This is a genomic window from Pseudomonas sp. UBA3149, from assembly GCF_002364655.1.
GTDB classification, from domain to species: domain Bacteria; phylum Pseudomonadota; class Gammaproteobacteria; order Pseudomonadales; family Pseudomonadaceae; genus Chryseomonas; species Chryseomonas luteola.
In genome coordinates, this window is record NZ_DEYV01000005.1 from 283,715 (window position 1) to 340,869 (window position 57,155).

Below are 57,155 nucleotides of genomic sequence, written 5' to 3' on the forward strand. Positions count from 1 at the left end.
CACTGCAATGCCCGGTGGATGGAGGCAACGCAGGCTGAACATGGTCACGATGGTCAACCCCATCGCCACCGCGGCGGCCAGCAGGGTATGGTCGATCCACTGGCCAACCAGTGCACCAATTCCAGCAGCCACTACGTTGCCGCCGATAATCGACCAGGGTTGCGCCAGAGGGCTGGACGAGACAGCAAACAGCAGCAGGGCTGATGCACCGATAGGGGCTGCAATTCGCAGCGCAATCTCGAGTCCGTAGAAGTGAGTACACGCCAGCACGCTGGCTACCATGCCCAGGCAGGCGCCAAGCGTGGCACGGACCAGTTCACGGGGCGGGGCTTTGACGGCAACGGGTTTAAAACGCTTGAACCAGGGCAGCACGGAACGCAGTGTTTTTTTCACGATTATTAGAGGCTTTTATAGGCACGCAGGTAATAGCCTCTTTATCCTAGCGAGCCTATTGGGATCGATCTAATAAATAATAATGAGCCTTTTGCTCAATAAAAGTGAATTAAAAGGCGGGCCGTTGAGACCCGCCTCTTTACTCAGGCTTCCAACGATGCTGCTGGCCCAAAGAATTCATAGCGACTTTGCGCTTCAGGTACACCCAGCGCTTTCAGCTCACGCTTGATCAGGGCCATGAAGGGCTTTGGACCCAGGAAGTAGGCATCCAGGTCACGATTCTCGGGTAGCCACTGCTCCAGTAGTGTATGTGTTAAAAGTCCGTTTGCATCGCCCCGATCCTCGGGACGCGGATGGCTGTAGCAGAAGTAGCAGCGTAGCTGAGGATGCTTTGCCTTCTGTGCTTCGAGCCACGGACGAAAGGCTTGGACGCCTGCGTCGCGGGCGCAGTGGATAAAGGTAATGGGACGACGGGTTTCGAGTGCCGCTTCCAACATGGTGAGTGCCGGAGTGATGCCGACACCAGCGGTAATGAAGACCAGAGGCTTGTCAGATGGCCTGAGCGTAAACTCGCCTGCCGGTGGGAAAAGCTCAAGACGATCCCCTTCGTTTACCTGATCGTGCAGGTAATTGGAAACACGGCCATCGGCCTCGCGCTTAACGCTGATGCGGTATTCGCGACCGTTGGCGCGTGCCGATAACGAGTAATTACGGCGTACCTCTTCACCCTCCAGTATCAGGCGCATGCCAATGTATTGGCCTGGTTGAAAGTCCAGCAGGGCTCCGCCGTCCTCGGGTACCAGGTAAAAGGACGTGATCTCGTCACTCTCTACCACCTTGCGGGCAACACGGAACCAGCGACCGCCACGCCAGCCGCCGGGGGCTGCCTCATGAGTGGCGTACAGATCTTCCTCGGCGCCAATCAGGATATCGGCCAGCTGACCGTAGGCTGCGGCCCAGGCATCGATCACTTCGTCAGTAGCGATTTCCTGGCCCAATACCTCTCGAATAGCCCGCAGCAGGCAGGTCCCTACGATGGGATAATGTTCCGGCAGAATCTGCAAGGCGACATGCTTGTTGACGATCTGAGCCACCAGCGGGCCGAGTGCCTCCAGTTGGTCGATATGACGAGCATACATGAGTACGCCATTGGCCAGGGCACGAGGCTGGGCGCCACTGGCCTGATGCGCTTGGTTGAACAAGGGGCGGACCTGCGGGTACTCGTTGAGCATCATCTTGTAGAAGTGAGTCGTCAGTATCTCACCTCCGGTTTCCAGCAGCGGAACGGTGGACTTGATGATTGTGCGTTGTTGAGCGGTTAACATGGTTCAGCTCCTGCGTTGGCTTTACCTGAGTAATACACGAGGCATGCCAATAGCGAGGGCTTTTAAAATCAATAGGTTATCTAGATTCGAGTCATTTTGACTGCTTAATGTGTTTGTCAAAATGACTCAATGAGAGGTCATAATGACCACGGCTCCGTTGTTGTCTGCACTGATTCCCTTGGTCGCCGACCTGTCCCGAGAGCTGCCGGAGCAAGAGCGCTATCGCAAATTATTGCTGGCACTTCGGGAGTTGCTGCCCTGCGATGCCGTTGCCTTGCTCAGGCTGGATGGCGATCAACTGATACCACTAGCCGTACAGGGGCTCAGCCCTGATACGTTAGGGCGACGCTTTCGCATCAGTGAGCACCCGCGGCTCAAGGCGCTGATCGAACATCGAGGGCCGACCCGCTTTGCAGCAGACTGCGACTTGCCCGATCCCTATGACGGTCTGGTTGAGGGCCATGAAGCCCTTGAAGTCCATGACTGCCTGGGCTGCCCGTTGTATGTGCAGGATCAGGTCTGGGGCTTGCTGACACTCGATGCCCTGGACGAAGCGCGCTTAGGCACTGTGGATCTGGACATGCTGCAAGCCTTTGCCAGTCTGGCTTCGGCCACCGTAACAGCAGCCGAGCGGATCAATGCTTTGACGCGACGCGTGGCCGATGAAAGCCAGTTGGCCGAACTCTACAAGCAGGCAGCAGGTCAGGTTCGAACCCGTGAGCTGATCGGGCAGAGTGCTGCACACAAGCAGCTCCTGCAGCAGATCGCTCTCGTAGGGGATAGCGACCTGACCGTATTGGTGACGGGAGAGACCGGTGTTGGCAAGGAGCTGGTGGCCGAAGCCATTCACGCGCAGTCTGCCCGTGCACGCCGGCCCTTGAACAGCATCAATTGTGCGGCGCTGCCGGAAACCCTGGTCGAAAGCGAGTTGTTCGGGCATGTGCGTGGCGCCTTTTCCGGAGCGATCAGTGAGCGCAGCGGCAAGTTCGATCTGGCCAATGGCGGGACGCTGTTTCTGGATGAGGTGGGTGAAATGCCTTTGGCGGCTCAAGCCAAATTGCTCCGGGTTCTACAGAGTGGTCAGCTACAGCGGGTAGGCTCGGATCGTGAGCATCATGTCGATGTTCGGGTCATTGCGGCCACCAACCGCGATCTGGCCGAAGAGGTAAAAGCTGGCCGTTTCAGGGCAGATCTCTACCATCGTTTGAGTGTGTACCCGCTGAAGGTGCCCGCCTTGCGCGAGCGTGGACGTGATGTACTGCTGCTGGCCGGCTACTTTCTTGAGGAGAACAGGGCGCGATTAGGATTGCGTAGCCTGCGCCTGAATTCTGAGGCTCAGAAGTCATTATTGACCTATGACTGGCCTGGGAATGTGCGCGAGCTGGAGCACCTGATCAGTCGCGCCGCACTCAAGGCGCTGTCGAGCCACGGCGAGCGGCCCCGTATCCTGAGTATCGACAGCCGCTCGCTGGATCTGCCCACTGCAGCACCCATTGCAGACATAACGCCTGCTGTTGAAAGGCCCGACCTGCCTGTTAGTCTTCCCTTGCGCGAAGCGGTAGATACCTATCAGAAGCAATTGATTGAAGCATCGCTCGAGCGGCATCACCATCGGTGGGCGGATGTGGCCCGTGAACTGGCCGTTGACCGTGCCAACCTGAGCCGCCTGGCCAAGCGATTGGGGATCAAGTGATGTAGCTAACCTGATCCAGATCAGGTTTTGGGTTCAAGCGCCGCTGCACCATGGGTATCCGAAGAGGTCCAATAGTGCATCGAGCAGGAGAAAGGATATGACGCAGCGACTCGAATATCTCAGCCGCGAGCAGATAAAAGCTATCGCGGCATTGGCAACCTGTACCCAACTTACCCATGACGGGTTTGGTACCGGGCTGGGGGGAGGCCTGGGATTGGGAGGCGAATCCGCTACAGGCTCACTGATTGGTGAAACACTGGCCGAACAGCGCTTGCGGGAGGCGATATCCGGCCTGACCCACGAACAACTGGTTGAACTGTTGGCGCTGGTCTATGCCGGTCAGGACTGGAGTACCGCGCGGGCGCTGGAAGAATATGCAGCATCCAAGCAGTCGCTACAGGACCTGTCCTCGGAGTTTCTTATCGACAAATGCATCGAGCACAGTCCCTATCTGCATGAGCATCTTGAGCGAGCTTTGGACGTGATCGCCTGATGCTGCGGAGCCCTCCGGTGGGGCTCCTTGAGTGGGCAGGGCAGCAATCAGGTGGATGGCACCGTAGAGGGCAGGTGGACTTCTACCACGACATGGTTATCGATGTTCTTGAATTCAGCATGGCCGCCAAAGCTTTCACATAACGCCTTGACGATGGGAAGGCCCAGGCCCCAACCGCGATCATCGCTGCGGGTGGAAATGAAATAAGGCGTTGCCAGGTTGACCAATACCTCGTCAGGCATCCGGCCCTGGTTGCGAACGCATAGGACAATGCGCTCGGCAGACATCGTCTGGCTGACGTCGATTCGCGTATCAGCTGTTCCATGCTTGGCAGCATTAATGATCAGATTGTCGATGATACGCAGCAGGGCGTGCTTATCCCAATAGACCTGCTGTTCAGGTGACTCAAGGGTAAGCGTGATCTCGTTCTGTACCTGAATCCGCAGGTTACTGATCGCTTCGCCAAGCAGCGTGCCAAGGCTCAGCTTTTCACCGTGCAGCTTGACCCCTCCGCCCAGGCTGGTATGGGAAATATCCAACACGTTGGTGATCATCTGATTCATGCGCTGCAGGTTTTCCTCGAGCAGCTTCAGCATGTCATCGGTGCGTCGGGCAGGCGTGCGACGCATGAGGCTGGCTACCATGGTCGCGGCGGTCAGCGGGGAGCGAAGGTCATGGTTCAGCGAACGCATGAAGCGCTCCAGCATGATCTTTTCGGCCTCCAGGTTTTCACTGCGGGCAATGGCGACGTTGCGCTGGTTTTCGATGCTCGCCAGGCGAGTGCTCGATTTGAGCAGGGACGAAATGGTAGCCAGGACTTCGTCCCGGTTGATCGGGTGGGTCAGATAGGCTTGGGCGCCCTGGTTGAGCCCCATAGCCTTGTCCTTGCCGCTGACGAACGTGGCCGAAATATTAATAATGGCCGGCATCTTGTTCTGATCCAGCTTCTTTTCAATGGCCTGAATCAGTTCGAAGCCGCTCATGTCCGGCAGGTTGATATCAATGATCACCAGGCTGGTCTGATCGTTGATCAGCTCGAGGCCAGCACTGCCGCTTCCGGCCTCGAGAATATCGAAGTCAGGCTGGGACAGCAGAATCTTCCGCAGCACATAACGGTTCGCATCCGTATCATCAATGATGACGATGCGCTTACGGTCACTCATTTCTCAAGCTCCTGGACAAACTCTGTACCTGACAGAGCAACTGCTCAAGATACCCAGGTTGGGATTTTTGCAGAATGGCATGGCAATAGGGTCTGAGACGGGCCAGCTCTTCATCATTAAGAGCCTTGGCCGTGTTGACCAAGACGCGACGGTGCATGGACCAGTCCATGCTCTCCAGCAGCTCTTCACCGCTGATATCCGGCAGATCGAGGTCAAGGAAGATGATATCTGGTCGCACGGCATTGAGCTTGTCCATGCTGGCCTTGGCGCTATCAGCCTCGATCATGATCGGGGCGTAGCTTTCCAGGGCGCGGGTAACGATATAGCGATCGGCTTCGCTGTCGTCAATCAGCAGAATCGTCATGCCGGCGAGGGCGTTCTGCTCGAGCGTGGAGGCGTTTTCCTCCAGCGCTATCGGGATGCGCAGGTAAAACTTGCTGCCCACGCCTTCCTGGCTGGTCAGATCAATTTCGCCTTTGAGCAGGGTGGCCACCTTCTGCGCCAGGGACAAGCCCAGCCCCGTCCCTTCAATGTTCTTCCGGCCCGGTGATTTGATCCGGTAGAACTCGTCGAAGACCTTTTTCTGGTTTTCTTCGGAAATGCCAATTCCGGTGTCGGCCACCATGAATTCAATCTGCTGGTCGTCCGGACGAAAACAGCGAATCGTCACGCTACCCTTGGGCGTGTACTTGAAAGCATTGGAAATCAGGTTGCGCAGGATCTGGAACAGACGCTCCCGGTCCGTATTCAGAATGACGTCTTCCGGCAGGCGGTCGAGCCGGTAGCTGACATTCTCGTAGCGGAACGAAAGCGCGGCGGCAAAGGCTTCGATTCGCTCCAGAAGTTCATTCAGGCTGAACGGTTCAGCCATGACTTTCATTCGACCGGACTGCACTTCAGCCAGATCCAGTAGCTCATTGACCAAGGTTGAGAGTTCGGCAGCAGCATCACTGATGAATTTGACCTGACGGTACTGTTCTCCATTCAGTGGTCCGTCCTGACCGGAGATCAGGAGCTTCGAGATGTTTTCGATAATGTTGATCGGCGTCCGGAACTCATGGGTCATGTTGGAGAAGAAGCGACTCTTAGCTTCGCTGGCATCCTGCAGCTCCTGAGCGGTCTTTTCCAGCTCGGAGTACAGGGCCACAACCCCCTTGTTGGTTTCCTCCAGTTCCTTGTTGGTGTCCTCCAGTTCCTGCTGCTTGGCGCGCAGTTCCGAGGTGGTCACCAGCAGGTCTTCGCTCTGGAGCTGCATTTCCTTGTAAGGGTCCAGCGCACTCTTGTCGGTGAGCTGATGCAGCAGCCGACTCAGCTCCGCCTCGCTGGGAAAGGGCTTGGGTACGGACAGGTATTTGGCGGCGCGGATGCGGGTACCGCTCGAAGAGGTGTCAATCTGGAAATCGTCCATCAGGCGCTGGGCGCCCCGCAGACCTACACCCATACCGGTCTGAGAGACGTAGCTGCCATTAAGGATATCGTCCAGATTCTGGATGCCTGCACCGTTGTCCTGCGCTTCAAAGCGCAGGCCGTTCAGGCGTCCTTCACTAGAACTCATCATGTAAAAGCTGAATCGACCCTGCCTGGCGTACTGGTAGATATTGCGTGCCAACTCAGAAACCGTGGTGGCAACGCGAATCTGGTCGAGCCTGGGTAGCCCAATCCAATCGGCAAGCTGCTTGGCACGTTGGCGACACCAGACGATGTCCTGTTCGCTTTCGATACGCAGGCTAGAAATCAGGCGGTCATTAGACATGACGTACTACCAGCGCCGTGGCGTCATCCGTTGAGCGCTTGAAATCACGATGAATCAGGGCAGCGATAATGGCGGGATGCTTGCCTAGCAGGCCGGTATACCCTGCAAGGTTGACCCGGGAATTGATACCATCCGAATTCATGACCAGCACGGTAGATTCATCCCAGGGATAGGAAAAGGATTGTACGCGGCCTATCTTGTAGCCAACAGTACCGTTGGCCGAGACCATGCTTCGCGGCCGATCTGCCATCAGGGTGCCGGCAATGTTGCCAACACCACAGAAATTGACGGTGCCTTGTTCCGGTAGAATTTCAGCAAAGGCCAGGGCTGCACCACGTGTACTTGTCAGGGCACGGTGCATGCGCTCCATCAGCTCGGTCAGGGGAAGGCCGGTGGGGTGGTTGAGAAATATATCCCGAGCCTTGGCACTGGCTTCTCTGGCCTGTGTGCCATGCCCAAGCCCGTCACACACCATAATCCGGTTGTTCAGCACGGCCCAGCTGTCGCCACAAACTTCCTCCCGCGGATGCGGGGTGCACAACACACCGTCTTCAAACCGCTTGCCTGGAGGCGAGGGCACCAGTTGCGTTCGGGAAAATACAATAGTGCCCTTGCCCGGCTGCGAGTAGATATCGAAGCGATCAGACATACGCCGGATCGCCCCCAGTCCGGCCCCCATCGTACCCTTGGTGGAATAGTTGTCGCTCAGGCACTGCGCCACGTTGACCATGCCTGGACCGCTATCGACCGCGATCAGGTCCAGCTCATGGTTATTATGGCTCAGGTACAACTCGCCTTCGCCGGCATGGTTGACCAGATTGCGTGCCAGCTCCTGGACAACAAGGGTCAGCTTGCCCAGCACTTCTTCGTCATCGGTCAGTTCGCGGGCATGGCGGATGACCGCCCGGCGCGCAGCATCCACGTGGGCGACATCGGAAACCGAGAATGTCTGGCTGCAATACAATGGGGTCAACGCCACTTCCACAACTCCACACGTGTACCCTGGCCGGGTGCACTTTCGATTGCGAATTCATCCACCAGCCGCTTGGCACCGCTCAGGCCCAGGCCCAGACCATTACCTGAGGTATAGCCGTCCACCATGGCCTTGCTGATGTCATCGATTCCCTTACCCTGGTCGGTGATGACCAGGTGAACGGCGCTGCGGCCGTTACGCATCGTATCCTCGATCACGCATTCGCCACCGCCGCCGTAGATCAGAGCATTACGGGCAATCTCGCTTGCGGCCGTAACGATCTTGGTCTGTGAGACAAGCCCCAGCTTGGCTGTCTCGGCAGATTGGCGTACACGCTGCCGGATGAGGACGATGTCAGTCTCCTGCTTCAGCGGAAGTATGTCTTTCTTCGCCACGCTCTAGCTCCAGGAGTTCATCATCCGCGACCATCTGTTCCAGACGGGCCATCCCTTTTTCTACATTCAGTGCCGTGGCAATGCCGTCGAGTGACAGGCCTAATTCGACGAGCGTGATTGCGACGGCAGGTTGCATGCCCACGACGATGACCTTGGCGTCAAGGATGCGAGAGACATTGGCAATGTGGGACAGCATGCGGCCAATGAACGAATCGACGATCTCCAGGGAAGAGATATCGATCAGCACGCCCTTGGCTCGGTGCTTGACGATTTGATTGGTCAAATCTTCCTGCAGGTCCAGGGCTAGTTGGTCGTGCATGTCGACCTGGATGGACAAGAGCAGGTATTTGCCCATTTTGAGAATAGGGATCTTGTCTACCATGGCGGCTCCTTAGCGTGCCGTAGCAGAAACGAGACGAACGTTGAGCTCTTTCAGAGCCATCTGGAATGCATCGGCCAGCGAGGCTTTGGTCACGACGTCACCGAGCTCTACGCCCAGATGGACGATGGTGGCGGCGATTTGCGGACGAATACCGCTGATGATGCACTTGGCGCCCATCAGCTTGGCGGCGGTCACTGTCTTGAGCAAATGCTGGGCGACCATGGTGTCCACAGTAGGCACGCCGGTAATATCGATAATGGCAAGGTCGGACTCGGTCTGAACGATCTTTTCCAGCAGGGCTTCCATCACGATCTGGGTACGGTTGCTGTCGAGCGAGCCGATCAGGGGGATGGCCAGGATGCCTTTCCAAAGTTCAACGACAGGAGTCGAGAGCTCCAGCATGCTTTCCTGCTGCTCGCGGATAATCGCCTCCCGGCTTTCCATGTGGCTTTCAACACAATACAGGCCGAGCTTGTCCAGTAATTTGCTGGCAATCCATACCACTTCTACGGGATTGGCGCACTGCGCCTGAATCCGTGCAAAAAGAGGCTCTTTCAGCGAGAAGACAAAAGTTGCCGTTTCAGACGGTGAGAATCCCTGTCGGCTCTGGCTGCGAGACAGACGATCCAGCATGGCTTTGACCGGGGTCCATTGGTCATGATGAAGATCATCCAGACCTTCGGCAGCCGCAACGGTCAATAGCTTGAGCATTTCTCTGGAGTTGCTCTTGACCGTTTCTTCATCAATCAGATCGGTACGAATACCTGCTGAGCGTTGCGCAGTGATCCATTCCTCTAACAACTCGCGTTCATGCTGTTGTAAAAGCTCGGCAATAACAGATGCAGGCATTGCTTATCCTCGTAAGAAGAGCGAGGTCGCCAGACGCGTACCTCATGGACATCAGATTCAACCTGAGTGTCCATCATGCAGTATTTTGCGGGCTGGCATGATGGAATCGTGGCGTCGGGTCATTGATGCTGAATAATCAGCCTTTTAATGTGGCCTTCGACCCGCGATTCAAGGGATGGTGCACACACGGAATCAAAGAATTTCAGTGGCAGACAAGCGGAGGGTAGCGCGTGCAGGGCATGAAGCGGTATGGCGTTTCATGCCCTGCCAGGGAGGGTTACTGCGAGCTCAGTGCCTGCTGACCCGCGCCCTGCAGATCCTTGCGGCGGAACAGAACCAGCGTAGCCGTCAGGCCAAGTACGGCCGCCAACGTCAGCCAGATGCCCGGTGCGGCACGGTTATCCAGCGTATGGATCAGCCAGGTACAGATGACCGGGGTGAAGCCGCCAAAGGTCGCCGTGGCCAGACTGTAGGCCAACGAAAAGCCTGTAGTCCGTACGTCAGCCGGCATGACCTCAGCCAGGGCCACGACCATCGCGCCGTTATAGCTGCCATACAGGAAGGACAGCCATAGCTCGACCAGCAGCAAACGGGTGAACGAGGGTTCGTTCGTTAACCAGATCAGCGCAGGGTAGGCGGTAAAGATAGCCAGAACCGTTGCTGCGATCAGCAAGGGGCGACGTCCGATCCGGTCCGATAGCGAACCCATCACAGGTAACCAGATGAAGTTCGAAACTCCTACGCACATGGTGACCAGCAAACTGTCGATGTCGCTCAGGTGCAGTTCGGTCTTGCCAAAGGTCGGGGTATAGGCGGTGATCAGGTAGAAGGATGCTGTGGTCATCGAGACCATGGCCATCCCGGCGATGATCAGACCGAAGTTGCTGCCAATGGAGCGGATTACTTCGCCCAGAGTCGGACGGTGGTGGCGCGCCTGGAACTCGGGCGACTCCTCCAGCGAACGGCGAATGATGAACAGCACGGGTACGATCAGGCAGCCAATCAGGAAGGGAATACGCCAGCCCCAGTCACCCATGTCTTCTGGAGACAGCAGACGATTGAGCATGACGCCCAGCAGGCCGGCAAAGACCACTGCTACCTGCTGGCTGGCTGACTGCCAGCTGACAAAGAAGCCGCGGCGGCCGGGCGTTGCAATCTCGGCCAGATAAACGGATACACCACCCAGTTCGACACCCGCCGAGAAACCCTGCAAAAGACGGCCCAGCAAGACGAGGATGGGCGCAAGCACGCCCAGCGTGGCATAGCCGGGCACCAGTGCAATCAGCAAGGTTCCGGTGGCCATCAGGGCCAATGTGATGACTAATCCCTTGCGACGGCCATGACGGTCGATATAAGCCCCTAGAAAGATGGCGCCTAGAGGACGCATCAGAAAGCCCGCTCCGAAGGTTGCCAGGGACAGCATGAGCGAGGCGAGGGGGTTGTCGCCGGGGAAGAAGGTTTTGGCAATGGCGGTGGCATAGAAGCCATACACCATGAAATCGTACATTTCCAGGAAGTTGCCGCTGACAACCCGGAAGATGGCTTTGCCTTTGGAGTTGTTCGCCATGGGTACACACTCGATGTTGGAATAATCGGCCCTGACGTATCTGGTTACAAATATCAGGCTCTTTTGAGTCACGCACTTGTAACCATATGTGTAATTGCTATCTTACGGCAAGGCTTGTCAGCATGCGCATTTCCAGTTATGGGTGTCTGGCATCACTATTTTGGAAAAGCAAGAGGGGCAGGCTCTGGCTCGAGACGCCAGACAGACGTGGGTCCGTCTTTCAGCAAGCCTTGGCGCTTACAAAATCGCTTGGCCGACAGCTGGTTTGTGCCCCATCAGTTTCGCTTTTGCAAAATGTGACCGTTTGGGCGTAGTAAGGAGGATTCAACCCGTTCATTCAGCGGGTTCGGCTTTAACTGTCCCGTTTATCTCTGTTAAGACAGCACATCTCGGCCGGCACCGGTGTGCCTATAAGGTTAGTTTGCTACGCAATTTAATGGCACACTGAGCGGGCAGCGCGTCGTCTGCACCGGGCTTTTGGCTGAATTGCCGAGCCGTGGAAAGCGATGCGTACCATAAAGACAAACGACAAATGAATTGAATCTCGACTGCCAATGAGATCTTGCACCTCTCGATTTTTACGGTGCACCCTTTTTAAGGAGAGCCACCCCTGATGAAGACCTTCAGACTGAGCACGCTAACCCTCTCGTTAATGGCTTGCAGCAGTACAATGGCCTTCGCCGGTCAAGCGGATTCCAATGGATTTATTGAAGACAGCCATCTTCAGCTCCTGAATCGCAGCATGTACTTCAATCGCCAGGTCAAAGGCGATGGCCACCACGAAAACGCGCATAACCAGCGTGATCCTCGCGATTGGTCCTATGGTCTTCTCGCCAATTATGAATCGGGGTTCACCCAGGGAACGGTAGGTTTCGGGGTAGATGCCTTCGGGTATCTTGCGCTTAAACTCGACGGCGGTAATGGCCATGCTGGCAGTGGCAATGTCCAGGTCAACTCGAGTGGCGAAACCCAGGATGAATATTCAAAGGCTGGCGGCGCGGTAAAGCTACGAATTTCCAACACTATTCTGAAGTATGGCGAAATGCAGCCGACGGCCCCGGTGTTCGCGGCAGGTGGCAGCCGACTATTGCCCCAGACTGCACGTGGTCTGAACATTATTAGCAAGGAAATCGATGGTCTGACTCTGGACCTGGGGCATTTCACGGCGGGTACCGAACCAACCTCTACCAGCACTGATGGCGGATTGTGGGCGACCTATGCTGGCGTCGAGACCCGCAAGGTCGACTACCTGGGTGGCGCCTATCAGGTTAATGACAACCTCAGTGTCTCGCTGTATGGCTCGGAATTCCAGGACCTCTGGCGTCAATACTACGGTAACGTCAACTATGCGCTGCCCCTGCAGGATGATCAGTCGCTAACCTTCGACTTCAACATCTACCGTACCAATGATGAAGGGCGCGCCGAGGCGGGCTCCATCAGTAACACGGCCTGGTCTCTGGCAGCGGCCTATAACCTAGGCGCGCATACCTTTACGCTGGCGCACCAGCGCATTCACGGCGATACGCCCTTTGATTACGTAGGCTTCGGCAACAATGGCGCAGGCGGCGGCGGTGATTCGATCTTCCTGGCCAACTCGATCCAGTGGTCTGACTTCAACGCACCGAATGAAAAGTCCTGGCAGGCGCGTTACGACCTGGACATGACGTCCTATGGCGTGCCAGGTCTGAGCTTCATGGCCCGCTACATCTATGGCTATGACATCGACGGTACTCATGCGGACGCTGGCGGTGCCTACGTATCCCGAGACGAGGCGGGTGCGGTAACAGGTTATGCCTACGATCATAATGACAAAGAGCGTGAAACCAACCTGGAGGCCAAGTATGTCGTTCAGGAGGGGCCGGCAAAGGATCTGTCCCTGCGCGTTCGTCAGGCATGGCACCGTGGCGCTGCCTCGACGGGCGGGTCGGTCAACGAGTTCCGCTTGATCGCGGATTACCCACTCGATATCTTCTGAATACGAAAGCCCGGCGCTGTCGGGCTTCTGATTGGCTCACACCAACGGTTTGGGTTCTCGCTCAAGCAGGGCAGGGCTGTCGTTACGAACACTGCCGACAGCCTTGTTCACCGGATACCATTCGAACTGATCGACAGAAATCGCGCCGTCCTGGGCGATTTCCTCGGCGCGCTCGGGTGAAAGGTCCGGCTCTATCCATTCCCGGGCCGCTTCAGGCGTCAATACCAGCGGCCGTCGGTCATGAATGTCGATCATGCCTTCATCGGCAGCCGCCGTGATGATGACGAAGCCATCATCTTCATGTTCGTGTTGGTCGGTCCGATGAAACTGTCCAATGGCGGCAAAGAACATCGGCTCGTCTGACTTCAGCTTGATGAAGTAAGGCTGCTTGCGTTTGGGGTCATCGGCATCCTTTTTCCATTCATACCAGCCATCAGCTGCTACCAGTGATTTTCCATGCTTCCACAGGCTGCGAAACATTTTACTGGTGGCCGCTGTTTCTACACGGGCATTGATGACAGGAGGCCGCTTGGGCTTGTGTGACTCTGGATCACGTGCCCAAAAGGGTGCGTATCCCCACGGCACTGGATCGAAGCGGATGCCTTCGGTCTCTTCATGCAGCAATTGCACCCGGGTGCCAGGTGCCACGTTGTAACGGCCAATGGGCATGGGGTCGAGTCCGCCTGCAAAGTCGACCGATGTCTTAAGTGCCTCGATATAGTCTATGGCGGTCCGGTATTGCGCAAATCGTCCACACATGAAGGGGTGCCTGGCTGCTAGTACTGTCCAGTCGACAACACCGCCTGGCATAAGAGTTCATTTTTAAGAAAGGCGCAGCAGGGCGGCGTGAGTGCATCTTGATACAGGAGGCGCTAGAAGGCCCTTGGCTAGTAATAGTCAAAGTCCCTAAAGGGGCCTAGAATTTCAAGCATATTCACCTTTGAATAAGGTCGCAGCAGTATGTCGATCCGCGCCAAGCTTATTACGCTGGTAGTAGCCATCTTGGCTCCGACACTGTTGGCTTCTACATTCGCCATCTACTACGTCTATCAGGATCAGCGAAGCAAGGTGGAAGAGAGCATGCGGGCCACAACCCGGGCGCTTTCGCTGGCCGTTGACCGTGATCTGCTCAGGCGTGATGCCATTATCTCGACTCTGGCCATTTCGCCTTCCCTTGAGCGCAACGACCTTGAGGCCTTCTACAAGCATGCGCGACGGATTACCCAGACCTGGGAAAACTCCATCATCCTGTTCAACCTGAACGGCCAACAGCTGATCAATACCCGTAGACCTTTTGGTGCAGACCTTCCCCATAGCATTAACGCTGAAATCAATGCCACCGACTTCAACAAGCCATTACTGGTGAGCGGACTGTATGTCGCGCCTGTGGGGAAAGAGTACAGCTTTGCGGTCCGGCGGCCTGTTTTTCGTGATGGGCAGGTCACCTACTTTATTGCAATGGGCTCGTTTGCCTCGCAGATGGATACGGTGCTTAAAGAGCAGCAGCTGCCCCAGACTTGGCTGGGCGTCATCATGGATTCCAAGGCGCAAGTCGTAACCAGAAGTAGCCGTCCGCAGGACTTTGTAGGAAGACAGGCTTCAGGCCCTTTGATGGATCGACTGATGGTCGATAGTGAAGGGTTTCTCGATTCGGTCTCGCTGGAAGGCATGCCCATGCGCTCCTTCTTCAGCAAGGCACCCTTGTCGGGGTGGTCAGTGGTTATTGGCCTCCCACGCGCAGAAATTCAGCGTACGGCTATTCATGCCTCGATTGCTGTCATCGTAGGATCACTGGTTCTGTTGGGGTGCGCCATTCTTCTAGCCTTCTGGATGGGGCGCAGAATCGCGCAGCCGCTTCGTCTGCTGGATCAAACGGCCCAGGCGCTGGGCCGAGGCGAGGCGATCAAGCCCATTGCAACAGGCATGGTTGAAACGGACCGCACTGCCAACGTACTGGCAAAGGCCAGCGAGGAAATACAGAGCGCCAACGCCAAGATGAACCAGCGGGTGGATGAGGCGGTTGCTCAGGCCGAGCGCTCGCAGAAGGCGTTGCTGCAAGGGCAGAAACTGGAATCTCTGGGGCGCCTCACCGGCGGTATTGCTCACGACTTCAATAACCTGCTGCAAACGCTAACCATGGGGTTGGCGCTGGCTGAGAAGTCAGCCACGACACCCCGCGCCCAAAAAGCGATCGAAGCCTGTAGCCGGTCTGTCGAGCGGGGCACCAAGTTGACTCGCCAGCTCATGGCGTTCAGTCGCAGCCGGGTTGATGAGGCTCGTACAGTGGACCTGCGTACGGTCCTGATGGGTATGGGCGATCTGCTGGATGGCGCCTTGCCCAGCCGTATAAGGCTCACGCTGGAAATACCGGACCAGTCCTGGTCGGTATTCCTCGATCCGCTTCAATGCGAACTGGCCGTCTTGAACATGGTATTCAACTCCCGCGATGCCATGCCTGATGGCGGCGAAATCACCGTCTCGCTGGTGCGTAAGGTAATCCAGACCGGTGAAGTAGAGGGGTTGGCAGGGGGAGAATACATGGCGTTGTGCGTGAAGGATAATGGCCATGGCATGAGTGAAGATGTGCAGGCCAGGGCCATGGAGCCGTTCTTCACGACCAAGGAGGTGGGGCAAGGTACTGGGCTTGGGCTTGCCCAGGTCTATGGGTTTGCCAGGCAAGCGCGGGGGACAGTGCTGATCGAAAGCGCTGTAGGCGTAGGCACGACCCTTACAATCATGCTGCCCCTGGGAGAAGCCGTATTGATCGAGCACCAGGAGGCCGCTTCCGACAGCGTATTACCTGCTGCGTCTGCCCGGGTGTTGCTGGTGGATGATGACGAGCAGGTGAGGGAGGTGGTCGGACCGATGCTGGAGGAATTAGGGTTTGAGGTAACCACAGCCGCCAATGCCGACGAGGCCTTGCAGCGGTACGAAACGATGCTGTCCGGCTCGCCCAGCGTACGACCCAACATCATCTTTTCCGACATCATTATGCCTGGCCGTCTGGACGGCGTCGGACTGGCGTTGGCGCTACGCGAGCGCGATCCAGGTCTGCCGATTGTATTGGCCACCGGTTATACCGAGCACGCGGTAAAGGATTATGGCTTCAAGGTCCTTTCCAAACCCTACGATTTGAAGACCCTGGCGCAAACCCTGAGAGATGAACTCGACCGCTCTGCTGCCTGAATAGGCATTAAGCATTACCCGTCCAGGACAGCTGTTGGGTATCGCTGGGCTGTACCCAACCTGCTGAGCGGAGTAACGGAGAGGGCAATTAGGATGGGTTGAGCAACACGATACCCAGCTGGAGTGCAAGAACCGCATCAGTAAGGTATCCAGCAGAGCGGTTGGAGATTGCATCACGGCATCCAACCGACTCGCTTATGACTACCTGACCACAGGATGCCAGCCATCAATCAGGCTGGCATCTCATACGTCAACCCATTCGGGCCTGTATCAGCAGGGCGTAGCCCAGCGCCATCAGCGTCCAGGCTAACAACGGGCCAAAGGCCCACTTCCAGACTTTCGCCCGAGGGTCGAACCCTACGCCGTGCACAAAGCCGCCCGCCACGCCCCACATCACCAGCATAAGCATGCTATGGCTGTAGTGGCCTTCGGCATTCAGAAACGCAGTGGGATAGATGAGCAGCAACAGGCACAGTGGCGAGGCGAGGAGCAGGGAGAGTACCCTGAACCCTCCTCGCAGCAGCACCGGGCGGGCGTGGGTGATCACGGCTGGATCTCCTCGTCGAGATTTTCAGTCGCTTCGAGCCACAATGCATTCATGATGCCGAAGCCGCACGCCAGAGCGATACCGAGAACCCAGGTGAAATACCACATGATGATGACTCCTGAAGATATTTAGGGCCTGTCCGACCGATCCCTGGGACTGTTCTGAGCCTCCTCAGGGTCGGTCGAACGACTAGACGAATGAATCAATAAAGGCCGTGGGGGTTGTCGTTGATATGCGCGGTAGTCACCTTGCCCCACATCTTCACATAACCCCACAGGGTATAGGTCAGGATGATCGGGACGAAGATGCAGGCTGCTACCAGCATGATCCCTAGGGTCTTGTGACTGGAAACGGCGTCCCACATGGTCAGGCTCGCCGCGGGATCAAAGCTCGACGGCATGATGAAGGGGAACAGTGCAAAGCCTGCGGTGCACAACGTACCCACAATGGCTAGGCTGGAGCCGAGGAAGGCTACCCAACTGCGGCCGGAAGTCGAGGAGAGCAGGGCCATCAGCCCACCCACGATACCGATGACCGGGGCCAGCTTGGTCGTCGGATATTGGACGTAGTTGGCCATCCAGCCGACGTTGGTCTGCGCGACTTCCTTGGCTAGCGGATTCAGCGCGGCGTTGGCGTCAAAGCTGGACAGCAGAGCGAAACCGTTGATGCCACCCATCCACAGCCAGACACCCGCCCCAATAAAGGTAGCAAGGAACGCCAGCGCCAGAATCTGCGAGGCGCGGCGGGCGCGTTGGCTGATAGCACCTTCGGTGCGCATCATCAGCCAGGTACCGCCATGCAGGGCCAGCATGGTAAAGCTGACGATACCGGCCAGCAGGCCGAAGGGGTTCAGCAGTTGCCAGAAGCTACCGTGATAAGAGGCACGCAACGTGTTATCCAGTTCAAGCGGTACGCCTTGCAGAAGGTTGCCAAAGGCCACACCAAACACGACCGAGGGCACGACTGCACCGGCGAACAGCCCCCAATCCCAGGCCTGACGCCATTGGGTATTTTCCAGCTTGCTGCGGTAGTCGAATCCCACCGGGCGTACAAAAAGTGCAAACAGCACTACCAGCATGGCCCAATAGAAACCTGAAAACGCGGCGGCATAAACCATCGGCCAGGCGGCGAACATCGCACCGCCTGCTGTGATCAGCCACACCTGGTTGCCGTCCCAGTGGGGCGCAATGGTGTTGATTACCACGCGCCGCTCGTTGTCGGTACGGCCAACGATGGGCATCAGAATCGCCGCACCCAGATCGAAGCCATCGGTCAGGGCAAAGCCAATGAGCAATACCCCCACCAGTACCCACCAGATCAGTTTAAGACTCTCGTAATCAAACATAAGGGTGTTCTCAGGCAATGATGGTTGGAGTCGCAGCCGCTTCCGGCGCCTGCGGCAGTTCGGTCTTTGCGCCTTTCTCAAAGTGGTAGCGACCGGTGTGCAGGCTGGACGGACCGAGGCGAGCGAAGCGGATCATCAGGTACATTTCGATCACCAGCAGGCCGCTGTAGAAGACGATCAAGGCGATCAGCGAGCCCCAGACATCACCTGTAGAGACGCTGGAAGCCGACAGGTGAGTAGGGAGCAGTTCGCCAATGGACCAGGGCTGACGACCGTTCTCGGCGACAAACCAGCCCGTCTGGCCGGCAATCCAGGGCAGCGGCAGGCTGAACAGGGCAAACTTGAGCAGCCAGGTCTTGGTGGCCTCGTTGCGGCGTGCCACGGCGTAGAAGGCACAGGCGAACAGGATCAGCATCAGGAAACCCGAGGCGACCATGATGCGGAAGCTCCAGAAGATGCCAGATACGTGCGGGATGGTGCTCTTGGCCGCTTCCTTGATCTGGGCATCGGTAGCCGATACCACATCAGGGGTGTATTTCTTCAGCAGCAGGCCATAGCCCAGGTCTTTTTTCACATCGTTGAAGGCAGCGATGTTTTCAGGGGTCTTCTCACCGCCACGCAGTTTTTCCAGCAGACTATAGGCCACCATCCCGTTACGGATGCGGTCTTCGTGCTGGTCGATCAGCTCATGAATACCGGTTACCTGCTTGTCCAGCGAGCGGGTGGCGATAATGCCCATGACATAGGGAATCTTCACCGCATAGTCGGTGCGCATGGTTTCCTGATTCGGGAAGCCGAACAGTGTAAAGGAGGCCGGAGCTTCTTCGGTATGCCATTCGGCTTCGATGGCGGCCAGCTTGGCTTTCTGCACGTCACCCACTTCGTAGCCGGACTCGTCACCTAGCACGATCACAGACAGCACCGAGGCCAGGCCGAAGGCAGAGGCGATTGCAAAGGAGCGGCGCGCAAAGCCTACGTCACGCTTCTTCAGCAGGTGGTAACTGGAGATGGCCAGCACGAATACCGAGCCGGTCACATAGCCTGCCGCCACGGTATGCACGAACTTGACCTGCGCGACCGGGTTCAGCAGCAGGGCGCCAAAGTCGGTCAGCTCCATGCGCATGGTCTCGAAATTGAACTCGGCGCCCACCGGGTTCTGCATCCAGCCGTTGGCGATCAGAATCCATAAGGCCGAGAGGTTGGAGCCCAGGGCTACCAGCCAGGTTACCGCCAGGTGCTGTTTCCTGGATAACCGCTCCCAGCCAAAGAAGAACAGGCCGATAAAGGTCGATTCGAGGAAGAATGCCATAAGGCCTTCGATCGCCAGCGGTGCGCCGAAGATATCGCCCACATAGTGGGAGTAGTACGCCCAGTTGGTGCCGAACTGAAATTCCATCGTCAGGCCGGTAGTGACCCCCAAGGCGAAATTGATCCCGAAGAGCTTGCCCCAGAACTTGGTCATATCCTTGTAGACCTGCTGGCCGGTCATGACGTAAACCGTTTCCATGATGGCCAGCAGGAAGGCCATGCCCAGCGTTAGGGGAATGAAGATAAAGTGATACATCGCCGTCATGGCAAACTGCAGACGCGACAGGTCGACGACTTGTTCCGAGATCATCTCGGTGTCTCCTCAATTTTAAGCGAAGCGGGAGTGGCACCCAAAAGGCGTTGGCTCATTTCCACGGTGCCGTCCTTGGGAACGGTGGGCGCGTCGAACCAGAGGGCCTTGATGCCCATGAGCAGGGTCAGCTTGATCAGGAGAATCACGGCGATCTCCTTGGCCAAGCGGTGTTTAAGAAAGCTGAAGGGCGAGTTCATAGTCGATACTCCGTGGAGTATCGGCATTAGAGACGATGGCAGGGTGCTATCTATTGATCTGGCGCAATGAAATCAGAGTAGAAGCATCCCTCAAGGGATGGCAGTTTGCCGCAGGGGTCAGGTGTAGCGGATGAAAACCTCGCGAACCTTGGCCAGCGCCTCGGCACTGTCCTGATCGGGATCGCTCATGGCCTCTTCAATCAATGCTGTCAGCATCAGGCGATACGCTTTTTCCAACGCACTGCGTGAGGCAGAAAACTGCTGGGCCACCGACTCGAAGCGCTCTCCGCGTCGGATCATGGCCTGAAGGCCCCGAATCTGGCCTTCGATACGGGCCAGCCGCTTAAGCATCACCTGCTGCGCTGTGGGGTGTTCGAGTAGATCATCATTTGCGGAAAGATTCGATTTCATGAAGCGCTCAGTAAACATAACGAGGCCACGCTCTTTGAAAGGCGTTATGCCATAGGGCGAGGCGGAAAAACGTAATCAAGATCATGGCTACTGCTTAAAGACACGTCTTATCCATTAATAAAGAAGGCGCCAAATCGGCTGATAAGCAGCAGGGCTTCCGAATTGCATCCAGATGGAAGGGCGCAGACTACTAGCCCAGGCCCATGAGAGCTGACGCTACAGTGGCTGGAGCCTCGCAAGGGTATGTCCGGTGTAGCCTAGCAGGTGATGCCGGTAGCCCTTGCTTAAGCAGCGGATTAATTCGCTCTCGATTGACTTGAGTCAATCGAGGTGACGGGCTGTGCTCTTCATGAAGCGGTGAGGCGTGTTTACTGCGGTTTACGGGGTATCCGTACCAAGGTGGCCTGAATGACATCAATCGGGTCGCGGCACATGAGCACAGCGGTTTACTCAAGGCAGAAGAGACTCGCTGCGCTGCATGCTTTGCAACACATGGCCACTAACCTTTCCGTGTTTATCCTTCTGTCGGATCAGGCCGCTGGTAGACCTCTGAGTGCTGTCGATTTGATATTGAAGGCAACAGTTCATGAGCGGTACTGATTGATTCTGTTAGTAAATTTTATTTATAAATCAAGAAATTAACGTGTTTTCTTAATGGGGATTCAATTTAACGCTAAGGTTCTCAGCGAGACGGCCGTTACAGTAAAGACGATTACAGATTATTGGCGTCAAGGTGTATGCTCCGCACGCATGCTTGATATCGAATGGCCATCGCTCCGCGTGATGAAGCAGCTGTTGGCTGTGCAAGGTGCAGACAGGATCGTGCAGGTCAGGCTGCCAGGGTAGGCCAGTAACCATTCATTATCCGATTTGTTTCATCGCGTGGCGGTGAACGTAGTTATCAGGATTTTCTTGTGCGGAACCGCTTCTCTCAAAGCCCGATTCATTTTGCGCCGCCCTTGTTTCTGGCAATGGTGGCGTGGCTGCTTAGCCTGTATTGGCCGGGCACGGCTTTCATGGCATCGCTGTTCAGTGTACTCCCAACGCTTCTGGTGTTGTTGGGAGGAGCCTTTTGTGTGGTCTATCAGCGGCAGAGCCAACTGTTTTCCCTGGTCACGCTTTACATTGCACATTTTTCATTGTCGCTTCAGGTCAGCCATTATCAGCAGACCCATACGCTCAACCCTGAAACGCCCTTGGTCTTTCACCTTGCCACCGTCATGACTCCACTGCTGATTGGCATCTATTGCGTCTGGCAGGTCAAGGCGCATCTGCTGCAGGACAGCATTGCCCGGCTGACGCTACTGATTGTGGCAACAGTCGTCCCACTGGCACTGGGCCGTGTCTATCCCGAGGCGATGCTGCACGCGGTCGATACCATCTATTGGCCCATGCTGCACGGCGACTGGATGAAGCTGGCGCAGCTGGCCTACTTCACTTTCATCGTGGGGTTGGGGCTTGTCATCACGCGATATGTTCTCTTGCCAAGGCCGCAGACGGCGGCGCCTATTTTGGCTATTGGCTGTCTGATGTGGATGTGGTCCAAGGTCTTTATCGAGCCCCAGATTCTGGATGTAATGATCAGCTTTGTTCAGCTCATCATCATCGGCTCGGTCATTCATGAAACCTTCTACATGGCCTTCCGAGACGAGTTGACCGGTATTCCGGGGCGCCGTGCGCTCAATGAGCGCTTGAGTCGCCTGGGCAACCAGTACGTCATTGCCATGGCGGACGTGGATCACTTCAAGAAATTCAACGACACCCACGGCCATGACGTCGGCGATCAGGTACTCAAGCTGGTCGCTAGCAAGATGCGCAAGGTCGGCGGTGGCGGCAGTGCGTATCGGTATGGCGGCGAGGAGTTTACGCTGCTTTTTCCAGGCAAGACGCTGGAAGAATGCCTGCCGCATCTGGAAGCTGTGCGGCGTAGCATCGAAGAGTACCCTTTGCGTATCAGGGACAAGCAGAGCCGCCCCCAGGATGACGAGCGGGGCAGGGAGCAACGTGGCTCCGGTGAGGCCAAGACTGTCTTTATCACAGTCAGCATGGGCGTCGCAGAGCGGGGCGTGGCAGCGCGCACCCCTGAAGAGGTCATCAAATGTGCGGATCAGGCACTATATAAAGCCAAGGGCGCTGGCCGTAACAATGTCATGCCTTATGGGCAGAGCGCCCAGCCTGCTTCACGGGTCAGGCGGGCCTGACCTTGGTGCCGTGCAGGAAGAGCTGCACGGCATGGTCGACAAGCCGGTCCAGCTCCTCTGAGGTAGGTGAGGGGGCCGCACCCAGGGCGGCGCGGCGCTGCGGGCCTGGAATCACCATGCCGAACAGCATGATCGACGCCTCCCTGGCATCCGGTACGTGCAGGCGTCCCGCCTGGCATTGCTGTTCGATCCATTCTGCCAAGAGCTCGACCGCCTTGTAGGCGCCACGATCTTCGTAAAGACGAGCCATCTCGGGAAAGGCTTTCGCCTCTGCCAGAACCAGTCGAAACAGGCCCACCGGAATCTCACCAAGCGATACATCAGCAATTGCTCGCACATACCGCCGCAGCCCTTCGGCCAGATCATCACCCGGCGTGCCGATGTAGGCTATCGCCTGGCCCATATAGGCATCAATGACCGCCTCGAACAGCTCGCTCTTGGAGCGGACCACAGCATAGACCGTCCGCTTGGACATACCCGCCTGCTCGGCAATGGTGTCCATGCTGGCGCGATATCCCTGTTCCAGCCACACCTGCAAGGCCGCTTCGATAAGGCGATCCAGATGCCGGCGGGCTGGTTCGGTCATAGGTCCACGTTCCGTCATCAGCTAGTCCTTAAAAATTAACACACATAACTGGAAACTAATCAGTTTCCATTCCAATCTTTAAGCATGCTGGAGATTGGCTTCAGGCAGCCAGCCTAAATCGTTTCGCGATATGGCCGCTTGAAACTGCCTGATCAACCCGACCGGTTTCCCGCATGGAAATGACGATCCAGTCCGTACGTCATCGCCCGAACGGCTTCAAGGCTACTACTTGAACAGGTCAGATCCTAAGGACACGCATAATGACAACAAAAGTTGGACTCAGCGGTTTTTCTCTCTCAGTACTCAGTGCGGCGCTGCTGACGGCAGGTCATTCCTGGGCTGCCGAGGCGTCAAGCCGACACGACTCACCGGACCGCCGTGCAGAGGCAGTTGTGAGCGCCATGACGCTGGACGAAAAAATTGCGCTCGTGCATACCCCGTTCGGCTATCCGATTGGCGATAGCCCCAAGCCGGAAGGTGCCATCGGTTCTGCGGCCTATGCTCCGGGCGTGCCACGTCTGGGTATTCCCGCCCTGCAGGAAAGTGATGCCAGCCTCGGTGTGACCAATCCCTACGACATCCGCCCTGGAGACAACGCGACTGCGTTGCCGTCCAGCATGATGTTGGCCGCCACTTTCAGTCCCAAATTGGCCCGTAAGGGCGGTGAGATGGTAGGCACCGAGGCCCATGCCAAGGGAATCAACGTGATGCTGGCCGGTGGGGTGAACCTGACCCGCGAGCCACGTAATGGTCGCAATTTCGAATACCTGGGTGAAGACCCGCTGTTGGCAGGCCAGATGGCTGGCAATTCCATTGCCGGTATTCAGAGCAGGCATGTGGTCTCGACGATCAAGCACTATGCCCTGAATGCTCAGGAAACCGGACGCGTGATGGTCAGTTCGGACATCAACAAGGGTGCGGCTCGTGAGTCCGACCTGCTGGCCTTTGAGCTCGCTATCGAAAAAGGCCGTCCCGGTTCAGTGATGACAGGGTACAACCGCATCAATGGCGAGTACGCCTCGCAAAACACCTATTTGATCAATCAGGTTCTAAAAGGTGACTGGAAATACAAAGGTTGGGTGATGTCCGATTGGGGCGCGACACATTCGACCGAAAAGGCTGCTCTAGCCGGGTTGGATCAGCAATCCGGGGAAAACCTCGATCCTGAAGTCTTCTTTGGTGAGCCGTTGAAGCAGGCTGTGCAAGAGGGACGTGTCCCCCAGGAGCGCCTGGATGACATGGTCAAGCGCATCTTGCGTAGTCTGTTTGCCGTAGGCGCCATCGAACATCCAGCCAAAGCAGCCAGCATCGATTACGACGCCCACGCCCAGGTCGCCAAGGCAGTAGCCGAGCAGGGAATCGTGCTGCTGAAAAACGCTAACAACCAGTTGCCGCTGTCCAGCAAGGCCAAGCGTATCGTAGTGATCGGTAGCCATGCAGATGTCGGAGTTTTGTCTGGTGGCGGTTCCAGCCAAGTGACTCCGCTGGGCAGCGTAAAAGTGCCCTCGCCATACCCGGACAATGCCTTTATCGCCAATATGGTTTATCACTCATCCTCGCCACTCAAGGCTATTCAGGCGGAGGCACCCAGCGCGCAAGTAATATTCGATAGCGGGGAGGACCCTCAACAGGCGGCCAAACTGGCCCAGGGTGCCGATGCCGTCATCGTCTTTGCGCAGCAATGGACCGCCGAGTCCGTGGATGTGAAGGATTTGAGCCTACCTGACAATCAGGACGCGCTCATCGAAGCGGTTGCCAAGGCCAATCCCAAGACTACTGTCGTACTGGAAACGGGAGGTCCGGTCAAAATGCCGTGGCTGGGCAAGGTGCCTGCGGTGGTCGAGGCCTGGTACTCAGGTTCCAAGGGCGGCGAGGCTATTGCCAGCGTGCTGTTCGGCCGTGTGAATCCTTCCGGCCGCCTGCCGATTACCTTCCCGCAGGATGAGACCCAACTGCCGCGCCCCACTATGCGTGACCCGGCGACCACAACGTCTAATCCAGGGGAAGAACGCAAGGGGCTGTTCTCTGAGAACTACAATATCGAAGGCGCCGATGTGGGCTACAAGTGGTACGAGCGTGAAGGCAAGAAGCCGCTGTTCCCGTTCGGCTATGGCTTGTCTTATACGACTTTCAGCTACAGCAACCTGAGTGCCGAGCTGCGTGGCTCCAAGCTCGTACTCGGCATGGATGTTACCAACCGCGGCCAGCTCAAGGGCATCGATACGCCGCAGTTCTATATCGGCAATGCGTCCAGTCAAAATGGCTTTACCAGCCGTCTGGTGGGTTGGGACCGGGTCGAGCTCAAGCCTGGCAAGACTAAACGTGTCACCGTAACGGTCGATCCTCGTCTTGTGGCGCGCTTTGATGAGAAGGTTAATGCCTGGCATATTCGGAGCGGTAACTACCGCGTCAGCGCAGGCGCCAACGCCCTGGAGCGCCCACTCAAGGCACAGGTGCGCCTTACCGAGAAATACCTCGCGCCGTAACCGTGAAAAGCCGCAGCTACCGCTGCGGCTTTTCGCTTCCGCGGTATCTGCTTGTCCTATGTTGGGCACCCTCGGGCCATCCCTGGGTCATACCTGTATCGATAAGCCACAGTAAGTCAGTGCAGCCATGCGACCGATCACGATAAACCTCGAGGCGCTCAAATCAGTCCTCACCAGTGAGGCCCGACACGACCACGTACTCGATCTGGAAACCGGCAAGCTCCTGAATCTGACCGAGGATGACTTTGAAGCCGAAGAACTGCACGCCATCGAAACCCAGAAAGACCGCTACGTGCCCATCGAACCACTGGGCATCGCCGAGCGCGTAGCCATGCGCGAAGCCTTTTTGTTCGATCTTCATGACCCCCATGCACATCCGGTGCTCTCCCGCGCCTTGACCGACCGCAAGCCGCTGCGCACCTTTGACTATGAACTCAAGAACTTCCCCAAGGCCCAGAAAGCCTGGGAAGCCTATGAGGCTACTCAGGTCAGCCAATATGCCCTTATCTGGCTGCACGACCATGATCTGGAGCCCGTTTCAGAAGACTACGCTTCCCAGCCTGATGTTAAAGAAGGCGTGCCCGAAGGCATTCTGCGCCGCATGAACAAGAGCAACGTTCAAGAGTAGAGCGCTACCTGACAGCAGCAGGTGCCTGAGTAGATGACTCAGGCGCCTGCCTGGATACCGCTGATCTCCTCTACTGGCCCGCCCGTTCTGCACAAATAAATTTGATGAAGCTATCTAGCCAACCGAACTGTCATATGGGATAGATAGGATGGACAAAACATAACAAGAAAGTCATCTGTACAACGGGGGATGGAGACCATGCGTGGTTTAGTAGTAGTAAGTCTGATCACGTTACTGACAACCGGCTGCGTCATGAGCGGGCGCAACATCGACGAAAAGCAGGTAGGGCAGATCGTTGAGGGCCAGACGACCCGCTCGCAGCTCATCGCCATGTTTGGCGAGCCGCAATCCAAAATCCGCAAGTCGGGCTATGAAATGCTGTATTGGTCCTATTTCAATTCGGGCTTCCTGGCCGCCTCGGAGCAATCCAAGGGCTTGCGCGTCCTGATCGATGAAGACGGCACGGTCAAGAAATACCAGGCAATCAACTCGAACACCAAGTCCGCACTGGCACAGAGCGATATCTAAGCGCATTCATACCATTTTCCTGTGCGTTGCTCAGTGGCAGCGCACGGGCAAACTCATGTCTTCTGCCTACAATCCTTACAGCAGATATGTATTTTTTGAGGGATGACATGCGGAAGGTAACGGCGCTAACGCTGCTGCTTGGGGTGGGATGGCTGGTGCTGGTCGCCATTACGCTTCGCGGCACTGTCGAGATGGGTTTAGTGACGGGCCTTTACACCTTTGTAAGCGACTTTGCTCATCCGTGGCGAGCGCAGTTCCACTCAGACCTGAGCCTGAACGTTTTTCTGATTGCCCTCTGGCTCCTCTATCGAGCCCGCTCCTGGCAGGTTGGTCTGCTATGGGGCTTGCTGGCACTCATGGCGGGCGGCTTGTTTACGCTGCCTTACGTAGTGATAGCAATGATGCGGGCGAAGGGGGATTGGCGAGTGCTGCTACTAGGAAGGCAAGCCAGGATGTCAGCCCCGCTTGAATCATGAGGAAGCGAATTGGAGCGGGCGAAGGGAATCGAACCCTCGTCATGAGCTTGGGAAGCTCAGGTAATGCCATTATACGACGCCCGCTTCGGGAGGCGTCCTTTGTACCAGAAGCCGAGCCTTGGGTGAAGCCTCTTGATAAGGTTTTTGTGCGAGGGAGTCTAGGGCGGGTTTTGCGGTCTAACCCTGTGCCACGTAGAGTGGCGTGAGAGGGGTAGTGTTGTGCTGCTCCAACGCTGGCTGCTTAGGGAGGGCGTTCGTATGCCTCGCTTGGGTTCTGTTCAAGGTTTTATCCCCCCGTACATCCTCAGCCGTATCGTTGATCATGGTGATGAACGCCAGCGCTCCTGCGCGTTGGGTACGCTAAGTCATGTACGTACGCTTTTGCATAATCCAGGCCCGCCTGGTGTGCGTCAGGCACCGGTGAGTGAGCTGGAGCGTACCGATGATGAGCGTGCACAGCGCAGCATCTATGATGCAAAAAATGGTAACCAGTTGCCGGGTGTGCTGGTTCGCAAGGAAGGCCAGCCTGCCGTAAGCGACATTGCTGTAGATGAGGCTTATGACCATCTCGGCGCCACCTTCGATTTCTTTTATCAGGTGCTGGGCCGCAACTCCATCGATAACCGGGGCCTGCCGCTCTCGGGCACGGTACATTACGGACAGGACTATCAGAACGCCTTCTGGAATGGCGAGCAGATGGTATTCGGCGATGGGGACGGCGAGATCTTCAACCGCTTTACCATTTCGCTGGATGTCGTTGCCCATGAGCTTACCCACGGGGTGACGGAAAGTGAGGCGGGGCTGGTGTATTACAACCAGTCTGGCGCGCTTAATGAGTCCGTGTCCGATGTCTTTGGGGTCTTGGTTAAGCAATACAGCCTGAAGCAGCGAGCCGAGGAGGCCAACTGGCTGATCGGGGAAGGGCTGTTGACTGAGAAGATCAATGGTCGTGGTCTGCGCTCGATGGCTGAGCCGGGTACGGCGTATGATGATCCGATGCTGGGCAAGGACCCGCAGCCTGGCCATATGCGTGACTTCATTGAAACGCGGGATGACAATGGCGGTGTGCACCTCAACTCGGGCATTCCGAACCGGGCATTCTATCTGGCGGCAACCGGGATCGGTGGATACGCATGGGAGACAGCGGGCCGCGTCTGGTACGACACCCTATGCGACAGCCGTTTGACCAACGATGCTGATTTTGCGGCCTTCGCTCGACTCACCGTTTCGAATGCCGGTCGCCGCTTCGGCGCAGAAGCGCGCGAGACCCAGGCAATTAACAAGGCCTGGGAAGACGTTGGGGTAGAGCTGACCTGAGGAGGTCATTATGAAAGAGCTACCAAAGTTGGGGCCGGATGCCTTGTTAAGGCTTTCTCGACAGGGCGGCTTTGCAGCGATCCATGCGCTGGCGCGCCCACGGGAGATCGATTTTTCCAGTTGCAATGAGGATGAGCGCGGACGAATCTGTTCCGTGCTCGAGCGTTCGCTGCCAGCCTCGGCGGAAAGCGTAGGGCGTGGCGATCAGCGGTATTACAAGATCGAGTTGCGCTTCAAGGACAAGCCCGACGAGATCACAATTACCGTTCCGGAAGACCGTGCACCCAACGAGCTGGTAAGGCTGTGGGATAAGGGCGACGCCAAGGTGCCCTGATCCCACTTCACGCCTAGTGTCTAGCCGTCTCGCCTGGCACCGGCGCATCAGGGGGCAGGACGCCCTGCTCCCGTAGTGTTGCCCAGAGTTCCTGCGGGATTGGTACCTGCATCAATTCAACGTTTTCCCTGACCCGCTCAGGCTTGCTGGTGCCCGGGATCGTGGCGGCTACAGTGGGGTGTGCGATGCAGAACTGCAGGGCTGCAGCGCGTACATCGACATCGAACTGTTCGCAGACCCATTTGAGGTGCTTGGCTTTTTCCTTAATGGAGGAATCAGCCTCGGCATAGTTGTAGTTCTCGCCGCCCGCCAAAATACCCGAGTTGTACGGACCTCCTACGACAATACCTACGCCGCGCTCCAGGCATTGCGGGAACAAGGTGTCCAGCGCCTCACGATGGTCCAGCAGTGAGTATCGACCCGCCAGCAGAAAGGCATCCGGGTCAGCCTGCTCCAAGGCAAGACGGCAGGGCTCGACCATGTTCACACCTAGCCCCCAGCCTTTGATGAGGCCTTCTTCGCGCATCCGGGTCAGTGCAACCGCTGCGCCTTTCATGGCTTGGTCAAAATATTCTCGCCATGTGGGGCCGAACTGGTCTTCGGATACATCGTGGATCCAGACGATATCAATCCGGTCGGTCTTGAGGCGTTCGAGGCTGTCTTCAATGGAACGACGGGCACCGTCTGCGCTGTAGTCCAGAATGCGGCGGTAGGGGCGCTCGTTGACGAACGGGGCCGCATTCTCAGGCTGGTCGGCCTTTTGCAGCAGACGGCCAACCTTGGTGCAGAGGGTGTATTCATCCCGGGGTTTTTGACTGAGCACCTCGGCAAAGCGAATTTCCGACAGGCCGGCACCATAATGGGGTGACGTATCGTACAGGCGAATACCGGCCTCCCAGGCCGCTTCAAGCGTGGCGGAGGCTTGTTCTTCGGTGAGCTCATGAAACATGTTGCCCAGCGGGGCACCGCCAAAACCGAGGCGGGGAACGTGAATGCGCATACGGCTCTCCTGGCTGATGAATGATTCTTATGCCGACCGGAGTGCGCGACGAATGTTCCTCAGTGGTCTAGGCAGGGACGCCGCATGCGATTTCTGTAGCGGTAAGAGGGCGATATTCACCGGGTGCCAGGGCGGGGTCGAGCACAATGGGACCGATCCGCTCCCGGTGCAGGTGTAAGACCTGATTTCTAAAGTGCCCGAACATGCGCTTGACCTGATGATAGCGGCCCTCGATGAGAGTAAGCCGCGCGCTGCGCTCGCTCAGGATATCCAGATGAGCGGGCAAGGTAGTAAGGTCTTCAAACTTGAAGTACAGCCCGGCGGCGAATGTGGAGACGTATTCCGGCAGGATCGGGTTGGCCGTCTCGACGTAATACACCTTGGGCAGCTTGCTGCCGGGCAGGGTCAGACGACGAGACCAGAGACCATCGTTGGTGATGAGCATAAGGCCTGAGGTGTTCAGGTCCAGACGGCCAGTCAGGTGGAGATCATCCTTGTCCTGTTCGTTCAGCAGATCGATTACCGTGGGGTGATCCGGATGCTGCGTTGCGCTCACATACCCAACGGGTTTGTGCAGCATGAAGTAACGAGCAGCCTTGCCAGCTTGAAGCAGCTCGTCCAGCAGCTCGACCCGATCGAAGAAGCGTACCTCGTAGCGGCCATCACGCACAGGCACGCCATTGATCCGTACGTGTCCATGCGCTAAATGCACGCGTGCGTCCAGGCGGTTGAGGGTAGGTCGGTTACTGATGAAACGATCCAGGCGCATCAGCCGTTAGTATCCGTTTCATGTTCTAAGGTAGCACTGGCGCAGCGGGCGCACAGGCAAGCCACGTTGCGAGCGTCTTCCGGCAAGGTCTCGAGTGCTTCGGGAGCGATACGGGTGTGGAAGCACCAGCAGTCAGTCACCGGTTGGCTGCAACCGAGCTGAGCACAGCCATTGGGTTGCCCGCAGCGTGGGCAGAGGTGGGGTGGATAGGCTGTGTTCATGTCTGTCGCCTCGTGCGCCTGTAAGGGCGTACGGAAATCGAATGTAAATAGGGGTAGACCGTAATCGTACCCCGTGTGAGGCAGTACGGCTATGAAGACCAGCCGTATGGGCTACGCTTGCTTACGTTCTTTGACTGAGGGCCCGCAAGGGTGGGGATAAGCGGTATCGTCACGTTAACGTCGTGTTCATGCCGCAGCATGGGCGTTGTGTATTCAAAATCCAAAAAGTCACAACAACGGGAGACACTGATGGATAGAGGTTTATGCAAGGGATTATTGGCAGGAGCGCTAATGGCGGCCATGGGGATGATGGGGCAGTCGGCTAGTGCCGCGAGCGAGCCGGTAGGCAAGGCGCTGAGCGAGAAGGCGGGCATTCCGTATCCGGCCGTGATTGCACACCGGGGGGCGTCCTATGATGCACCAGAGTCCACCGCGCCCGCGTATATGCTGGCCCGTGACTTGGGCGCCGACTATCTGGAAATGGACCTGCAGCGTACCCGTGATGGCGTCCTGATCGCCCTGCATGACGACAACCTCAAGCGCACCACTAACGTTGCGCAGCGCTTTCCGGACCGGGCGGATCAACCTGTCAGTAGCTTTACGCTGGAGGAACTTAAAAGCCTGGATGCCGGAACCTGGTTCAATACGGCTCACCCGGACCGTGCGCGGCCCAGCTTTGCTGGCCAGAAAATTCTGACCCTGGACGAGGTGATCGATATCGCCGAGGGTGGCCAGAACAAGCCGGGCCTATATATCGAGACAAAGCAGCCCAAACTGTTCCCAGGTATCGAAAAAGACCTGAAGGACAAGCTCCAGGCACGTGGTTGGCTAGGCAAGCCTGCGGCAAAAACATCGGATACCCCGCAGGTGCATGTGGCCTCGATGCCAGGTCGCGTAGTCCTGCAGACGTTCGAAAAGAGCAGTATGGAACTGTTGCAGCAGGAAATGCCGCAGGTGCCCAAAGTGCTTCTGCTATGGCTGGGCGATGGCAGTATCGAGCCCAAGTCGAATGTGAGCTTTGCCGACTCGGGCGAAAAGGATAAGGCCGCCTATTATGCCAAGCAGGAGGTCAAATCCAAGGCTGAGTACGAACGCTGGCTGAATTGGGCGAAAGCGCATGGCGCACTGGGAATAGGGCCTTCCTCGGCACTGACAAATGGCGGTGATCAGAGTTATGCGGATCTGGTGAAGCCCTGGATGAATCAGATGGCTCACGAAAAAGGGCTGATTGTGCATCCATACACGGTGGATGAGGCTGTGGACTTCAAGAAAATCAGCGATGCGGGCGTAGATGGCTTCTTTACCAACCGCACTGCCGAGCTGTTGAAGTTTTACAACCGCCCTGCAAAGGACGGCATCGACACGATACTGAAGCGCCACGGTTATTGATAAACGCCCTTTAGCGTTATGATGGGTACCGCGTTGCTCCACCCCACTCTAGAAAAGACCGGCTTGGACGTAGGAGGGGGGAGCGCAGCGATACCCGTCATGTCGCCCCTCTTATCCGTACAACCGCCTATGCGCTCACCGCAATTCGATCACAACATGGATAAATTGGTAGGGTGGGTCTGAAAAAGAGTCTGCCAACAGGAGAGCGGTAGTGAATGACTTTTCCGGGGCTAAACTTGCCTTGTTGTGTGGTGATCAACTCCTGACCTACAAGCGAGACGAGAAGGACTCGATTCCCTTCCCGGGCTGCTGGGATTTTGCTGGCGGTGGTCGAGAAGGGAATGAAAGTCCAGTCGAGTGCGCGTTGCGAGAGTTGGATGAGGAGTTTTCCCTGCAGCTGACCAAAGATCGGATCATTTGGGAAAGGCGCTACACGAGTTATACCCGTAAGCCTCTTGACGCCTATTTCTTCGTCGGCGAACTAACCGCTGAAGAGATCGAATCCATACGCTTTGGTGATGAGGGTCAGTATTGGCAGATGATGCCAATAGCGGAGTTCCTGTCCTTGCCGGACGCAGTACCTTATCTGCAAACACGGCTGCGGGACTACCTTGAGCAGGAATCCTGATCTGAAACATCTGGTTACGTTGCTTAATGCCAGCTGAATGCCTGGGTGATTGCACAGAACAAGGTTTCACAGAGCAGTAATATGTTACTACGCACCGTTTTTTAGGGCGTGGAGGATACTGTTTTGCGGCGTCTATTCTTGGCGTTAGCGTTTGCTCTACCGTTAAGCGGGTGTGTGGTCTACGGCGATAACCCTTACCGTCATACCACCACGACCTACTACCGCTCCTATACCCCTGTTTATGTAACGCCGGCTGTTCCAGTCGCGCCGCCGCCCTCTGTCATTATCTATGACCGGCCTGTCACACGTTGGCGCTCGAATTTCTATTATGGCCCACCACCGCCTCCGCCGCGGTTTCGCCCTGGTTGGGGCCCCGGTCCCGGCCCAGGCTATTGGCGTCATGGACCGAGACCGTACTGGGGGCCACCACCGAGACGGTGGTAAGCCCCGGCAAGCGATTAGCAAGCCCCTCCTATCGCTGGCTGGCCATATAAGCCCGCCAGCCACCGAAGTGGGTGATGTCCTTGGCGCCTTCCAACCCATAGGGCTCACAGATAAACCCGGTTTCCCAACTGCCATCAGCCAGCTGAACCTTGCCTAGGCCGAGCGGAGCAGGAATACCTGTCAAAAATGAGCCTAGCTCGCGGCTGGGCAGTTCCCAGATTTCCACGGCAATGGCTCGACCACCTTCGGCTACACGAACCATGCCCGGGCGGAAGGGCGGTCCACCGGCCAATGCGTACAGTTTGTAGTCGGGACTGCTTTCTGTACGTGAAACCAGTTTGCCGCCCCGCTTCACGAGTTGCCAGTTGAGCGGCAATCCCTCCAGATGCGCACCGCAGACGACCACACGAGCATGATCATGGCGCGTGACTGTAGTAGAGGCAGGGGCGTCCATCTGTGCACCGTTTACCAGAGGTAATTGCTGCACACGCTGGAAGGCATCGGCCAGGCTCAAGAGGTACTGATCGGTGAAGGCGCGTCCGAACAGCGTCACGCCCCACGGCAGGCCGTTTTGCATAAAGCCGGCCGGCACCGCCACGGCGGCATAATCCAGCATGTTCATGAAGTTGGTGTAGTAACCCAGATCGGAGTTACGGGCGACAGGCTCGGCCTGCAATTCATCCAGAGTGACGGGGCGGGGGTAGGCAGGCGTCAGTACGCAATCCAGCTCGGCCAGCGCCTGGTCACAGACAGCCTTGAGTGCTTGCAGGCGGTACTGCGCCCGGAAGGCGTCTACGGCCGTCGTGCCGGGCGCCTTGGCCAGTACTGCCTTGATGACGGGCAGTACCGCGTCCGGTTGTTCTTCGATCAGCTCACCCGCCACGCTGTAGCGCTCGGCTACCCACGGACCTTCGTAGAGCAGCTTGGCCGCTTCGAGGAACGGGGCGAAATCCAGTTCGACTGCCTCGCCCCCGAGCGCTTCCAGCTGTCTTACCGTGTGCTCGAACAGCGCGGGACTTTCCGGACAGCCGAGAAATTCGAGCTGCCTGGGTACACCAAAGCGGAACGGGCGCGGAGTACCGAAGGCCGAGGCATCGTTCCAGAGCGGATTGGCGCGACTGTACGCGTCGCGTGGATCGTATACAGCGGTCAGGGCAAGCAGTTCGCTGGCCTCCTTGGCTGTGGCGGTGAAATAGGTGACGCAATCCAATGTACGGCATGCCGGAACGACACCCGCCGTCGAGATCAGCCCTTTGGTGGCCTTGAGACCGACCAGGTTGTTCAGCGCAGCAGGTACTCGACCCGAGCCGGCCGTATCGGTACCCAGTGCAAAGGTAGCCACGCCCAGCGCTACGGCTAGGGATGACCCCGCGCTGGAACCGCCGGAAGGGTAGTCTGGATGAATACTGTTGCGGCAGGCACCATAGGGCGAACGTGTACCGTTGAGGCCGGTGGCAAACTGATCCAGATTGGCCTTGCCCAGGGGAATCGCACCCAGGGCGATCAGCTGCTTAACAACGGTGGCCGAGCGCTCCGGTGTATAGGCAAAGGCTGGGCAGGCGGCTGTGGTAGGAATGCCCGCCAGATCGATGTTGTCCTTGATGGCAAAGGGGACGCCATACAGCGGAAGGTCCGCGGGGGACCTGCTTTCCAGTGCCGCCAGATAGGGTTCCAGCTCCGCCAGGGAGAGCAGATGGATGAACAGGTGAAAGTCGGGATTCAACTGCTCGGCCTTGTTGCGAAGTTCGATAATAAGCGTGCGTGGCGTGGTGCGGCCTTCACGATAGGCGGCGCGGAGGGTATCGAGGCGCAGGTCAGTCATAAAATAGTCCCTGGTAGTCTGGATAAAGCCATTGGCAATACCCAGCAATAGCGTTCTGAGCCGGGTATCGCCTTGCTCGACCCGCCTCTGGTTAAGTTGGATCAGGCGTGCTCGATTACCATCATTCTTTGCCCGGCGCGTACAGGAGAGCCGGGCTGCACGCGAACGTCCTTTACGAGTCCATCGCAAGGCGAGAAGAGCGGAATCTCCATTTTCATGGATTCCAGAATCACCAGCACATCGCCGGCTTTGACCTCTGTGCCCGGTTCCACCTGTACCTGCCAGAGATTGCCGGCAATATGGCTTTCCACAGCGGTCTGCCCGGCAGTCAAGGGGGCATCCTCATCGGGCTCTGGCGTGACGTCTTCGCTTTCGAAGTGCGCCTGACCGGACTCGAGCCAGCGCTGGCGCTCGGCATTGAAGGCCGCCTGCTGGTGGGTGCGGAAGGTGTGAATAGAGTCCGCCTCTTTGGCAAGAAATGCCTGATAGTCCGCCAGGGACAACTCGGTCTCTTCGATCTGCAGGGGATAGCGACCCAGCGGAAAGTCGGCGCGTATCGTGAGCAGCTCTTCTGCTGACACCTCATGAAAGCGGATCTGGTCGAAGAAACGCAGCAGATAAGGCTGGCCGCAGAAGGCATCGACCTGCTTGTAACGGTTCCACATTTGCAACGTGCGGCCCACGAACTGGTAGCCCCCCGGGCCTTCCATGCCATACACGCACAGGTAAGCGCCGCCGATGCCGACAGAATTTTCCGCCGTCCAGGTACGGGCCGGGTTGTACTTGGTTGTTACCAGACGATGGCGAGGGTCCAGCGGTGTGGCTACCGGGGCGCCGAGGTAGACGTCTCCCAGACCCATCACAAGGTAGCTGGCGTCAAAGACGATTCGCTTCACCGCTTCAATGGAGTCGAGGTCATTAATGCGGCGGATGAATTCCAGATTGCTCGGGCACCAGGGGGCGTCCTTGCGGACAGTCGTTGCGTATTTTTCGATCGCCAGTTTGCACGCCGGGTCGTCCCAGGAAAGCGGAATATGGACGATACGAGAGGGTACGCGCAGATCGTTGGCGTTGCGTAATTCCCGCCAGGTTCGCTCGACCAGGATCAGCAGGTCATTGAGTGACAATTGCTCGGGGCGATAGTGAATCTGTAGCGAACGGATGCCGGGCGTGAGGTCGATGATACCCGGTAGGTCGAGGGCTTCTAGGGACTGCATCAGCGCATGCCCCCGGAAACGCAGGACCAGATCCAGTTCGGCCGGTCCGATTTCCAGGAGCAGATGGGTATCGCCAGAGAGCCGTGCGACCAGACATTCGTCGTTATGGCCGATGTCCAGCACGATGGGGCTGATCAGCTTGGAGTCAGTACCGGCCAACGGCAGCACGTCATAGTCGACATTTGGTGTCAGCGATTCAGTCTCGGCATGACGCGCCTTGACCAGTAAACGTGCCGTCTCGATGCTGACCGGCACAAAGCGCACCTTGTCACCGGCCTTGAGCTGACCCATCTGCCACAAGTCTGCCTCAATGATTGTGACCGGGCAAACGAAGCCGCCTAGGCTTGGGCCGTCTGGTCCGAGGATGACAGGCATGTCGCCCGTAAAGTCAACGGCACCGATGGCGTAGGGATTATCGTGAATATTGGAGGGGTGCAGACCAGCCTCGCCGCCGTCTTCTCGTGTCCACTCCGGCTTCGGTCCGATCAAGCGTACACCGGTGCGGCTGGAGTTGAAATGCACTTCCCACTCGGTATCGAGGAAGCGCAGGATATAGGCCTCGCTGAAATATTCCGGCGCGCCGTGCGGACCGTAGATCACGCGCAGGGTGCGGGTATCCGTCAGCGAGGTGCACAATTCGGGCGAAAGGTTGGCACCTGCATGGTAGTCCTGCGACGGGTACAGGTGCAGCACATCGCCTGCCCGCAAGGCACGACCGCCATGCCCACCGAACTGACCAAGAGTAAAGGTGCTCTTACTGCCGAGGTAATCCGGTAGATCCAGGCCGCCTCTCACGCAGAGATAACTGCGCGCGCCGGCACCGCTGACCGTACCCAACGTCAAGGTTGCCCCGGCGGGGATGAACAGCGTGGTATTCATGGGTTGCGACACGCCATCAAGCTGTACAGGCAGTGCTGCTCCTGTCACGGCTACCACCGCAGACGTGTTGAAGCGCAAGGCCGGCCCGGTCATGGTGATCTCGAGCCCCGCAGTGCCCTCGGGGTTGCCCAGCAGACGATTGCCCAGGCGCAAGGCGCGATCATCCATGGGACCTGACGGCGGAATACCCACCGCCCAATACCCCTGGCGGCCTGGGTAATCTTGTACGGTCGTCTGAGTGCCCGCGCTGATGACCTCAAAGGTAGTAGCTTGATAAGTCAGGTTCTCCAGGCAGCGGGTCCAGGGGTTGCCTGAGGCGAAGGGGGTATCGGTGAGGATCTGACGCAGGTAATCGCGGTTACTTTCTACCCCATAGAGGCGGGTGCGTTGCAAAGCAAGGTCCAGTACACTGCGCGCGGCGTCTCGGGAGTCGGCCCAGGTAATGACCTTGGCGATCATCGGATCGAAGTAGGGCGGGATTTCACAACCCGCTTCCACCCAGGTATCGATACGCAGGGCGCGACCCTCCGAGGGCGGAAACTCGACAGCGGTCAGCAGGCCAGGGCTGGGCTGGAAGTCGCGGCCTGGGTCTTCGGCATATAGCCGCGCCTGGATGGCATGGCCATGTGGCTTTAAATGTCTGGCAAGTTCGGCCAGTGGGGGCAGATCGCCTGCGGCCAGCTCGATCATCCAGCGCACCAGGTCCACACCCCAAACCTGTTCGGTTACTCCGTGCTCGACCTGCAGGCGTGTGTTTACTTCCAAAAAGTAGAAGTGCTGGGCTTCGCTGTCATACACGAATTCGACGGTGCCGGCGCTGCGGTAATTGACCGCCTTGCCCAGCGTGATTGCTGCTGTGCACAGGGCTTCCGCCATGCCGTCAGGCAGGTTAGGCGCTGGGGTCTCTTCCAGCACTTTCTGGTTGCGGCGCTGTACGGAGCAGTCGCGGACACCTAGGGCAATCACGTCGCCCTGGCCGTCGCCAAAAATCTGGACTTCCAGATGGCGGGCGCGCTGGATGTATTTTTCAATGAATACGCCCGCGTCGCTGAAATTGTTCTGACCCAGACGTTTGACGGCGTCGAATGCTTCAGCGAGTTCACTGGCCGAGCGGCACACCCGCATGCCGATACCGCCACCGCCAGCGGTGCTTTTCAACATGACCGGATAACCCACGGTCTCACCAGCCTTTAACGCAGCCTCCAGATCCTCCAGAAGCTCTGTGCCTTCGAGCATCGGTACGCCTTGAGCCTTGGCCAGCGCGCGGGCCGTATGCTTGAGGCCAAAGACACGCAGCTGCTCAGGAGTGGGGCCAACGAAGGCGATGCCGGCGGCCTCGCAGGCTTCGGCGAATGCGGCATTTTCGGAAAGAAAACCATAGCCTGGATGGATAGCCTGTACGCCGGTTGATGTAGCGATAGCCAGGAGCTTGGGCATATCCAGATAAGTAGCCGCGGCTGCGCCTTCACCCAGGCTTACGGCCTCGTCAGCGTGGCTCACATGCAGGCTGGCGCGATCGGCCTCGCTGTAAACGGCTACGCCTTTTACCTGGAGGTCGCACAAAGTACGCAGAATACGGCAGGCAATGGCACCACGGTTAGCGATCAGGAGTTTGGTGAACATGTCGCACCCTCGAAAGGGAGGCGGGCCGTCCCGCCGTAATTTCACGCTCCAGGGTCGTCCCGGGAGCCAAGTCGTTGTCATGCATAGCTGGAGGGGGTATAGCGGGGCGATACCTGTCGTTTCGGCGTCGCTCAGTCCCTTTTGCACTCAGAGCGTCGTGTATTCAAACACTGCCCGGAGCGGCTCTGGCAAAGAGTATGCAGCCAGGTGCGCAGTCGCTGTTTCAGTCCCATATCAGCACCTCTGCCGGAGTTGGGTTCCAGCCGTTGCATGGGTTATTGAGCTGCGGACAGTTTGAAATCATCACAATTACATCCGTCTCGGCGCGCAGTTCCACGTACTTGCCCGCACCGGAGATGCCATCTTCGAAGCTAAGCCCCCCTTCAGGCGTCACCGGAACATTCATGAAAAAATTGATGTTGGCAGCGATGTCGCGCTTGCCCAACCTGCCGTCGTGGTGGCAGGCGCAGAGAAAGTTATCGCGGCAGCTGTGCATGTAGCGCTTCTCCAGCGCATAGCGCACGGTGTTGCTTTCTTGGGCGCAGGCGCCGCCAAGCGTGTCGTGGCGGCCACAGGTGTCGGCAACGAGGGTCAGGAGTGGATTGCCCAGGTTGGAATACAACACCGTCCCGGTGGTGAGGTAGACCTTGCCTTGTCGGCGCAGCGTACGCTGGGCGTCATAGCGCTCGCGCGGGTTCGTCGCGCTATAGAACAAGGTATCAACAGCCTGATTGCCTTCGAGGTCATGAATGCGAATCGTTTGGCCGGCCTTGATCTCTTTCAGGTAAGGCGCACCCGACGGGATGACCTCACGGTAGAGAGCGTCCTCAGGACGTTTTTCGCTAGCAGTCATGGTCATGGCAGTCGTCCTCACAGAAAGAAGCGTTCGGTGTTGATAAAGCCGCGAATATTCTCTTCACGGGATGTACGGCAGACGTCGGCCACGCCTGGGTCGGCGCTTTTCAATGTCAGCGTGACGGATTTCGGTGCGTATTTGGGTGTTGGGTCCAGCGGGTGCTGCAAGGCGGTGAGTACAACCAAGGTATTCATGGGTGCATACAGCTCGATGTAGTCGCCGGCTGAAGAGTTGCTTTCGATGAAGTGGAAGACGCCTTCGGCATCCACGTCCACCCGGCTGAACAGGTTCAGTGTCATGAGTAAATCTTCCTGCCCCAGCCCCCACTTGCCCATCTCTACCAGCAGGTTGTCAGTACCGTTGCGGTGAAAGCCGTTGCGCAGCTCCTGATATCGGCCGGGGCCGTACTTTTCGACGACTTCCTCAGCATTTGCCACGCCGCCAAAACTGTCGTGCCAGCCACAGGTATCTTCGACAATGGCGGCCAGCACGCGGCCCATGTCCGAATACAGGCAATGCCCTTTGGTGAGCTTGGCAGTGTGCTGGCATTTGAGTGTATCCGGCAGGTTCAGGCGCTCGCTCTTCTCCTGCGCGTTGAACAGCATCAGGCTGACATTGGCGCCGCCCAGTTCGTCAGTGATCCGCAGCAACTGGCCACGTTTGACGATGAGCGAGGTATGGCCACCACCGGGAACGTGTTCTTCGAGCAACAGGGAAGCAACAGGGCGTGTTTCTTTCATAACAGGGTCCTCAGTTGACGGCGGGTTGGCCCAGCAGAGTTTCCACCGACGTCAAGGCGCCGGAGGTTTTTCTGCGGTTTACCGGGATGTTGTAAGTAATGCGTGCGCCATAGGCGTTGGGCGCATGGGGATCGATACGCATCTTGTCGAATACCAACACGCGGCTGGCGAGGGTGAAGCCTTCGGAAAGATCATGGGTGACCATGAAGACGGTCAGCTTGTGCTCCTTCCACAGCTCGGTCAGCAACACATGCATGTCCTTGCGGATGCCAGGGTCGAGCGCACCAAAAGGCTCATCCAGCAGCAAAATACGTGGCTTCACAATCAGCGCCTGGGCGATGGCCAGACGCTGCTGCATGCCACCGGAAAGCTGGCTGGGGTATTTGTAGAGCGCATGGCCCAGACCGACCCTGTTCAGCATGGCCGCTGCCGTCTCGCGAAGGCGTCGCTTGTCGGCGCCGAACAGGCGACCCAGAAGACGTGAATGGGGGAGCTCCATGCCGATTACCACGTTATCCAGCACGGAAAGATGCGGAAATACGGAGTAGCGCTGAAAGACTACTCCACGGCTGGGATCGGGCTCGGCACAAAGCGGTTGCCCATCCAACAGGATGTGCCCGCGGGTGGGGCTTTCCTGGCCTAAGAGCATCCGTAGAAAGGTTGATTTACCGCAGCCGGAAGCCCCTACCAGGGCACAGAACTCACCCTCTTGAATGCTCAGGTTCAGGTGTTCCAGTACGACCTGATCACCGTACTGCTTCCAGACATTCTTGACCTGGATCATGAACGGGCTCCTGTGTCGTACCAGGGGAAAGCCCAGCGCGTCAGCTGTCGCAGGCCAACGTCCATGGCCCAGGCCAGCGCCGTGATCCAGACGACATACGGCACGATCACATCCATCGCCATGTAGCGGCGGACCAGAAAGATGCGGTAGCCGAGTCCGTCAGTGCTGGCAATAGCCTCGGCGGCAATCAGAAATAACCAAGCCGAGCCGAGCGCCAGGCGCAGCGCGATCAGAAGACGAGGCAGGACTTGAGGCAGTACCACACGCAGAATCAATGTCCAGCTGTTGGCGCCAAGGGTTTGTGCCTTGATCAAGAGTTCCTGTGGAATCTCGCGGACCCGCTGCTCCATGTCGCGAATAAGCACCGGTGTAATACCGATGACGATCAGCATGACCTTCGACAGCTCACCCAAGCCGAACACGATAAAGAGGATAGGGAGGATCGCCAGCGGCGGCACCATGGAGAGTACGGTTACCAGCGGAGAAAGCGGCGCGCCAAATAGCGGAATGGCACCTGTGGCGATACCGACCACCAGTGCGATCGAAGCACTGATGACCAGTCCGGTAGCCAAGCGGGAGAGGCTAGACGTTGTATCCTGCCAGAACACATAGTCACCGGTGCGCTTGTCTTCCTTGAACGCCAGACGATCTATCGCTGCGGCCATTTGAGTCGCGCTGGGCAGGAGCTTATCGTTGGGGTTTTCCGCCAGGCGGGTAGCCGAGCCGCTGAAGTAAGCAAACAGCAGCAGGGCGAAAGGCAGCAGGACGAGAAGCAGACGACTTCCGCGATCAGGCTGGCGATTGATCAGGCGCATGGTGGATTACCTGTGTAGCGGATATGGGCCGGCCCAAGAGACAGCCCAGGCCTTAGTCAAAGCGTGCCGTCGGCAGCCATTTGCACGTACGTCGGGTCGAAGCGCAGCTTCATATTGCTGGTGTCGCCCACCGTTGCACCGCCGGCGAATGCCATGCCAATGGCATTCGCATCCGGCGCACCTTCGCCCAGCAGGCCGTGATCAAAGGAGAACCGGGCGATCTTTTCCATCGTCTTTGGTAGCTCCGGGCTGAGTACGAAGCTCAGGGAGTCCTGAGGGGCATAGAAGAGCCTTGTATTGGCCAGCTGCGCCTTGAAGCCCGCAAGGTCGGTACCCGATGCATTCGCCATGGCCGTGAGTGCCGCCTGGCCTTCAGGCGTTCCGGCTGTCATCAGGGCAGTCATTTCATACCAGGCGCCGGTCAGGGCCTTGCCGAGATTGGGGTTTTCCTTCAACGTTTCGGTATTCACCACCATCATGTCCATGATCTCGCCGGGAATCTGGCTGGAGTTGAATACTTCTGTGGTGTCTGGCGAAGTTTTGATTTCAGCGAGCAATGGATTCCAGGTCGCTACGTTCTGTACGTCCTGCGTGTTGAACGCGGCTACCATGTCAGCATCCGAGGTATTGATCGTAGACAGGTCCTTCTCGCTTAGGCCGACTGTTTCCAGCGCCCGGGCGAGCAGGTAATGGGAAACGGAAAACTGTACGAGATTGACGGTCTGGTCCTTGAGGTCCGCAACGGTTTTACTCTTGCCCTTCATGACGATGCCATCGTTGCCGTTGGAAAAGTCACTGACGATCAGAGCGGTTGTATCCACTCCGCCGGCCGCTGGAATGGTCAAGGCGTCCATATTAGTCATGGCGCAGCCATCGAACTGGCCGGCGGTGTATTGATTGATGGATTCGACATAGTCATTGAGCTGTACCACATCGATCGTAATGCCGTACTTCTTGGCCCATTTGTCGATGATTCCCTGGGTCTTGGCTTCACCCCATGGCATCCAGCCGGCATAAATAGTCCAGCAGACCTTGAAGTCGTCGCGAGGTGCTGCCAGAGAAGGTAGGCTGACCCATGCAGTCAGACTGAGAGCGAGGGTGGCAAGCAAGCATTTACGCATGGAACCTCCGGATGAGTGGTGGGCAAGCAGGAGCAGAGCAGCGCAATGCGCGTCTTCTCCCGGGCTTTTGTCCCGCCGTGTAACCTCGTCGGAGGTCGATGACTCTCGGACCAGTCACTTACTTTCGTAAGCCGGAACCCTAGTCATCTATTTCGCCAAGTTGTAGTGCTGCGGTTCCGGCATGCCGGCTGCTCCTGCACATAGGTCGTATAGCTAGCACCATGCCAATTTCTCCAAACCCTGATAGCACATGGGTTGCGTTATACATTGGGGCATTTGGAACGAGGTATCGTGCGCAACCTTGGGGCATTGCTCTATGCTTCGCACATTCATGGGGCGGAACCTGCTGGCAGGAAATGGGATGAATGGTTGACAGAGCAGATCACCTTTCCTACGGTGCGCTCGATTGACATGAGGACATAACGTGGACGACGACCGCATCAAACTGGAACCGCAGTGGAAAGCCGCACTGCGTGATGAATTCGATGCTCCTTATATGAAGCAATTGGGTGAGTTTCTGCGCAGCGAAAAAGCGGCCGGCAAGGTGATCTATCCGCCAGGCCCCTTGATCTTCAATGCGTTGAACAGTACGCCGCTGGATCAGGTAAAGGTCGTCATCTTGGGGCAGGATCCCTATCACGGCCCAGGGCAGGCCCATGGCTTGTGCTTCTCCGTACAGCCCGGTGTCCCTGCACCGCCATCCTTGCAGAATATTTACAAGGAATTGAAGCGGGACCTGAATCTGCCCATTCCTAATCATGGCTATCTACAGCATTGGGCCGAGCAGGGCGTACTGTTGCTCAACACCTCGCTGACGGTAGAGCAGGCCAAGGCCGGCTCCCATGCCAATGCCGGCTGGCAGCGTTTCACTGATCGTGTGATTCAGGTGGTCAGCGAGCAACGTAACCATCTGGTCTTTCTGCTGTGGGGTGCTCACGCACAGAGCAAGGAAAAGCTGATCGACACACAAAAGCATTTGATCCTGCGCTCACCCCATCCGTCACCGCTCTCTGCCCATCGAGGCTTTATCGGCAACGGCCATTTCAGCCGGACGAACAAGTTTCTGGAGCAGTCAGGCCTTACGCCCATCGACTGGGCGTTGCCGCCTTTGTAAGGCATCGGGCCGGGTTATTCGATTACTCGGCCCGTTATATCCTCAAAGCGTACTGAACACTTTTTTGGCAATGTTGGTAGCGGCGGCGGCCGGGTTTTCCCGGAGTGCGCGTTCCTGGTCAGCGATTACGGTGAATAACCCATTAAGCGCCTGGTCCGTGACGTAGCTTTCAACGTTTGCACTCTTGGCGTCCACCGCGCCGAAGGCAGCAGCTTTGCCAGCCAGGGCGTTGTATTGCTGAGCCAAGCCTACCTTGTCCGTTGCCTGCTTGATGATGGGCATCAATTGAGCGCGAAGCTGGTCTCGGCTGGAGCGGTCCAGATACTGCGTGGCCGCATTGTCCCCGCCGGTCAGAATACCCTTGGCATCCTGAACCGTCATACGTTTGACCGCATCGATCAGCAGGGCCTGCGCCTTTGGCACAGCGGCTTCAGCAGCCTGGTTCATGCTGGTTTCCAGCTGTTCTACCTGCGCACCCATACCGAACTGCTTGAGCAGGGCGGATGCTTTGCCCAGTTTTCCAGGCAGCTCAATACGGACTTCCGGGTTGTTGGTAAATCCTCCCGGTTTACCCAGCTGTTGAACCGCGATTTGCGCGCCCTGAGTCAGTGCGTCCTTCATGGCGCTGGCGGAATCTTGTTGGGAAAAGTCAGACAGACTCAAGGCAAAGGCGTTGACCGAGAGGGTTAAGGCCGCAAGCGTAAGCGCGAAACGTTTCATCTATATCCCTTGTATCAACGGACGGGGGTCAGCTTGATTTCAACCGGCTGGTCGTTGATGCCATTGAGTTGCACCGGTATTGCCTTTGGCGTCAGGAACAGCGGGCGGCCACCCAACAATACGCGAGCGCTGATGGCATAGCGCTGACCAGCCTTGACCTTTGATGGGTCGTAGTCCAGACGGAAAGGGATAGGCGTTTCCTGTTTCACGAAAACGGTACGTTGTGCGAGGCGCCCTGAGGGCGTATCGCCCGTGGCCGCATTGTGCAGACTGACAGTCAGCTTGGCGGTAGGCGGCAAGGGTTCGGACTGTTCGAAATAGGCATCACCTTCCAGGCTACGTTTGGCCGGTGAAGGCGTACCGGGTTGCGGCATGATGACCGGAGGTTTGCTCGTGCTGGGAGTCGTAGGGGTAGGGCCAGGTTCGGAAACTGGGCGCAGCCCGCCGCTACAGGCCGTAAGCAACAGGCTGGTCAGACTTAACAGAACAATCTTGCGCATGACATAAGGTCTCTTCTGAATGGGTCAATCGGGCATCGGAACTGAGGGCGGAATGCTGGGTTCATCGGGCCGTTCCAATGCCACGTGTCGAATCGACAAGCGTATTTCGGCTGGCAGCATTCGCTTGCCAGCTTCTTCGGCCAGCTCGCCCAGCAGTTCATGGTGGCCAAGCTTGCCTTCGGCGTTCTTGTGCAGCACGCCTTCTTTCAATAACGTTTCGATAAAATGCCGGAACAGGCTTTTGTCAAAGAATTCCGGTGCGTTCAGTCCATGCAGGATGGAAAGTCGCCGTGCCATGACGGTACACAATTCCTCCAGCTCGCTGGCTGTTAGTTTACCCTGGCCCTGGTTGAGCAGTAGGGCAATGGCCATGTAATAACGCTGTAGCGTTTGCTGAATGCTGCGGGCCAGCAGTGCCAGACGTACAAACTGCCGTGAGCTGGGAGGCGGGCGTTTGAAGGTCTCGTCCTCTTGTTGAAGCAGGTCATACTCCACCAGCGCTGCCAGCCACTGATCAATCATGGCGGGCAGCTCGTCGCGGTCCCAGCGGATGAACAGTTCGGCTTGTAAATAAGGGTATAGCGCCAGGGTAAACCGGTGAATCTGCTCTCGGCTCATGCGAGGCGTGTTCTGGAAGAAACTGGCCAGTAATGCCGGTAATGCAAAAATGTGCAGGATGTTGTTGCGATAGTAGGTCATCAGGATGGCATTCTGCTCATCGAGATAGAGTATACGGCCCAGCGCATCCTGTTGCTCGGCCAGCAGGTTCAGACTCTTCACGTAGTCCACCTGCGCTTGTCCGTCACCCTCGGGCAGGGTTGCAGAGGGCGAGTAGGGAACCTTTCGCAAAAGCCCCAGGTAAAGGTCTAGTACGCCAACCAAAGCGCGCTCATCCATCGCCTGTCGATGGGTAGATAGCATGATCAATGCCACCAGATTAACGGGGTTGATGGCTGCCGCATCGTTGATCCTGCGAGCCACCACCTCACCCAGGCAGTGAGTCAGCGTGCTGAACCACTCAGGGCGGGCATCATGATCAAAGGAGAGATTACGCCAGCCTTCCTGGCGCTGGTCCAGAAACTGCGGCAGGCTCAGGGGCTCGCCAAAATTGACCCACACCTGACCGAAGCGCTTGCGCAAGGCCCCTACGGCCTTGAACACATCAAAGATAGATTCCTTCTTCTTGGCCGCTCCCCGTAACTCGCCCAGGTAAGTGCGGCCTTCAAAGACCCGCTCGTAGCCAATGTACACTGGCACGAATACCAGCGGACGACGGGAGTCCCGCAAAAAGCTGCGCAGGGTAATGGCCAGCATGCCGGTGCGTGGCTGCAGCATCCGTCCCGTTCGCGAGCGACCGCCTTCTACAAAGTATTCGGTCGAGAAGCCCCGGGAAAACAGGGTGTGCATGTATTCATTGAAGACAGCGGTATAGAGCGCATTGCCCTTGAAGCTGCGGCGCATGAAGAAGGCACCGCCACGGCGCAAAATATTTCCCACGACGGGCATGTTCAGGTTGATACCTGCTGCGATGTGTGGAGGCGTCAGTCCATTGTGAAATAACAGGTAGGACAGAAGCAGATAGTCCATGTGGCTGCGGTGGCAGGGCACATAAACGATCTCGTTGCCCTGCGCCACATTCTGGACGCGCTCGATATGATTTACCCGCAGCCCTTCATAGAGCTTGTTCCAGAACCAGGTCAAGATGACTTCAAGGCAGCGTACTACCGGATACGAGAAGTCCGAGGCTATTTCCTGGGCATACTCCAAAGCCTGCTGCTCGGCTTGTGCATGAGATGTGTTCCCATGCCTGGCTTCATGTTCGATTGCCTCACGAACCTGGGGGGCCTGGATCAGGCTTTTGACCAGATTGCGCCGGTGGGAGATATCAGGGCCGATAACCGCTGTTTTCAGGTTACGAAAGTGCACTCTCAGGATACGCAGCACCATGCGCTGAGTGCGCTCCTGCCCTTTGTTCTGGGCGACAAGCCGGCTCAAATGGATGGGCTCGGAAAACAACACCCGTGTCATACGGCCCAGAACAACGATACGTGCCAGTTTGCGTAGTCGGCCTGCAATGACCCAGTTATCTGTCCAAAGCAACTTCCAAAGGCTTGTTTCACGGTCAGGCGACTGCCCCCAGAACACGCTGACAGGTACGATCTGGGCATCTTCAACTGTGCTTTGGCCAACAGCTTCAAGCAGTCGGGTAAGGCAGGGCGGAACGTTACGCCTGGTAGGACGACCCAGCCAGTCAGGTGAGGGTGTTGTATAGATATAGGCATTCGGTTCGACCACATCCCCAATGGTTACGGGTGTTACCGGGCGGGGCAGGCCATTTTTGATGCATTCGGCATCCAGGACGGCCAGATCGCTTAGCGAATGCTCCTGCAGAACATAGATCACCGGCTTGCTGCGGTCGAGCTTGAGGGTTACCGCTGACTGGTTGATAGTCTGCGAGCGAACCCAGGTGTACAGCAGGCGTTTGAAGGCGGCAAACAGCATGCGGCGAAAAGGGGAGCGATTCATGACATGTACCTGAAATTCAAGCGAGCAGTGTGCCGTAATGGCCCGATGGCGCAAAGCCCACGATCATCAGACTGAAACACTCGTCAGCAAAACTAAAGAGGCTCAGGCACTGCTTGATTGGCGCTCTTTTTTTGACATTTCGATTACGCAATTTGTTGTTATAAAGCACGAATTTTGTGCTTTCAGCCACGATTAATACGTAATTAGCACCAAAAAAGAGCATAAAACATTTTAGTGATAAAACCTGTTGCAATTGCCTGGAAACTTTTGCTTTATACGCCGGTACGGCGGAAACGAGCATCAGTTGTTTGGCCTGGAAGGCCATGAGGATGACTCGGATCGGCTGGGGAGCTGTCCTGCAAGGGCACAGATAATAATTGCGAAGCTTGGAGAGTGGTAATGGCTGAACGTGAGACCGGAACCGTCAAGTGGTTCAATGACGCCAAAGGTTATGGATTCATTCAACGTGAGAGTGGCCCGGATGTGTTTGTTCATTACCGCGCCATCCGTGGCGAGGGGCATCGCTCGCTGATTGAAGGCCAAAAGGTGGAGTTTTCTGTGATTCAGGGCCAGAAAGGTCTACAGGCCGAAGACGTCTCCAAGCTTTGAATCCTGAAAAAAAGCCCGTCAGTTCAACTGACGGGCTTTTTTATTACTGGCAAATCTTCAGGTTCGCCAGATGATTTCTTCTATGCCGGCTGAGGTGACTTTTATCCAGCGATCGGCATCCTCCTCGCCCTGTTCCTCTTCCCAGCTCCCAGGGGCGCACCGTACCTGGACATCCAGTGCGGCAGCGGCTGCCTTGGCGCAGGCCAGATCGTCTTCCCAGGGGGTTGCATCGCTTTCCAGCAGAAGACTGTTCCATTTGCCGACAGCTTTGGGTAGCCAGGTGACTGGAATCATAGTGCCCTGGTAGTCGACCGTACACTTGTAGGTTTGCCCCTGCTGGCGCCACTCGCTGCAGGTACCCAGCGCCTGGCTCAGCCACTCGGTAATAGCAGGCTGGTCGGCATCCTTGAGGTAGATTTCAATGTCTGGCTGGCGCATGGTTAATCTCGATAGGGCTTTCAGGTCCGGGTAATCCAATCGTAGCGTACGGCAACGGTGACCTCGAAGGGTTCAGCCAGTACGCGTTCGCGACGCTCGGCATTAACACGCCAACCATGGGGGGTCATGGATAGCAGATCGGCTCGGGCTTCGCGAGTTTCCAGACTAAGGCGAAAATTCAAGGTTTCACTGTCGGCCAATGTCAGCGCCGAAGGTAAGCCCTGCAGGTGCTTGGCCTCGTCGTAATCACGCACATCATCGTACAGCCGCTGGCGCAGTTCGATCAGATGATCACGCGCCGGACCAAGGCGCAGTACGCCGCCGCCGGGCGTCAGCAAGCGTACGGCTTCAGCCCAGTCAATCGGACTGAATACGCTGGTCAGGAGCTGGCAGCTTGTGTTGGGCAAGGGAATGCGGGCCATGCTGGCAACCAGCCAGTTCACCCGCGGCGCCCGGCGACTCGCCCTGCGTACCGCCTCACGGGAGATGTCCAGCGCGTAACCATCGCTCTGTGGCAATGCTTTTGCTAGACGCGTGGTATAAAAACCTTCGCCGCAACCAATATCGACCCAGCGAGCCGGTGCTTTTTCCTGTGCCAGTTCCGCCAGACGCTGCGCCAGCGGAGCATAGTGGCCAGCATCGAGAAAGCGGCGACGCGCCTCAACCATCTCGGCATTGTCGCCAGGGTCACGGCTTTTCTTGTGCTGTACAGGCAGCAGGTTCAAATAGCCCTGGCGTGCACGGTCAAAACGGTGGCCTTGCTCACAGACAACACCTTGTTGTGCCTCGGTCAGCTGGGCCGAGCAGAGGGGGCAGATCAATATCATGCCAGCAGCCTTACCAGGGTCTGGTAGTACACTTCGGTCAACAAATCCAGGTCACTGGCCAATACTCGTTCATTGACCTGATGGATCGTAGCGTTAACAGGCCCGACTTCAACCACCTGTGTGCCAAGCGTGGCAATAAAGCGACCATCCGAAGTCCCGCCGCTGGTAGAGGCTTCTGTTGTAAGACCGGTAACCGCCTGGATGCTCGAGGCGATAGCGTCCAGCAATTCGCCAGGCTCGGTGATGAAGGGCAGGCCCGAAAGAGACCAGTCAATGTGCCAGTCAAGGTTATGCTTGTTCAGGATAGCCTCAACGCGCGCCTTGAGTCCCTCTTCGGTCGACTCGGTCGAAAAGCGGAAGTTGAACAGGGCATTCAGTTCGCCCGGGATTACGTTATTTGCGCCTGTGCCCGAGTTCAGGTTGGAGATCTGGAACGTGGTGGGCGGGAAAAAGTCATTACCGGCATCCCACTGCTCAGCGGCAAGTTCTGCCAGCGCCGCTGCGGCCAGATGAATGGGGTTGCGGGCCAGATGAGGGTAGGCCACGTGGCCTTGCTTGCCACGAATCGTCAACTTGCCGTTGAGCGAACCGCGGCGACCGTTCTTGACGACGTCGCCCAGATGCGCCGTACTGGAAGGCTCGCCTACAATGCACCAGTCCAGGCGTTCGTTGCGTGCACGCAGACGCTCGACAACCGCGCGTGTCCCGTGCAGGGCAGGCCCTTCTTCATCACTGGTAATCAGAAAGGCAATGGCGCCTCGATGGTTGGGATGATCGGCTACGAAGCGTTCGACCGCGATGATCATGCTGGCTAGGCTGCCTTTCATGTCCGCTGCGCCACGCCCCAGGAGCATGCCGTCTGCGTCGACCTGAGCATCGAAGGGGCCTTGTTGCCAGGCCTCGACCGGCCCGGTCGGCACAACGTCGGTATGCCCGGCGAAGCACAACACCGGACCTTCGCCTCCCCGGCGTGCCCAGAAATTATCGACGTTTTCGATACGCATGGGCTCGAGCGCAAAACCTGCTGCTTCAAGCCGCGTCATCATCAGGGCTTGGCAGCCCTCGTCGACCGGTGTGACGGAGGGGCGGCGGATGAGCTCGCAGGCAAGCTCGAGCGTCGGGGTAAGGGTCGTCATGGATGAATCCTGAAGCAGCAAGGGCACGAAAAGTTGTCCATGGTAAAGCAAAACGCCATAAGGAGCGTCGCTCTTCGGTGATCAACAATGCCGTGGCATGTCTTTATACTGTTAGCTCGTTGAGTGAGAGCCGTTATGAATATTGATCAACAACGCTTTGGTGGCATTGCCCGCTTGTATGGTAACGATGCGCTCGAGCGTCTGGCTGCCAGTCATGTTGCGGTAGTCGGTATTGGTGGCGTAGGGTCCTGGGCGGCCGAGGCCCTGGCGCGCAGTGGCGTTGGCCGTATCAGTCTGTTCGATCTGGACGATGTCTGCATCAGCAATACCAACCGACAAATCCATGCGCTGGAAGGACAGGTGGGGCGGGCCAAGGTCGATGTGATGGCTGAGCGCATCCGGGCAATCAACCCGGCGTGCGCCGTGCATGCCGTGGCGGATTTCGTCACTCGGGAGACCATGGCGGATTACATCACCTCGGAGATGGATCTGGTGCTGGACTGTATCGATAGCGTCGCGTCCAAGGCTGCTCTGATCTCATGGTGCAAGCGCCGCAAGATCAACATCATCACAACCGGTGGAGCGGGTGGTCAGATCGACCCGACCCAGATTCAGGTCGTCGATTTGAACCGGACCTATAACGATCCGTTGGCATCCCGCGTGCGTTCACTGCTGCGCCGCGACTATGGGTTTTCACGTAACCCCAGCCGGCACTACAGCGTGCCGTGCGTGTTCTCGACTGAGCAGCTGCGTTATCCCAAGCCGGATGGCAGCGTGTGCCAGCAGAAAAGCTTTGTAGGAGAAGGGGTACGACTGGATTGCTCTGGCGGTTTTGGTGCGGTCATGATGGTGACCGCAACCTTTGGCATGGTGGCCGCAGCCAAGGCGGTAGATAAACTGATCGCCAAGCCTTCAAAGCCAAAGACGGTCTAGGCCCGTCGGCTACATTTCCTGCTCGGGTTCCTTTTCAGCGATACCGGGCAGGTGCATGCCGCTTTTGGCCAGCTGTGAGCCTTCCATCTGCGGCTGGGTCACCCAGGTCAGAATGTCGTAGTAGCGGCGAATGTTCTGCACGAAGTGCACCGTTTCGCCGCCTCGGGCATAGCCGTAACGGGTCTTGCTATACCATTGCTTCTGACTGAGTCGTGGCAGCATGCGTTTGACGTCCAGCCAGCGATTAGGATCCAACCCTTCGTCCTGGGCCATCTTTCGCGCATCTGCAATATGCGCACTGCCAATGTTGTAGGTTGCCAGGGCGAACCAGGTCCGATCCGGCTCCTTGATCGACTCGGGAAGCTCGCCGCGAATCTGATTGAAATACCGGGCGCCGCCCTCGATGCTCTGGAAGGGGTCGAGCCGGTTGGACACGCCCATGGCCTGGGCTGTGTTGTTGGTCAGCATCATGAGGCCGCGTACCCCGGTTTTTGAGGTCGCATCAGCCTGCCACATCGATTCCTGATACCCGATGGCAGCCAGAAGCCGCCAATCGACCTCCCGTTGCTGTGCGGCCTTGCGGAAGTGCTTTTCATAAACAGGCAGGCGTTGTTGCAGGTGCTGGGCAAAGGTGTAGGCGCCTACATACCCCAGAACATCCACATGACCGTAGTAGCGCTCCTTGAGGTGCTGAAGCGTATTGTCCTGCTTGGCCTTGTCGATAAAAGCGTTGATGGCTTTCATCAAGGTGCCGTCTTCGCGCTCGGCTGTTACCCAGGCGAGGCTTTGTCCATCTCCGAGATCAAAGGCGACGCGCACGTTGGGAAAGTAGACCTGATTCATGGCCAGCTCGTTGGAGTCGACCAGCGTAAGATCGATCTGGCCCTCATCGACCATCTTCAGCAGGTCAGCCACCTCGACCTGATCGGACTCTTCGTAGGTAAGATCCGGCTGCTGGGGTTTGAGCGCGGCCAATTGTTCCGCCTGGCTGCTTCCCTTAAGCACCATGATGCGCTTGCCTACCAGATCGCTTACCTGTGCAGGGCGCCGTGAACCATTGCGGTAGATGACCTGCGGAACAACGTCAAGATAGGGATGTGAGAAGTGGAACTTCTCGTGCCGTGCCGGGCTGGGCGTCAGGCCTGCCGCTGCCAGGACTGGTCCTTCAGCACTGTCGAGACGGTTGAAAAGATCATCCAGGTTATCTGCAGTTTCGATCTGCAGTTTGAGCCCCATACTGTCGGCGAAGCTTTTCACCAGCTCGTATTCGAAGCCGGTATCACCGTTACGGTCCTGGAAATAGGTCGCCGGGCTGTTGCGGGTAATAACGCGTAGAACACTCTCCTTCTGTATCCGTTCCAGGGTAGTGGGTTGTTTGGGAGGAGCTTCGTCAGGCTCTTCGCACCCCTGGAGCAACAGAAAGATCGCAGTCGCCATGATGCAGGCGATTCGTTTCAGGCAAAGCGCATGGTGTGCAAACATCCACTCAGTATACGCAAAGCTATCCAAGTGCCATACCAGGGGAGCGCCACAAAATTTTCTATTGCCTGGATTCCACTCGTAACCAATTTTTGCTAAGCAAGGCCAAAATATCCGAGTGAAATAGGATCGGTCGCGATGATTCCAGGGTTTCCAAGGGGCGTCTTCAAGTCATCGAGAGGTCGTTATTTCTGGAGCGAAGTGCTTCTCAGGACGGCTGCATGAGTCGGTTTGACGCAGCATTAGCGAAACCTTTGTCGCCTAAAGGTGTCTCGCCGGGTCCTTTGCGGTAGAATACCGGCCCCTGAAATTCCTCTAGCCCCGAGGCTGTCCTACGATGCTGATCTTGCGCGGCGCTCCCGCTCTTTCTTCGTTTCGTCACGGCAAACTGCTCGACCAACTGACCCGTAAAGTGCCGGGTGTTTCCGGACTTTATGCCGAGTTCGCTCATTTTGCCGAGGTGGTCGGCACGCTTACCGCTGAAGAGGAGCACGTGCTTGAGCGCTTGCTCAAATACGGACCCAGTGTTCCGGTACAAGAGCCTGTAGGCCGGCTGTTCCTGGTAGTCCCGCGCTTTGGCACGATTTCGCCGTGGTCCAGCAAGGCCACTGACATCGCCCATAATTGCGGTCTGGCCAAGATCGAGCGCATCGAACGGGGCGTCGCCTATTATATTGCTGGCGATCTGTCCGATGCCGATGTTCAGGCTGTGGCTGCCACCCTGCATGATCGTATGACCCAGCTCGTGCTGGGAGGTCTGGATGAGGCAGAAGCCCTGTTCAGTCATGCGACGCCCAAGCCGCTGACGGTCATCGATATCCTGAATGGCGGCCGTGCCGCGCTGGAAAAGGCCAACAGCGAACTAGGTCTTGCCCTGGCGGATGATGAGATCGATTACCTGGTCAAGAGTTTCCAGGGACTGGGTCGCAACCCCCATGACATCGAGCTTATGATGTTTGCTCAGGCAAACTCCGAGCACTGCCGTCACAAGATCTTTAATGCCAGCTGGGATATCGATGGCGAAGGCCAGGAAAAATCCCTGTTCGGTATGATCAAGAACACCTATGAAATGCACCGTGAGGGCGTCCTGTCTGCCTACAAGGATAACGCTGCGGTGATCGAGGGATTTACTGCCGGTCGTTTCTATCCTGACCCGCAGACTCGTCAGTACAGCGCCAATCAGGAGCCGATTCATATCCTGATGAAGGTGGAAACCCATAACCACCCGACAGCAATTGCACCATTCCCTGGCGCCTCTACGGGTTCGGGTGGCGAAATCCGAGACGAGGGGGCGACCGGTCGTGGTGCAAAACCCAAGGCAGGTCTGACCGGTTTCACGGTTTCCAACCTGAATATCCCAGGTTTCGAGCAACCTTGGGAAAAGCCATACGGCAAGCCCGAACGCATCGTGACACCACTCGATATCATGATCGAAGGGCCATTGGGCGGCGCGGCATTCAACAACGAATTTGGCCGCCCGGCACTGGCAGGTTACTTCCGTACCTTCGAACAGGCGGTTGAAACCCCACGTGGCGAAGAGGTCCGGGGCTATCACAAGCCGATCATGCTGGCGGGCGGTATGGGTAACATCCGTGCCGACCATGTCCAGAAAGGTGATATCTCCGTAGGTGGCAAGCTGATTGTCCTGGGTGGCCCGGCCATGTTGATCGGCCTGGGTGGAGGCGCTGCCTCGTCGATGTCCACTGGCTCCAGCTCGGCAGACCTGGACTTCGCTTCCGTGCAGCGTGAAAATCCCGAGATGGAGCGCCGCTGCCAGGAAGTGATCGACCGCTGCTGGCAGATGGGTGACAAGAACCCTATCACCTTCATCCATGACGTAGGCGCAGGCGGTCTGTCCAATGCCTTCCCTGAGCTGGTCAACGATGCCGGTCGTGGCGGTCGCTTTGAGCTGCGCAACGTGCCTAACGACGAGCCCGGCATGAGCCCGCTCGAGATATGGTGCAACGAGTCCCAGGAACGCTATGTGCTGTCCGTGGACGCCGAGAACTTTGAAACCTTCAAGGCTATCTGCGAACGCGAGCGCTGCCCGTTTGCGGTAGTTGGCGAGGCTACCGAGGAGCGTCGTCTCACGGTGGCAGACAGCCATTTTGAAAATAATGCGGTCGACATGCCGCTAGATGTTCTTCTGGGCAAGCCTCCGCGTATGCATCGCTCCGCTACTCGTGAGGAAGCGCTGGGTGATGACTTTGACGGTGCCGGCCTGGAGCTCAAGGAGGCGGTAGAGCGCGTTCTTCGGCATCCAGCCGTTGCCAGCAAGAGCTTTCTGATCACCATCGGTGACCGGACCATCACTGGCCTGGTTGCGCGTGATCAAATGGTTGGTCCCTGGCAGGTTCCAGTGGCTGACTGTGCGGTTACAGCGACCAGCTACACCGCTTATACCGGCGAGGCAATGGCCATGGGCGAGCGTACGCCCTTGGCATTGCTGGATGCGGCAGCGTCTGGCCGGATGGCGGTAGGTGAAACACTGACCAACCTGGCGTCGGCGCGTATCGAGAAAATCAGCGATATCAAGCTTTCCGCCAACTGGATGGCAGCTGCCGGACATCCGGGTGAGGATGCTCGCCTGTACGATACGGTAAAGGCAGTGGGCATGGAGCTGTGCCCGGCTTTGGGTATCACCATCCCCGTGGGCAAGGACTCCATGTCCATGAAGACCCGCTGGGAAGAAAACGGTCAAGACAAGAGCGTGACGTCGCCTCTGTCGCTGGTCGTGACGGGCTTTGCTCCAGTGCAGGATATTCGTCAGACCCTGACGCCTGAGCTGCGCATGGATAAAGGCGAAACGGACCTGATCCTGATCGATCTTGGTCGAGGCCAGAACCGCCTGGGTGGTTCAATTCTGGCGCAGGTTCACAACAAGATCGGCCACAAGGCACCTGATGTGGATGATGCAGAGGACCTCAAGGCCTTCTTTGCCGTCATCCAGGGGCTCAATAAGGACGGGCTCATCCTGTCCTATCATGACCGTTCCGATGGTGGCCTGATCACGACGCTCGTGGAGATGGCATTTGCCGGTCACTGTGGCCTGTCTCTGAAACTGGATGCCTTGGCCGCTACCCGTGATGAACTGACCCGCGCCTTGTTTGCCGAGGAACTGGGTGCTGTGATCCAGGTGCCTCAGGATTTCACATCCGAAGTGCTGGCGCAGTTCACTGCTGCAGGTCTTGAGGATTGCGTGGCGGTCATTGGCCAGCCGGTAAACGGTTACGAGGTCAATATCACCTATAACGAGCAGAACGTCTTCAAGGCCGAGCGCCGCTCGTTGCAGCGTATCTGGAGCGAAACCAGCTATCAGATCCAGCGACTGCGTGACAACGCTGACTGTGCTCAGCAGGAATACGACGCATTGCTCGAAGAGAACAATCCGGGCCTGTCTGCCAAGCTGAGCTTTGATCCGAACGAAAACATTGCTGCACCTTATATCAAGACAGGTGTACGGCCTCAGGTCGCGGTTCTGCGTGAGCAGGGCGTTAACGGTCAGGTCGAAATGGCTGCAGCGTTTGACCGTGCTGGCTTTGCCTCGGTAGACGTGCACATGAGCGATATTCTTGCTGGTCGTGTCGATTTGAATGACTTCAAGGGTGTCGTTGCGTGCGGCGGTTTCTCCTACGGTGACGTCTTGGGTGCCGGTGAGGGATGGGCCAAGTCGATTCTGTTCAACGCCCGTGCACGTGATGCGTTCCAGCAATTCTTCGAGCGTACGGATAGCTTTACGCT

General features: G+C 57.3%; 52 protein-coding genes, 1 tRNA gene and 1 riboswitch (2 of these 54 running past the window's edge). Of the genes, 17 read left to right on the forward strand and 36 right to left on the reverse strand.

Annotation, left to right across the window (positions count from 1 at the left end):
• On the reverse strand, window positions 1–393 hold the 5' end (the start) of the coding sequence (locus B3729_RS03055) for an HPP family protein (RefSeq protein ID WP_286787019.1). It extends 786 nt beyond the left edge of the window; the window shows 393 of its 1,179 coding nt (coding positions 1–393); it begins with the start codon at window positions 391–393; the stop codon falls past the left edge of the window.
• 143 nt (window positions 394–536) lie between these two features.
• Window positions 537–1,718 (reverse strand): NO-inducible flavohemoprotein, encoded by a 1,182-nt coding sequence (hmpA, locus tag B3729_RS03060; RefSeq protein ID WP_286787020.1) that lies wholly within the window; start codon window positions 1,716–1,718, stop codon window positions 537–539.
• 142 nt (window positions 1,719–1,860) lie between these two features.
• Between hmpA and norR the strand changes: the two genes are divergently transcribed.
• Both norR and B3729_RS03070 read left to right on the forward strand, forming a co-directional pair.
• A complete protein-coding gene (gene norR, locus B3729_RS03065; protein ID WP_286787021.1) occupies window positions 1,861–3,411 on the forward strand; it encodes a nitric oxide reductase transcriptional regulator NorR in 1,551 nt (516 codons plus the stop codon).
• A gap of 97 nt (window positions 3,412–3,508) precedes the next feature.
• On the forward strand, window positions 3,509–3,904 hold the full coding sequence (locus tag B3729_RS03070; protein WP_286787022.1) for a DUF3775 domain-containing protein: 396 nt from the start codon (window positions 3,509–3,511) through the stop codon (window positions 3,902–3,904).
• 47 nt (window positions 3,905–3,951) lie between these two features.
• On the opposite strand, the gene B3729_RS03075 is transcribed toward B3729_RS03070, so the two are convergent.
• The 7 genes from B3729_RS03075 to B3729_RS03105 form a co-directional block, all read right to left on the reverse strand.
• Entirely contained in the window at window positions 3,952–5,067 is a 1,116-nt protein-coding gene (locus tag B3729_RS03075; RefSeq protein ID WP_286787023.1) for a hybrid sensor histidine kinase/response regulator, read from the reverse strand.
• A complete protein-coding gene (locus B3729_RS03080; protein WP_286787024.1) occupies window positions 5,060–6,820 on the reverse strand; it encodes an ATP-binding protein in 1,761 nt (586 codons plus the stop codon). Before B3729_RS03080 ends, B3729_RS03075 begins: the two co-directional genes overlap by 8 nt.
• Window positions 6,813–7,799: an ATP-binding protein gene (locus B3729_RS03085; RefSeq protein WP_239382895.1), complete on the reverse strand. Its 987-nt coding sequence runs from the start codon at window positions 7,797–7,799 to the stop codon at window positions 6,813–6,815. Before B3729_RS03085 ends, B3729_RS03080 begins: the two co-directional genes overlap by 8 nt.
• Window positions 7,790–8,188, reverse strand: coding sequence for an anti-sigma regulatory factor (locus B3729_RS03090; RefSeq protein ID WP_010797537.1), 399 nt, complete (start codon window positions 8,186–8,188; stop codon window positions 7,790–7,792). Before B3729_RS03090 ends, B3729_RS03085 begins: the two co-directional genes overlap by 10 nt.
• Window positions 8,148–8,570 (reverse strand): STAS domain-containing protein, encoded by a 423-nt coding sequence (locus B3729_RS03095; protein ID WP_010797538.1) that lies wholly within the window; start codon window positions 8,568–8,570, stop codon window positions 8,148–8,150. Before B3729_RS03095 ends, B3729_RS03090 begins: the two co-directional genes overlap by 41 nt.
• A 9-nt stretch (window positions 8,571–8,579) precedes the next feature.
• Window positions 8,580–9,419 (reverse strand): STAS domain-containing protein, encoded by an 840-nt coding sequence (locus B3729_RS03100; RefSeq protein ID WP_010797539.1) that lies wholly within the window; start codon window positions 9,417–9,419, stop codon window positions 8,580–8,582.
• Between the two features lie 277 nt (window positions 9,420–9,696).
• On the reverse strand, window positions 9,697–10,986 hold the full coding sequence (locus B3729_RS03105) for an MFS transporter (RefSeq protein WP_010797540.1): 1,290 nt from the start codon (window positions 10,984–10,986) through the stop codon (window positions 9,697–9,699).
• Between the two features lie 613 nt (window positions 10,987–11,599).
• On the opposite strand from B3729_RS03105, the gene B3729_RS03110 reads away from it, so the two are divergent.
• Window positions 11,600–12,961, forward strand: a complete 1,362-nt coding sequence (locus tag B3729_RS03110) for an OprD family porin (RefSeq protein ID WP_010797541.1) — start codon at window positions 11,600–11,602, stop codon at window positions 12,959–12,961.
• A gap of 36 nt (window positions 12,962–12,997) precedes the next feature.
• On the opposite strand, the gene B3729_RS03115 is transcribed toward B3729_RS03110, so the two are convergent.
• Window positions 12,998–13,720, reverse strand: a complete 723-nt coding sequence (locus B3729_RS03115; RefSeq protein ID WP_122044823.1) for an SOS response-associated peptidase family protein — start codon at window positions 13,718–13,720, stop codon at window positions 12,998–13,000.
• A 201-nt stretch (window positions 13,721–13,921) separates the two neighbouring features.
• Between B3729_RS03115 and B3729_RS03120 the strand changes: the two genes are divergently transcribed.
• Complete coding sequence (locus tag B3729_RS03120) at window positions 13,922–16,147, forward strand: hybrid sensor histidine kinase/response regulator (protein ID WP_286787025.1); 2,226 nt, start codon at window positions 13,922–13,924, stop codon at window positions 16,145–16,147.
• Window positions 16,148–16,397: 250 nt separating this feature from the next.
• Here B3729_RS03120 and B3729_RS03125 read toward each other — a convergent pair whose 3' ends face one another.
• The 6 genes from B3729_RS03125 to B3729_RS03150 all read right to left on the reverse strand — a co-directional run bounded on the left by B3729_RS03125 (window position 16,398) and on the right by B3729_RS03150 (window position 20,268).
• Window positions 16,398–16,694, reverse strand: a complete 297-nt coding sequence (locus B3729_RS03125) for a cyd operon YbgE family protein (RefSeq protein WP_010797544.1) — start codon at window positions 16,692–16,694, stop codon at window positions 16,398–16,400.
• Window positions 16,691–16,801, reverse strand: coding sequence for a cytochrome bd-I oxidase subunit CydX (gene cydX, locus B3729_RS03130; RefSeq protein WP_010797545.1), 111 nt, complete (start codon window positions 16,799–16,801; stop codon window positions 16,691–16,693). Before cydX ends, B3729_RS03125 begins: the two co-directional genes overlap by 4 nt.
• Window positions 16,802–16,896: 95 nt before the next feature.
• Window positions 16,897–18,039, reverse strand: a complete 1,143-nt coding sequence (gene cydB, locus B3729_RS03135; protein ID WP_286787026.1) for a cytochrome d ubiquinol oxidase subunit II — start codon at window positions 18,037–18,039, stop codon at window positions 16,897–16,899.
• 10 nt (window positions 18,040–18,049) lie between these two features.
• On the reverse strand, window positions 18,050–19,657 hold the full coding sequence (locus B3729_RS03140; protein ID WP_286787027.1) for a cytochrome ubiquinol oxidase subunit I: 1,608 nt from the start codon (window positions 19,655–19,657) through the stop codon (window positions 18,050–18,052).
• Entirely contained in the window at window positions 19,654–19,857 is a 204-nt protein-coding gene (gene cydP, locus B3729_RS03145; RefSeq protein ID WP_010797548.1) for a cytochrome oxidase putative small subunit CydP, read from the reverse strand. The genes B3729_RS03140 and cydP overlap by 4 nt, the downstream gene beginning before the upstream one ends.
• Window positions 19,858–19,974: 117 nt before the next feature.
• A complete protein-coding gene (locus B3729_RS03150) occupies window positions 19,975–20,268 on the reverse strand; it encodes a metal-sensing transcriptional repressor (protein WP_033352800.1) in 294 nt (97 codons plus the stop codon).
• 971 nt (window positions 20,269–21,239) lie between these two features.
• Here B3729_RS03150 and B3729_RS03155 point away from each other — a divergent pair.
• Complete coding sequence (locus B3729_RS03155) at window positions 21,240–22,469, forward strand: GGDEF domain-containing protein (protein ID WP_414704019.1); 1,230 nt, start codon at window positions 21,240–21,242, stop codon at window positions 22,467–22,469.
• On the opposite strand, the gene B3729_RS03160 is transcribed toward B3729_RS03155, so the two are convergent.
• Window positions 22,456–23,055 (reverse strand): TetR/AcrR family transcriptional regulator, encoded by a 600-nt coding sequence (locus B3729_RS03160; RefSeq protein ID WP_286787029.1) that lies wholly within the window; start codon window positions 23,053–23,055, stop codon window positions 22,456–22,458. The genes B3729_RS03155 and B3729_RS03160 overlap by 14 nt on opposite strands.
• Before the next feature lie 260 nt (window positions 23,056–23,315).
• On the opposite strand from B3729_RS03160, the gene B3729_RS03165 reads away from it, so the two are divergent.
• The 4 genes from B3729_RS03165 (at window position 23,316) to B3729_RS03180 (ending at window position 27,173) form a co-directional block, all read left to right on the forward strand.
• Window positions 23,316–25,541 carry a beta-glucosidase family protein gene (locus tag B3729_RS03165; protein WP_286787030.1) on the forward strand — a complete coding sequence of 742 codons (2,226 nt, stop codon included), beginning with the start codon at window positions 23,316–23,318 and terminating at the stop codon, window positions 25,539–25,541.
• 127 nt (window positions 25,542–25,668) lie between these two features.
• On the forward strand, window positions 25,669–26,169 hold the full coding sequence (locus tag B3729_RS03170; RefSeq protein WP_074827676.1) for a UPF0158 family protein: 501 nt from the start codon (window positions 25,669–25,671) through the stop codon (window positions 26,167–26,169).
• Window positions 26,170–26,367: 198 nt separating this feature from the next.
• Window positions 26,368–26,697, forward strand: coding sequence for a hypothetical protein (locus B3729_RS03175; RefSeq protein ID WP_286787031.1), 330 nt, complete (start codon window positions 26,368–26,370; stop codon window positions 26,695–26,697).
• 86 nt (window positions 26,698–26,783) lie between these two features.
• Entirely contained in the window at window positions 26,784–27,173 is a 390-nt protein-coding gene (locus B3729_RS03180) for a DUF1475 family protein (RefSeq protein ID WP_286787032.1), read from the forward strand.
• A 10-nt stretch (window positions 27,174–27,183) separates the two neighbouring features.
• On the opposite strand, the gene B3729_RS03185 is transcribed toward B3729_RS03180, so the two are convergent.
• Window positions 27,184–27,257 (reverse strand) — tRNA-Gly (locus B3729_RS03185).
• Between the two features lie 174 nt (window positions 27,258–27,431).
• Here B3729_RS03185 and B3729_RS03190 point away from each other — a divergent pair.
• Together B3729_RS03190 and B3729_RS03195 are read left to right on the forward strand one after the other, a co-directional pair.
• Window positions 27,432–28,490, forward strand: a complete 1,059-nt coding sequence (locus B3729_RS03190) for a M4 family metallopeptidase (protein ID WP_019366594.1) — start codon at window positions 27,432–27,434, stop codon at window positions 28,488–28,490.
• A gap of 10 nt (window positions 28,491–28,500) precedes the next feature.
• A complete protein-coding gene (locus tag B3729_RS03195; protein WP_010797555.1) occupies window positions 28,501–28,824 on the forward strand; it encodes a protealysin inhibitor emfourin in 324 nt (107 codons plus the stop codon).
• A 13-nt stretch (window positions 28,825–28,837) separates the two neighbouring features.
• Here B3729_RS03195 and B3729_RS03200 read toward each other — a convergent pair whose 3' ends face one another.
• From B3729_RS03200 to B3729_RS03210, 3 genes are all read right to left on the reverse strand, one after another.
• Window positions 28,838–29,824, reverse strand: a complete 987-nt coding sequence (locus tag B3729_RS03200; RefSeq protein ID WP_286787033.1) for an aldo/keto reductase — start codon at window positions 29,822–29,824, stop codon at window positions 28,838–28,840.
• Between the two features lie 67 nt (window positions 29,825–29,891).
• Window positions 29,892–30,593, reverse strand: coding sequence for a 16S rRNA pseudouridine(516) synthase (locus B3729_RS03205; protein WP_286787034.1), 702 nt, complete (start codon window positions 30,591–30,593; stop codon window positions 29,892–29,894).
• Window positions 30,593–30,814: a cysteine-rich CWC family protein gene (locus B3729_RS03210; protein ID WP_074827669.1), complete on the reverse strand. Its 222-nt coding sequence runs from the start codon at window positions 30,812–30,814 to the stop codon at window positions 30,593–30,595. Before B3729_RS03210 ends, B3729_RS03205 begins: the two co-directional genes overlap by 1 nt.
• Before the next feature lie 249 nt (window positions 30,815–31,063).
• Here B3729_RS03210 and B3729_RS03215 point away from each other — a divergent pair, with 249 nt between their 5' ends.
• Window positions 31,064–32,203, forward strand: a complete 1,140-nt coding sequence (locus B3729_RS03215; protein WP_286787035.1) for a glycerophosphodiester phosphodiesterase — start codon at window positions 31,064–31,066, stop codon at window positions 32,201–32,203.
• A 211-nt stretch (window positions 32,204–32,414) separates the two neighbouring features.
• Window positions 32,415–32,831, forward strand: a complete 417-nt coding sequence (locus B3729_RS03220; RefSeq protein WP_286787036.1) for an NUDIX hydrolase — start codon at window positions 32,415–32,417, stop codon at window positions 32,829–32,831.
• A gap of 472 nt (window positions 32,832–33,303) precedes the next feature.
• On the opposite strand, the gene atzF is transcribed toward B3729_RS03220, so the two are convergent.
• From atzF to B3729_RS03255, 7 genes are all read right to left on the reverse strand, one after another.
• Window positions 33,304–35,097, reverse strand: a complete 1,794-nt coding sequence (gene atzF / locus B3729_RS03225; protein ID WP_286787037.1) for an allophanate hydrolase — start codon at window positions 35,095–35,097, stop codon at window positions 33,304–33,306.
• Between the two features lie 101 nt (window positions 35,098–35,198).
• Window positions 35,199–38,816: an urea carboxylase gene (gene uca / locus B3729_RS03230; protein WP_286787038.1), complete on the reverse strand. Its 3,618-nt coding sequence runs from the start codon at window positions 38,814–38,816 to the stop codon at window positions 35,199–35,201.
• 223 nt (window positions 38,817–39,039) lie between these two features.
• On the reverse strand, window positions 39,040–39,675 hold the full coding sequence (locus tag B3729_RS03235) for an urea amidolyase associated protein UAAP2 (RefSeq protein ID WP_286787039.1): 636 nt from the start codon (window positions 39,673–39,675) through the stop codon (window positions 39,040–39,042).
• 11 nt (window positions 39,676–39,686) lie between these two features.
• A complete protein-coding gene (locus B3729_RS03240; protein WP_286787040.1) occupies window positions 39,687–40,412 on the reverse strand; it encodes an urea amidolyase associated protein UAAP1 in 726 nt (241 codons plus the stop codon).
• A 10-nt stretch (window positions 40,413–40,422) separates the two neighbouring features.
• On the reverse strand, window positions 40,423–41,196 hold the full coding sequence (locus tag B3729_RS03245) for an ABC transporter ATP-binding protein (protein WP_286787041.1): 774 nt from the start codon (window positions 41,194–41,196) through the stop codon (window positions 40,423–40,425).
• Window positions 41,193–42,011: an ABC transporter permease gene (locus tag B3729_RS03250; protein WP_286787042.1), complete on the reverse strand. Its 819-nt coding sequence runs from the start codon at window positions 42,009–42,011 to the stop codon at window positions 41,193–41,195. The genes B3729_RS03245 and B3729_RS03250 overlap by 4 nt, the downstream gene beginning before the upstream one ends.
• Window positions 42,012–42,067: 56 nt before the next feature.
• Window positions 42,068–43,132, reverse strand: coding sequence for a putative urea ABC transporter substrate-binding protein (locus B3729_RS03255; RefSeq protein WP_150347789.1), 1,065 nt, complete (start codon window positions 43,130–43,132; stop codon window positions 42,068–42,070).
• A gap of 54 nt (window positions 43,133–43,186) precedes the next feature.
• A riboswitch (guanidine-I (ykkC/yxkD leader) is annotated at window positions 43,187–43,286 on the reverse strand.
• A gap of 270 nt (window positions 43,287–43,556) precedes the next feature.
• Here B3729_RS03255 and ung point away from each other — a divergent pair.
• Complete coding sequence (gene ung, locus B3729_RS03260; protein WP_010797570.1) at window positions 43,557–44,246, forward strand: uracil-DNA glycosylase; 690 nt, start codon at window positions 43,557–43,559, stop codon at window positions 44,244–44,246.
• Window positions 44,247–44,288: 42 nt separating this feature from the next.
• Here the strand turns inward: ung and B3729_RS03265 are convergent, their stop codons facing one another.
• Genes B3729_RS03265 through B3729_RS03280 form a run of 4 tightly spaced genes read right to left on the reverse strand, consistent with a single transcriptional unit; the run spans window position 44,289 to window position 48,317 of the window.
• Complete coding sequence (locus tag B3729_RS03265; protein WP_010797571.1) at window positions 44,289–44,966, reverse strand: DUF4197 domain-containing protein; 678 nt, start codon at window positions 44,964–44,966, stop codon at window positions 44,289–44,291.
• 14 nt (window positions 44,967–44,980) lie between these two features.
• Window positions 44,981–45,466, reverse strand: a complete 486-nt coding sequence (locus B3729_RS03270) for a YbaY family lipoprotein (protein WP_150347788.1) — start codon at window positions 45,464–45,466, stop codon at window positions 44,981–44,983.
• Window positions 45,467–45,490: 24 nt separating this feature from the next.
• Complete coding sequence (plsB, locus tag B3729_RS03275; RefSeq protein ID WP_286787043.1) at window positions 45,491–47,992, reverse strand: glycerol-3-phosphate 1-O-acyltransferase PlsB; 2,502 nt, start codon at window positions 47,990–47,992, stop codon at window positions 45,491–45,493.
• Between the two features lie 16 nt (window positions 47,993–48,008).
• A complete protein-coding gene (locus tag B3729_RS03280; RefSeq protein WP_074827643.1) occupies window positions 48,009–48,317 on the reverse strand; it encodes a hypothetical protein in 309 nt (102 codons plus the stop codon).
• Window positions 48,318–48,391: 74 nt separating this feature from the next.
• On the opposite strand from B3729_RS03280, the gene B3729_RS03285 reads away from it, so the two are divergent.
• Window positions 48,392–48,601 (forward strand): cold-shock protein, encoded by a 210-nt coding sequence (locus B3729_RS03285; RefSeq protein ID WP_010797575.1) that lies wholly within the window; start codon window positions 48,392–48,394, stop codon window positions 48,599–48,601.
• A gap of 57 nt (window positions 48,602–48,658) precedes the next feature.
• Here B3729_RS03285 and B3729_RS03290 read toward each other — a convergent pair whose 3' ends face one another.
• From B3729_RS03290 to dapE, 3 genes are read right to left on the reverse strand one after another with little or no spacing between them, the layout of a single operon-like run.
• A complete protein-coding gene (locus tag B3729_RS03290; RefSeq protein WP_286787044.1) occupies window positions 48,659–49,039 on the reverse strand; it encodes a hypothetical protein in 381 nt (126 codons plus the stop codon).
• A 20-nt stretch (window positions 49,040–49,059) separates the two neighbouring features.
• Window positions 49,060–49,866: a putative RNA methyltransferase gene (locus B3729_RS03295; RefSeq protein WP_286787045.1), complete on the reverse strand. Its 807-nt coding sequence runs from the start codon at window positions 49,864–49,866 to the stop codon at window positions 49,060–49,062.
• Window positions 49,863–51,002, reverse strand: a complete 1,140-nt coding sequence (gene dapE / locus B3729_RS03300) for a succinyl-diaminopimelate desuccinylase (RefSeq protein WP_286787046.1) — start codon at window positions 51,000–51,002, stop codon at window positions 49,863–49,865. Before dapE ends, B3729_RS03295 begins: the two co-directional genes overlap by 4 nt.
• Before the next feature lie 135 nt (window positions 51,003–51,137).
• Here dapE and tcdA point away from each other — a divergent pair, with 135 nt between their 5' ends.
• Entirely contained in the window at window positions 51,138–51,935 is a 798-nt protein-coding gene (gene tcdA, locus B3729_RS03305) for a tRNA cyclic N6-threonylcarbamoyladenosine(37) synthase TcdA (RefSeq protein ID WP_286787047.1), read from the forward strand.
• 9 nt (window positions 51,936–51,944) lie between these two features.
• On the opposite strand, the gene mltF is transcribed toward tcdA, so the two are convergent.
• On the reverse strand, window positions 51,945–53,417 hold the full coding sequence (gene mltF / locus B3729_RS03310; RefSeq protein WP_286787084.1) for a membrane-bound lytic murein transglycosylase MltF: 1,473 nt from the start codon (window positions 53,415–53,417) through the stop codon (window positions 51,945–51,947).
• A 334-nt stretch (window positions 53,418–53,751) separates the two neighbouring features.
• Between mltF and purL the strand changes: the two genes are divergently transcribed.
• Window positions 53,752–57,155 carry the 5' portion of a phosphoribosylformylglycinamidine synthase gene (gene purL / locus B3729_RS03315; protein WP_286787048.1) on the forward strand. It continues 496 nt past the right edge of the window, so 3,404 of the gene's 3,900 nt are visible here — the first part of the coding sequence; its start codon is at window positions 53,752–53,754; its stop codon lies off the right edge, out of view.

What these genes read in the sequence shown, in the direction of transcription:
- hmpA (WP_286787020.1), bottom strand. Translation starts at nt 1,718, where the DNA reads ATGTTAACCGCTCAACAACGCACAATCATCAAGTCCACCGTTCCGCTG.
- norR (WP_286787021.1), top strand. Translation starts at nt 1,861, where the DNA reads ATGACCACGGCTCCGTTGTTGTCTGCACTGATTCCCTTGGTCGCCGAC.
- B3729_RS03070 (WP_286787022.1), top strand. Translation starts at nt 3,509, where the DNA reads ATGACGCAGCGACTCGAATATCTCAGCCGCGAGCAGATAAAAGCTATC.
- B3729_RS03075 (WP_286787023.1), bottom strand. Translation starts at nt 5,067, where the DNA reads ATGAGTGACCGTAAGCGCATCGTCATCATTGATGATACGGATGCGAAC.
- B3729_RS03080 (WP_286787024.1), bottom strand. Translation starts at nt 6,820, where the DNA reads ATGTCTAATGACCGCCTGATTTCTAGCCTGCGTATCGAAAGCGAACAG.
- B3729_RS03095 (WP_010797538.1), bottom strand. Translation starts at nt 8,570, where the DNA reads ATGGTAGACAAGATCCCTATTCTCAAAATGGGCAAATACCTGCTCTTG.
- B3729_RS03100 (WP_010797539.1), bottom strand. Translation starts at nt 9,419, where the DNA reads ATGCCTGCATCTGTTATTGCCGAGCTTTTACAACAGCATGAACGCGAG.
- B3729_RS03105 (WP_010797540.1), bottom strand. Translation starts at nt 10,986, where the DNA reads ATGGCGAACAACTCCAAAGGCAAAGCCATCTTCCGGGTTGTCAGCGGC.
- B3729_RS03110 (WP_010797541.1), top strand. Translation starts at nt 11,600, where the DNA reads ATGAAGACCTTCAGACTGAGCACGCTAACCCTCTCGTTAATGGCTTGC.
- B3729_RS03115 (WP_122044823.1), bottom strand. Translation starts at nt 13,720, where the DNA reads ATGTGTGGACGATTTGCGCAATACCGGACCGCCATAGACTATATCGAG.
- B3729_RS03120 (WP_286787025.1), top strand. Translation starts at nt 13,922, where the DNA reads ATGTCGATCCGCGCCAAGCTTATTACGCTGGTAGTAGCCATCTTGGCT.
- cydX (WP_010797545.1), bottom strand. Translation starts at nt 16,801, where the DNA reads ATGTGGTATTTCACCTGGGTTCTCGGTATCGCTCTGGCGTGCGGCTTC.
- cydB (WP_286787026.1), bottom strand. Translation starts at nt 18,039, where the DNA reads ATGTTTGATTACGAGAGTCTTAAACTGATCTGGTGGGTACTGGTGGGG.
- B3729_RS03140 (WP_286787027.1), bottom strand. Translation starts at nt 19,657, where the DNA reads ATGATCTCGGAACAAGTCGTCGACCTGTCGCGTCTGCAGTTTGCCATG.
- cydP (WP_010797548.1), bottom strand. Translation starts at nt 19,857, where the DNA reads ATGAACTCGCCCTTCAGCTTTCTTAAACACCGCTTGGCCAAGGAGATC.
- B3729_RS03150 (WP_033352800.1), bottom strand. Translation starts at nt 20,268, where the DNA reads ATGAAATCGAATCTTTCCGCAAATGATGATCTACTCGAACACCCCACA.
- B3729_RS03155 (WP_414704019.1), top strand. Translation starts at nt 21,240, where the DNA reads ATGGTGGCGTGGCTGCTTAGCCTGTATTGGCCGGGCACGGCTTTCATG.
- B3729_RS03160 (WP_286787029.1), bottom strand. Translation starts at nt 23,055, where the DNA reads ATGACCGAACCAGCCCGCCGGCATCTGGATCGCCTTATCGAAGCGGCC.
- B3729_RS03165 (WP_286787030.1), top strand. Translation starts at nt 23,316, where the DNA reads ATGACAACAAAAGTTGGACTCAGCGGTTTTTCTCTCTCAGTACTCAGT.
- B3729_RS03170 (WP_074827676.1), top strand. Translation starts at nt 25,669, where the DNA reads ATGCGACCGATCACGATAAACCTCGAGGCGCTCAAATCAGTCCTCACC.
- B3729_RS03175 (WP_286787031.1), top strand. Translation starts at nt 26,368, where the DNA reads ATGCGTGGTTTAGTAGTAGTAAGTCTGATCACGTTACTGACAACCGGC.
- B3729_RS03180 (WP_286787032.1), top strand. Translation starts at nt 26,784, where the DNA reads ATGTATTTTTTGAGGGATGACATGCGGAAGGTAACGGCGCTAACGCTG.
- B3729_RS03190 (WP_019366594.1), top strand. Translation starts at nt 27,432, where the DNA reads ATGCCTCGCTTGGGTTCTGTTCAAGGTTTTATCCCCCCGTACATCCTC.
- B3729_RS03195 (WP_010797555.1), top strand. Translation starts at nt 28,501, where the DNA reads ATGAAAGAGCTACCAAAGTTGGGGCCGGATGCCTTGTTAAGGCTTTCT.
- B3729_RS03200 (WP_286787033.1), bottom strand. Translation starts at nt 29,824, where the DNA reads ATGCGCATTCACGTTCCCCGCCTCGGTTTTGGCGGTGCCCCGCTGGGC.
- B3729_RS03205 (WP_286787034.1), bottom strand. Translation starts at nt 30,593, where the DNA reads ATGCGCCTGGATCGTTTCATCAGTAACCGACCTACCCTCAACCGCCTG.
- B3729_RS03210 (WP_074827669.1), bottom strand. Translation starts at nt 30,814, where the DNA reads ATGAACACAGCCTATCCACCCCACCTCTGCCCACGCTGCGGGCAACCC.
- B3729_RS03215 (WP_286787035.1), top strand. Translation starts at nt 31,064, where the DNA reads ATGGATAGAGGTTTATGCAAGGGATTATTGGCAGGAGCGCTAATGGCG.
- atzF (WP_286787037.1), bottom strand. Translation starts at nt 35,097, where the DNA reads ATGACTGACCTGCGCCTCGATACCCTCCGCGCCGCCTATCGTGAAGGC.
- uca (WP_286787038.1), bottom strand. Translation starts at nt 38,816, where the DNA reads ATGTTCACCAAACTCCTGATCGCTAACCGTGGTGCCATTGCCTGCCGT.
- B3729_RS03235 (WP_286787039.1), bottom strand. Translation starts at nt 39,675, where the DNA reads ATGACCATGACTGCTAGCGAAAAACGTCCTGAGGACGCTCTCTACCGT.
- B3729_RS03240 (WP_286787040.1), bottom strand. Translation starts at nt 40,412, where the DNA reads ATGAAAGAAACACGCCCTGTTGCTTCCCTGTTGCTCGAAGAACACGTT.
- B3729_RS03245 (WP_286787041.1), bottom strand. Translation starts at nt 41,196, where the DNA reads ATGATCCAGGTCAAGAATGTCTGGAAGCAGTACGGTGATCAGGTCGTA.
- B3729_RS03250 (WP_286787042.1), bottom strand. Translation starts at nt 42,011, where the DNA reads ATGCGCCTGATCAATCGCCAGCCTGATCGCGGAAGTCGTCTGCTTCTC.
- B3729_RS03255 (WP_150347789.1), bottom strand. Translation starts at nt 43,132, where the DNA reads ATGCGTAAATGCTTGCTTGCCACCCTCGCTCTCAGTCTGACTGCATGG.
- B3729_RS03265 (WP_010797571.1), bottom strand. Translation starts at nt 44,966, where the DNA reads ATGAAACGTTTCGCGCTTACGCTTGCGGCCTTAACCCTCTCGGTCAAC.
- B3729_RS03270 (WP_150347788.1), bottom strand. Translation starts at nt 45,466, where the DNA reads ATGCGCAAGATTGTTCTGTTAAGTCTGACCAGCCTGTTGCTTACGGCC.
- plsB (WP_286787043.1), bottom strand. Translation starts at nt 47,992, where the DNA reads ATGAATCGCTCCCCTTTTCGCCGCATGCTGTTTGCCGCCTTCAAACGC.
- B3729_RS03280 (WP_074827643.1), bottom strand. Translation starts at nt 48,317, where the DNA reads ATGGCCTTCCAGGCCAAACAACTGATGCTCGTTTCCGCCGTACCGGCG.
- B3729_RS03285 (WP_010797575.1), top strand. Translation starts at nt 48,392, where the DNA reads ATGGCTGAACGTGAGACCGGAACCGTCAAGTGGTTCAATGACGCCAAA.
- B3729_RS03290 (WP_286787044.1), bottom strand. Translation starts at nt 49,039, where the DNA reads ATGCGCCAGCCAGACATTGAAATCTACCTCAAGGATGCCGACCAGCCT.
- B3729_RS03295 (WP_286787045.1), bottom strand. Translation starts at nt 49,866, where the DNA reads ATGATATTGATCTGCCCCCTCTGCTCGGCCCAGCTGACCGAGGCACAA.
- dapE (WP_286787046.1), bottom strand. Translation starts at nt 51,002, where the DNA reads ATGACGACCCTTACCCCGACGCTCGAGCTTGCCTGCGAGCTCATCCGC.
- tcdA (WP_286787047.1), top strand. Translation starts at nt 51,138, where the DNA reads ATGAATATTGATCAACAACGCTTTGGTGGCATTGCCCGCTTGTATGGT.
- mltF (WP_286787084.1), bottom strand. Translation starts at nt 53,417, where the DNA reads ATGTTTGCACACCATGCGCTTTGCCTGAAACGAATCGCCTGCATCATG.